62 protein-coding genes (2 of these 62 only partly in view) are annotated in these 54172 nt (G+C 57.3%); 40 read left to right on the plus strand and 22 right to left on the minus strand.

Going from position 1 to position 54172, the window contains the following annotated elements; all coding sequences use genetic code 11:
• A protein-coding gene (locus AC2FIC_RS17460) for an Hsp20 family protein (RefSeq protein ID WP_142638359.1) crosses the window boundary here: on the plus strand, window positions 1–390 show its 3' portion. The gene continues 78 nt to the left of window position 1, outside the view; the window shows 390 of its 468 coding nt (coding positions 79–468); its start codon lies beyond the left edge, outside the window; its stop codon occupies window positions 388–390.
• Between the two features lie 122 nt (window positions 391–512).
• On the opposite strand, the gene AC2FIC_RS17465 is transcribed toward AC2FIC_RS17460, so the two are convergent.
• Entirely contained in the window at window positions 513–1988 is a 1476-nt protein-coding gene (locus AC2FIC_RS17465; protein ID WP_496692696.1) for an NAD-dependent succinate-semialdehyde dehydrogenase, read from the minus strand.
• Between the two features lie 258 nt (window positions 1989–2246).
• On the opposite strand from AC2FIC_RS17465, the gene AC2FIC_RS17470 reads away from it, so the two are divergent.
• The 7 genes from AC2FIC_RS17470 to AC2FIC_RS17500 all read left to right on the plus strand — a co-directional run bounded on the left by AC2FIC_RS17470 (window position 2247) and on the right by AC2FIC_RS17500 (window position 9350).
• The gene (locus AC2FIC_RS17470; RefSeq protein ID WP_496692697.1) at window positions 2247–3326 is read left to right on the plus strand and encodes a hypothetical protein; all 1080 of its coding nucleotides are present in this window, start codon (window positions 2247–2249) and stop codon (window positions 3324–3326) included.
• Window positions 3327–3596: 270 nt separating this feature from the next.
• Window positions 3597–4715: a hypothetical protein gene (locus AC2FIC_RS17475; protein WP_496692698.1), complete on the plus strand. Its 1119-nt coding sequence runs from the start codon at window positions 3597–3599 to the stop codon at window positions 4713–4715.
• A 22-nt stretch (window positions 4716–4737) separates the two neighbouring features.
• Window positions 4738–6669 (plus strand): AAA family ATPase, encoded by a 1932-nt coding sequence (locus tag AC2FIC_RS17480; RefSeq protein WP_496692699.1) that lies wholly within the window; start codon window positions 4738–4740, stop codon window positions 6667–6669.
• On the plus strand, window positions 6666–7034 hold the full coding sequence (locus tag AC2FIC_RS17485; protein ID WP_496692700.1) for a hypothetical protein: 369 nt from the start codon (window positions 6666–6668) through the stop codon (window positions 7032–7034). The genes AC2FIC_RS17480 and AC2FIC_RS17485 overlap by 4 nt, the downstream gene beginning before the upstream one ends.
• A 55-nt stretch (window positions 7035–7089) precedes the next feature.
• Entirely contained in the window at window positions 7090–8427 is a 1338-nt protein-coding gene (locus AC2FIC_RS17490; RefSeq protein WP_496692701.1) for a DUF6638 family protein, read from the plus strand.
• A gap of 1 nt (window position 8428) precedes the next feature.
• Window positions 8429–8695 carry a hypothetical protein gene (locus AC2FIC_RS17495; protein ID WP_142638342.1) on the plus strand — a complete coding sequence of 89 codons (267 nt, stop codon included), beginning with the start codon at window positions 8429–8431 and terminating at the stop codon, window positions 8693–8695.
• A 10-nt stretch (window positions 8696–8705) separates the two neighbouring features.
• Complete coding sequence (locus tag AC2FIC_RS17500; RefSeq protein WP_496692702.1) at window positions 8706–9350, plus strand: DUF1523 family protein; 645 nt, start codon at window positions 8706–8708, stop codon at window positions 9348–9350.
• A 52-nt stretch (window positions 9351–9402) separates the two neighbouring features.
• On the opposite strand, the gene AC2FIC_RS17505 is transcribed toward AC2FIC_RS17500, so the two are convergent.
• The 6 genes from AC2FIC_RS17505 to AC2FIC_RS17530 all read right to left on the minus strand — a co-directional run bounded on the left by AC2FIC_RS17505 (window position 9403) and on the right by AC2FIC_RS17530 (window position 16645).
• On the minus strand, window positions 9403–10497 hold the full coding sequence (locus tag AC2FIC_RS17505) for a flagellar basal body P-ring protein FlgI (protein WP_496692703.1): 1095 nt from the start codon (window positions 10495–10497) through the stop codon (window positions 9403–9405).
• On the minus strand, window positions 10494–11501 hold the full coding sequence (locus AC2FIC_RS17510; RefSeq protein ID WP_496692704.1) for a flagellin: 1008 nt from the start codon (window positions 11499–11501) through the stop codon (window positions 10494–10496). The genes AC2FIC_RS17505 and AC2FIC_RS17510 overlap by 4 nt, the downstream gene beginning before the upstream one ends.
• A 2-nt stretch (window positions 11502–11503) precedes the next feature.
• Window positions 11504–12955 (minus strand): flagellar hook-associated protein FlgK, encoded by a 1452-nt coding sequence (gene flgK, locus AC2FIC_RS17515; RefSeq protein WP_496692705.1) that lies wholly within the window; start codon window positions 12953–12955, stop codon window positions 11504–11506.
• A 33-nt stretch (window positions 12956–12988) separates the two neighbouring features.
• Window positions 12989–14284, minus strand: a complete 1296-nt coding sequence (locus AC2FIC_RS17520; RefSeq protein WP_496692706.1) for a flagellar hook protein FlgE — start codon at window positions 14282–14284, stop codon at window positions 12989–12991.
• A gap of 98 nt (window positions 14285–14382) precedes the next feature.
• Window positions 14383–15222, minus strand: a complete 840-nt coding sequence (locus tag AC2FIC_RS17525) for a flagellar motor protein MotB (protein ID WP_496692707.1) — start codon at window positions 15220–15222, stop codon at window positions 14383–14385.
• Between the two features lie 85 nt (window positions 15223–15307).
• Complete coding sequence (locus AC2FIC_RS17530) at window positions 15308–16645, minus strand: FliI/YscN family ATPase (protein WP_496692708.1); 1338 nt, start codon at window positions 16643–16645, stop codon at window positions 15308–15310.
• An 87-nt stretch (window positions 16646–16732) separates the two neighbouring features.
• On the opposite strand from AC2FIC_RS17530, the gene AC2FIC_RS17535 reads away from it, so the two are divergent.
• Genes AC2FIC_RS17535 through AC2FIC_RS17575 form a run of 9 tightly spaced genes read left to right on the plus strand, consistent with a single transcriptional unit; the run spans window position 16733 to window position 21283 of the window.
• Window positions 16733–17119: a FlgB family protein gene (locus AC2FIC_RS17535; RefSeq protein WP_496692709.1), complete on the plus strand. Its 387-nt coding sequence runs from the start codon at window positions 16733–16735 to the stop codon at window positions 17117–17119.
• Between the two features lie 13 nt (window positions 17120–17132).
• Complete coding sequence (gene flgC, locus AC2FIC_RS17540; RefSeq protein ID WP_281973567.1) at window positions 17133–17519, plus strand: flagellar basal body rod protein FlgC; 387 nt, start codon at window positions 17133–17135, stop codon at window positions 17517–17519.
• An 11-nt stretch (window positions 17520–17530) separates the two neighbouring features.
• Window positions 17531–17821: a flagellar hook-basal body complex protein FliE gene (gene fliE, locus AC2FIC_RS17545; protein ID WP_496692710.1), complete on the plus strand. Its 291-nt coding sequence runs from the start codon at window positions 17531–17533 to the stop codon at window positions 17819–17821.
• A 3-nt stretch (window positions 17822–17824) separates the two neighbouring features.
• The gene (locus AC2FIC_RS17550; RefSeq protein ID WP_496692711.1) at window positions 17825–18097 is read left to right on the plus strand and encodes a flagellar biosynthetic protein FliQ; all 273 of its coding nucleotides are present in this window, start codon (window positions 17825–17827) and stop codon (window positions 18095–18097) included.
• Entirely contained in the window at window positions 18097–18807 is a 711-nt protein-coding gene (locus tag AC2FIC_RS17555) for a flagellar hook-basal body complex protein (protein WP_496692712.1), read from the plus strand. Before AC2FIC_RS17550 ends, AC2FIC_RS17555 begins: the two co-directional genes overlap by 1 nt.
• Window positions 18808–18828: 21 nt before the next feature.
• Complete coding sequence (gene flgG, locus AC2FIC_RS17560; RefSeq protein WP_142638319.1) at window positions 18829–19614, plus strand: flagellar basal-body rod protein FlgG; 786 nt, start codon at window positions 18829–18831, stop codon at window positions 19612–19614.
• Window positions 19614–20030, plus strand: coding sequence for a flagellar basal body P-ring formation chaperone FlgA (flgA, locus tag AC2FIC_RS17565; protein WP_496692713.1), 417 nt, complete (start codon window positions 19614–19616; stop codon window positions 20028–20030). Before flgG ends, flgA begins: the two co-directional genes overlap by 1 nt.
• Entirely contained in the window at window positions 20030–20761 is a 732-nt protein-coding gene (gene flgH / locus AC2FIC_RS17570) for a flagellar basal body L-ring protein FlgH (RefSeq protein ID WP_416383935.1), read from the plus strand. Before flgA ends, flgH begins: the two co-directional genes overlap by 1 nt.
• Before the next feature lie 12 nt (window positions 20762–20773).
• Window positions 20774–21283 (plus strand): flagellar basal body-associated protein FliL, encoded by a 510-nt coding sequence (locus AC2FIC_RS17575; protein ID WP_271950818.1) that lies wholly within the window; start codon window positions 20774–20776, stop codon window positions 21281–21283.
• A gap of 17 nt (window positions 21284–21300) precedes the next feature.
• Here the strand turns inward: AC2FIC_RS17575 and AC2FIC_RS17580 are convergent, their stop codons facing one another.
• From AC2FIC_RS17580 to AC2FIC_RS17610, 7 genes are all read right to left on the minus strand, one after another.
• Window positions 21301–21687 (minus strand): hypothetical protein, encoded by a 387-nt coding sequence (locus tag AC2FIC_RS17580; RefSeq protein WP_496692714.1) that lies wholly within the window; start codon window positions 21685–21687, stop codon window positions 21301–21303.
• Entirely contained in the window at window positions 21687–22772 is a 1086-nt protein-coding gene (flhB, locus tag AC2FIC_RS17585) for a flagellar type III secretion system protein FlhB (protein ID WP_496692715.1), read from the minus strand. The genes AC2FIC_RS17580 and flhB overlap by 1 nt, the downstream gene beginning before the upstream one ends.
• Window positions 22769–23542 (minus strand): flagellar biosynthetic protein FliR, encoded by a 774-nt coding sequence (locus AC2FIC_RS17590; protein WP_496692716.1) that lies wholly within the window; start codon window positions 23540–23542, stop codon window positions 22769–22771. Before AC2FIC_RS17590 ends, flhB begins: the two co-directional genes overlap by 4 nt.
• Entirely contained in the window at window positions 23539–25566 is a 2028-nt protein-coding gene (flhA, locus tag AC2FIC_RS17595) for a flagellar biosynthesis protein FlhA (protein WP_496692742.1), read from the minus strand. Before flhA ends, AC2FIC_RS17590 begins: the two co-directional genes overlap by 4 nt.
• A gap of 69 nt (window positions 25567–25635) precedes the next feature.
• A complete protein-coding gene (locus tag AC2FIC_RS17600) occupies window positions 25636–26334 on the minus strand; it encodes a transglycosylase SLT domain-containing protein (RefSeq protein WP_496692717.1) in 699 nt (232 codons plus the stop codon).
• A 73-nt stretch (window positions 26335–26407) separates the two neighbouring features.
• Complete coding sequence (locus AC2FIC_RS17605) at window positions 26408–26836, minus strand: Lrp/AsnC family transcriptional regulator (protein ID WP_496692718.1); 429 nt, start codon at window positions 26834–26836, stop codon at window positions 26408–26410.
• Window positions 26837–26891: 55 nt separating this feature from the next.
• Window positions 26892–28211, minus strand: a complete 1320-nt coding sequence (locus AC2FIC_RS17610) for an MFS transporter (RefSeq protein ID WP_496692719.1) — start codon at window positions 28209–28211, stop codon at window positions 26892–26894.
• Between the two features lie 161 nt (window positions 28212–28372).
• On the opposite strand from AC2FIC_RS17610, the gene AC2FIC_RS17615 reads away from it, so the two are divergent.
• From AC2FIC_RS17615 to AC2FIC_RS17645, 7 genes are all read left to right on the plus strand, one after another.
• A complete protein-coding gene (locus tag AC2FIC_RS17615; protein WP_496692720.1) occupies window positions 28373–28987 on the plus strand; it encodes a ribonuclease D in 615 nt (204 codons plus the stop codon).
• Complete coding sequence (locus tag AC2FIC_RS17620) at window positions 28984–29952, plus strand: KpsF/GutQ family sugar-phosphate isomerase (protein WP_496692721.1); 969 nt, start codon at window positions 28984–28986, stop codon at window positions 29950–29952. The genes AC2FIC_RS17615 and AC2FIC_RS17620 overlap by 4 nt, the downstream gene beginning before the upstream one ends.
• Window positions 29953–29963: 11 nt before the next feature.
• The gene (locus tag AC2FIC_RS17625) at window positions 29964–30563 is read left to right on the plus strand and encodes an LPS export ABC transporter periplasmic protein LptC (protein WP_142638293.1); all 600 of its coding nucleotides are present in this window, start codon (window positions 29964–29966) and stop codon (window positions 30561–30563) included.
• A gap of 42 nt (window positions 30564–30605) precedes the next feature.
• The gene (locus AC2FIC_RS17630; RefSeq protein WP_142638458.1) at window positions 30606–31058 is read left to right on the plus strand and encodes an LptA/OstA family protein; all 453 of its coding nucleotides are present in this window, start codon (window positions 30606–30608) and stop codon (window positions 31056–31058) included.
• Window positions 31058–31816, plus strand: a complete 759-nt coding sequence (gene lptB, locus AC2FIC_RS17635) for an LPS export ABC transporter ATP-binding protein (RefSeq protein WP_142638291.1) — start codon at window positions 31058–31060, stop codon at window positions 31814–31816. The genes AC2FIC_RS17630 and lptB overlap by 1 nt, the downstream gene beginning before the upstream one ends.
• Before the next feature lie 252 nt (window positions 31817–32068).
• A complete protein-coding gene (gene hpf / locus AC2FIC_RS17640) occupies window positions 32069–32632 on the plus strand; it encodes a ribosome hibernation-promoting factor, HPF/YfiA family (RefSeq protein ID WP_271950796.1) in 564 nt (187 codons plus the stop codon).
• Window positions 32633–32692: 60 nt separating this feature from the next.
• Entirely contained in the window at window positions 32693–33157 is a 465-nt protein-coding gene (locus tag AC2FIC_RS17645) for a PTS sugar transporter subunit IIA (RefSeq protein WP_142638287.1), read from the plus strand.
• A gap of 50 nt (window positions 33158–33207) precedes the next feature.
• Here the strand turns inward: AC2FIC_RS17645 and dalA are convergent, their stop codons facing one another.
• Window positions 33208–33723: a divisome-associated lipoprotein DalA gene (dalA, locus tag AC2FIC_RS17650; protein ID WP_142638285.1), complete on the minus strand. Its 516-nt coding sequence runs from the start codon at window positions 33721–33723 to the stop codon at window positions 33208–33210.
• Between the two features lie 168 nt (window positions 33724–33891).
• Here dalA and AC2FIC_RS17655 point away from each other — a divergent pair, with 168 nt between their 5' ends.
• Together AC2FIC_RS17655 and AC2FIC_RS17660 are read left to right on the plus strand one after the other, a co-directional pair.
• Window positions 33892–34491, plus strand: coding sequence for a L,D-transpeptidase (locus tag AC2FIC_RS17655; RefSeq protein ID WP_281973577.1), 600 nt, complete (start codon window positions 33892–33894; stop codon window positions 34489–34491).
• Between the two features lie 139 nt (window positions 34492–34630).
• Window positions 34631–34813 carry a hypothetical protein gene (locus AC2FIC_RS17660; protein ID WP_142638281.1) on the plus strand — a complete coding sequence of 61 codons (183 nt, stop codon included), beginning with the start codon at window positions 34631–34633 and terminating at the stop codon, window positions 34811–34813.
• Window positions 34814–34888: 75 nt separating this feature from the next.
• Here AC2FIC_RS17660 and hemH read toward each other — a convergent pair whose 3' ends face one another.
• Entirely contained in the window at window positions 34889–35938 is a 1050-nt protein-coding gene (gene hemH, locus AC2FIC_RS17665; RefSeq protein WP_496692722.1) for a ferrochelatase, read from the minus strand.
• A 57-nt stretch (window positions 35939–35995) separates the two neighbouring features.
• Window positions 35996–36826 carry a methyltransferase domain-containing protein gene (locus AC2FIC_RS17670; protein WP_496692723.1) on the minus strand — a complete coding sequence of 277 codons (831 nt, stop codon included), beginning with the start codon at window positions 36824–36826 and terminating at the stop codon, window positions 35996–35998.
• 16 nt (window positions 36827–36842) lie between these two features.
• Here AC2FIC_RS17670 and AC2FIC_RS17675 point away from each other — a divergent pair, with 16 nt between their 5' ends.
• From AC2FIC_RS17675 to AC2FIC_RS17690, 4 genes are read left to right on the plus strand one after another with little or no spacing between them, the layout of a single operon-like run.
• The gene (locus AC2FIC_RS17675; RefSeq protein WP_496790083.1) at window positions 36843–37571 is read left to right on the plus strand and encodes a ComF family protein; all 729 of its coding nucleotides are present in this window, start codon (window positions 36843–36845) and stop codon (window positions 37569–37571) included.
• A gap of 37 nt (window positions 37572–37608) precedes the next feature.
• Window positions 37609–37866, plus strand: coding sequence for a glutaredoxin 3 (grxC, locus tag AC2FIC_RS17680; protein WP_142638273.1), 258 nt, complete (start codon window positions 37609–37611; stop codon window positions 37864–37866).
• Entirely contained in the window at window positions 37866–38696 is an 831-nt protein-coding gene (locus AC2FIC_RS17685) for a carbon-nitrogen hydrolase family protein (protein WP_271950785.1), read from the plus strand. Before grxC ends, AC2FIC_RS17685 begins: the two co-directional genes overlap by 1 nt.
• 15 nt (window positions 38697–38711) lie before the next feature.
• Entirely contained in the window at window positions 38712–39152 is a 441-nt protein-coding gene (locus tag AC2FIC_RS17690) for a MarR family winged helix-turn-helix transcriptional regulator (protein WP_142638269.1), read from the plus strand.
• A gap of 2 nt (window positions 39153–39154) precedes the next feature.
• On the opposite strand, the gene ubiG is transcribed toward AC2FIC_RS17690, so the two are convergent.
• Window positions 39155–39901, minus strand: a complete 747-nt coding sequence (gene ubiG, locus AC2FIC_RS17695; RefSeq protein WP_496692725.1) for a bifunctional 2-polyprenyl-6-hydroxyphenol methylase/3-demethylubiquinol 3-O-methyltransferase UbiG — start codon at window positions 39899–39901, stop codon at window positions 39155–39157.
• A gap of 48 nt (window positions 39902–39949) precedes the next feature.
• Here ubiG and pip point away from each other — a divergent pair, with 48 nt between their 5' ends.
• The 6 genes from pip to infB all read left to right on the plus strand — a co-directional run bounded on the left by pip (window position 39950) and on the right by infB (window position 47242).
• Complete coding sequence (pip, locus tag AC2FIC_RS17700) at window positions 39950–40927, plus strand: prolyl aminopeptidase (RefSeq protein ID WP_282022178.1); 978 nt, start codon at window positions 39950–39952, stop codon at window positions 40925–40927.
• Window positions 40924–41745 carry an ABC transporter substrate-binding protein gene (locus tag AC2FIC_RS17705; RefSeq protein ID WP_282022177.1) on the plus strand — a complete coding sequence of 274 codons (822 nt, stop codon included), beginning with the start codon at window positions 40924–40926 and terminating at the stop codon, window positions 41743–41745. The genes pip and AC2FIC_RS17705 overlap by 4 nt, the downstream gene beginning before the upstream one ends.
• A 161-nt stretch (window positions 41746–41906) precedes the next feature.
• Complete coding sequence (gene rimP, locus AC2FIC_RS17710) at window positions 41907–42497, plus strand: ribosome maturation factor RimP (protein WP_282022176.1); 591 nt, start codon at window positions 41907–41909, stop codon at window positions 42495–42497.
• Complete coding sequence (gene nusA, locus AC2FIC_RS17715; protein ID WP_271950779.1) at window positions 42497–44110, plus strand: transcription termination factor NusA; 1614 nt, start codon at window positions 42497–42499, stop codon at window positions 44108–44110. Before rimP ends, nusA begins: the two co-directional genes overlap by 1 nt.
• 22 nt (window positions 44111–44132) lie before the next feature.
• Window positions 44133–44756: an RNA-binding protein gene (locus AC2FIC_RS17720; RefSeq protein ID WP_142638257.1), complete on the plus strand. Its 624-nt coding sequence runs from the start codon at window positions 44133–44135 to the stop codon at window positions 44754–44756.
• An 8-nt stretch (window positions 44757–44764) separates the two neighbouring features.
• The gene (infB, locus tag AC2FIC_RS17725) at window positions 44765–47242 is read left to right on the plus strand and encodes a translation initiation factor IF-2 (RefSeq protein WP_496692727.1); all 2478 of its coding nucleotides are present in this window, start codon (window positions 44765–44767) and stop codon (window positions 47240–47242) included.
• Between the two features lie 469 nt (window positions 47243–47711).
• Here infB and AC2FIC_RS17730 read toward each other — a convergent pair whose 3' ends face one another.
• Window positions 47712–48410, minus strand: coding sequence for a hypothetical protein (locus AC2FIC_RS17730; protein ID WP_281973611.1), 699 nt, complete (start codon window positions 48408–48410; stop codon window positions 47712–47714).
• Between the two features lie 435 nt (window positions 48411–48845).
• Window positions 48846–49691 (minus strand): LysR family transcriptional regulator, encoded by an 846-nt coding sequence (locus AC2FIC_RS17735; protein WP_496692728.1) that lies wholly within the window; start codon window positions 49689–49691, stop codon window positions 48846–48848.
• Window positions 49692–49777: 86 nt separating this feature from the next.
• On the opposite strand from AC2FIC_RS17735, the gene AC2FIC_RS17740 reads away from it, so the two are divergent.
• From AC2FIC_RS17740 to AC2FIC_RS17755, 4 genes are all read left to right on the plus strand, one after another.
• A complete protein-coding gene (locus tag AC2FIC_RS17740) occupies window positions 49778–50245 on the plus strand; it encodes a c-type cytochrome (protein WP_496692729.1) in 468 nt (155 codons plus the stop codon).
• Window positions 50246–50258: 13 nt separating this feature from the next.
• A complete protein-coding gene (locus AC2FIC_RS17745) occupies window positions 50259–51167 on the plus strand; it encodes a c-type cytochrome (protein WP_496692730.1) in 909 nt (302 codons plus the stop codon).
• A gap of 227 nt (window positions 51168–51394) precedes the next feature.
• Window positions 51395–52213, plus strand: coding sequence for a cation diffusion facilitator family transporter (locus AC2FIC_RS17750; protein ID WP_496692731.1), 819 nt, complete (start codon window positions 51395–51397; stop codon window positions 52211–52213).
• A gap of 159 nt (window positions 52214–52372) precedes the next feature.
• Window positions 52373–53125, plus strand: a complete 753-nt coding sequence (locus AC2FIC_RS17755) for a hypothetical protein (RefSeq protein WP_246097202.1) — start codon at window positions 52373–52375, stop codon at window positions 53123–53125.
• A gap of 74 nt (window positions 53126–53199) precedes the next feature.
• Here the strand turns inward: AC2FIC_RS17755 and AC2FIC_RS17760 are convergent, their stop codons facing one another.
• Both AC2FIC_RS17760 and AC2FIC_RS17765 read right to left on the minus strand, forming a co-directional pair.
• The gene (locus tag AC2FIC_RS17760) at window positions 53200–53847 is read right to left on the minus strand and encodes a response regulator (RefSeq protein ID WP_496692732.1); all 648 of its coding nucleotides are present in this window, start codon (window positions 53845–53847) and stop codon (window positions 53200–53202) included.
• Window positions 53844–54172 carry the final stretch of a sensor histidine kinase gene (locus AC2FIC_RS17765; RefSeq protein WP_142635991.1) on the minus strand. The gene runs 1075 nt beyond the window's last position, so 329 of the gene's 1404 nt are visible here — the last part of the coding sequence; its start codon lies beyond the right edge, outside the window; it ends in the stop codon at window positions 53844–53846. Before AC2FIC_RS17765 ends, AC2FIC_RS17760 begins: the two co-directional genes overlap by 4 nt.

Raw genomic sequence — 54172 nt, forward strand, 5'->3', positions numbered from 1 at the left:
CTGACCAATGATGTGGCTCAACCCAGCTATCCGCCCTACAACATCGAAAAAACCGATGTCGACACCTATCGTATCTCGGTTGCAGTTGCCGGTTTTTCCGAGGCCGATCTTTCGGTCGAAGTGAAAGAGAATTCGTTGGTCGTCGCCGGTAAGAAAACTGCAGAAGACAAAGATCGCAGCTATCTGCACCGCGGCATCGCCACCCGCGCGTTCGAGCGCCGTTTTGCCCTTGCCGACCACGTTCGTGTCACCGGTGCCAGCCATGAGAACGGCATGCTGAATATCGATCTCAAGCGCGAAGTGCCCGAAGCGCTGAAAGCCCGCCGGATCGAGATTTCGTCCAGCAAGGCCATCGAAAAGGATGTGGTTGACGCCAAAGCCGTAAACTGAGGCAGTCAGTCACCACGCCGCGGTAATCGTTCCTCTCTGGATTACCGCACCATGCGCCCCGCGTTCCTCCAGACGCGGGGCGTTGCCTTTACGGCCAGCTGTACAGCGAAGGTTTGGGCGGATCAGACCGACAGGCAGATGTATTTCATCTCCAGATAGTCTTCCATGCCATGATGGCTGCCTTCGCGGCCCAAGCCGGATTGTTTGACGCCGCCGAACGGGCCCAACTCGGTTGAGATGATGCCGGTGTTCACACCAACGATCCCGTATTCCAGCGCTTCGGCCACTTTGTAAACGCGGCTGAGATCTTTGGCATAGAAATACGAGGCCAGACCAAAGATCGTGTCATTGGCCATGGCGATCACGTCGTCTTCATCCTCGAACTTGAACAGCGGTGCCAGCGGGCCAAAGGTTTCGTCCTGCGCCACCAGCATGTCCTGCGTCACACCGGTGACAATGGTCGGCTCAAAGAAGGTGCCGCCCAGATCGTGCGGCAGGCCACCGGTCAGGATTTGGCCGCCTTTGTCGGTTACGTCCTTGATGTGTTCTTGCACCTTGGCAACGGCGTCATCATTGATCAACGGTCCGGTGGTGATGCCTTCGTTCAGGCCGTCGCCGACGTTCAGAGCCTCGACCGCGGCCTTCAACTTGGCAGCAAACGCGTCATAGACACCGGCCTGCACATAGATGCGGTTGGCGCAGACACAGGTTTGGCCGTTATTGCGGAACTTGCACATCATCGCGCCTTCGACGGCGGCATCCAGATCGGCATCGTCAAACACGATGAACGGCGCATTGCCGCCCAGTTCCATCGAGCATTTCATCACCTGTTCCGCCGCCTGCCGCAGCAGGATGCGCCCGACTTCGGTTGAGCCGGTAAAGGTCAGCTTGCGCACGCCGGGATTTTCGCAGAATTCCTGGCCGATTTCGCTGGCGCGCGACGAGGGCACCACGTTGAACACACCGGCGGGGATGCCTGCCTGCTGGGCCAATGCGCCCAGAACCAGCGCCGACAAGGGTGTCTCGGCGGCAGGCCGGGCGACAAAGGCGCATCCGGCTGCAAGCGCCGGTCCGGCCTTTCGCGTGATCATCGCATTGGGGAAGTTCCAGGGCGTGATCGAGGCCGCAACGCCGATGGGCTGCTTCAGCACCATGATGCGCTTGTCGCGCTGATGGCCCGGAATAATCTCGCCATAGATGCGCTTGGCCTCTTCGCCGAAAAACTCGATGAACGAGGCGCCATAACCGATCTCACCCACGGCTTCGGCCAGCGGCTTGCCCTGTTCGGCGGTCAGGATCTTGCCCAGATCCTCGGCGTTTTCCATCATCAGATCGTACCAGCGGCGCAGGATCACCGCGCGTTCCTTGCCGGTTAGCTTGGCCCATTCCTTTTGCGCGGCCTCGGCCTGAGCGATGGCACCTGCAACCTGTGCACGGCTCAGATCGGCGACCTCGGCGATCACATCGCCCCGCGCTGGGTTGGTGACGGAAAACGTCCCATTGTCACCATCGACCCACTGGCCGCCGATATAGGCCTTGGTCACCAGCAGATCGGGGTTTTTCAGAATGGATTTCAGGTCGGTCGTAGTATCCAGCATGGGTCGGACTCCGGCAGAAAAGGGTTTGCGCGCACCCAAACAGGTGGCGTCGCATTTGTCTATGTCCACTCGGCGGGCAGGATCAATCCAGATTTGATCAAATTCATCGTTGCAGAGTGCAGATATCTCGCCTGCGTGGCCTATCTTTTTCGATACGAAATTGTAAAAGTCTCGGTGATTTGAGGGCTCAAGGGGATGTAAATGAACATAACATTCCCTATCTTATTGGGTAAATAAAGAAAACAGGGGACAGCAGAGATGTCGAACCAGCAATTCGAAGCGTTGATTGAAGAAACACAGACGAAAGTGCGCGAAAGCCAGTCGCAGATCCAAGGGCTGACCTCGCGGATTGAGGCTGCGCGGGCCAAGATTGGCACGGCCGAGGCGGATATCGAAATCGAGAACGCCACTTTGGAAGATGTGCACGCCCATACCGAAGTCATGAACGCCAATATCGCCGAGCTGATCATGGGTCTGGATGACGTCACCAGCGCATTCTCTAAGGATTTTGACGAGATGCGTTCAAAATCCGGGTGGGAGACGTTTGTTGGCATCTTCTCGAAGGGCAAATCTGAATCGATGCGGCAGGAGCGGATGCGCACAGCCAGTATTGACGACAAGCTGCAGGACCTGATCGCCAAATCCGACGTGATCGTGAAACTGCTGGAAGGGCAGCTGTCGGTGCTGGAAGAACAGCGCGTGAAGGTTGAAAACAACCTGACCGGCACGCTGGACGACCGTGAGGCCACCGTGGCCGAGCTGGAGGCATTGCGCGCCGAAATTCAGGGCATGGACCCGACAATTATCACGCTGGAGAACAAGATCAGCGTCGAACAAGACGCCGCCGCGCGCACCCAGTTGGAGACCGAGCTGGCCGAGCTGAACAAGCAATACAACGCCAAGGTTCAGGAAGAACAGGTCAAGCTGGCCAAGTCACAGACGCTTGAGCGGTACATCGAAAAGGGCAAGACCTGGGTCGATTCACTGCAGAACCAGGCGGCGACGCAGATGGTGCTGATCAACAAGCTGCAGACAGACACTCAACAGCGTGTAGTGCTGTATGACGCCCTGACCAAATCGCTGAAAACCGCGCAGCAGCAGGATGTGGCCCACCGCATCAACGAGATCGGCGTGCAGACCGACCAAGAGGCGCAAACCGCCATGGCCTCGATCGGCACCGCGACCAACCAGAAAATGGCCGACATGCTTGAGGCGCATGAGGACCACATGGTCTTTGCCCGCGACGTGCTGGAGAAAAAGGCCAAGGCGGATGAACGCTTTGCCCGCCGTTTTGCTTCGATTGTCGAGAAGCATGATAAGAATTTGTATGGCGGATGAGACAGTCTAGTAGTCGTAGAATCGGAGACCTCTGGCTTACCCTCCTTCTAATAGCCTCACCTTTCGCTGCATTTTGTCTGGCTTACATGCTTCTTTCACTGGACGCCTTCCCGAGACTGGCAACCCTTCTTACTTTGTTTGTTTTTACCGTTGGCCCGATTTGTTTGGTGATTGGGTTATTGGCCCTCATCTTGTACCTATTTTGGCTTATCGTTAGTCTTTCTTCCCGTACGAAGCAGCGGGGAATGAACCAAAGTGATCCTCCTGCCTATGACTAACCCCACCCAAGACCACGTCGGCCTGACCGATACCTTCGCCTCGCGTCGTTACTTTCGCAAATTCGAGGTAATCACCGTCCACCTCCTGCGCGTGGCCGCGACGATGGAGGCTGAGGGCGCGATCAGCAAGCAAGAGGTGCGGATCGTGTCGCGCTACCTCTCTGGGCTGCTCTTCACCTTCCGCGCGCTGTCGATGAAGTACCTGCTGGTCGGGCGCGATACGGGACGGTTCTTTGGCAGCCTCGCCATGGACAAGCGCGACAGCGGCTTTCCAGTGGCGGCCGAGCTGCTGACCATGGCCAACGATGCGCAGCAGGCGCAGGTGCATCTTGCGAATATGCCGTCCGAGGATGAGCTGAAAACCGACATGGTGCGCACCATTATCAGCGACCGGGAAATCCCGACCAAGCTGCAATTCGCGCTGTCCCAAAGGCTCTATTACGAGGAATTGCTGAAGGGTGAGCTTTTCTGGGCCCGTAACGATCCCGAATGTCACTGGATTGGCAATGAGGGCGAGCGGCGCAGGTTCCTGATCCACTGGGCCGTCTATGACAGCCAGATCAACCTGCCGGTCATCTACCTGATGGAGTTGGAGGATTCGGGGCGCACGGCCCTGCCCAAAGATCAACGCCGCTGGCCCGAAGTGCAGGCGCATCTGATGGCGCAATCCTTGGGTGGGTTGAAACTGGTGACCATCGCCAAAGGCTTTGATCAGGATTTCGACGACCTGCATCCCAAACACCTGCGCCGCATTCATGTGGGGCCAATGTATTCCTCGGCCTTTACCGAGCAATCCGGTCCGCTGCGGCAGGTGCTGGAGGATGCGAAATCCCCTGCGGGTCAGGATTGGGCCTTGGCCTGGACCACTGAAGCGCTGCGAAGCGAGGATGTGATTCAAGAACGCTCAGGCTGGTTCGGGACCGTAGACCGCGAGGTCTTTGCGCTGGACCCATTCGGCGGGCAAGGAGCCGAGACCGGGGCGACGCAAACCGAGCGCTCGATCATTCTGCCACAACGCCCGTTCCAGGTACTGGCCGAGCGCAACCCGCCGGGTTTTGCCGACGTGCGCAAGTTCGTCGTCAGCAAGACCGGGCAGGTGTTGAGATATTGAAGACAGTAAAGGCTATTTTGAGATGAGTTTGACGTCAGACCAGATGGAATTGCGCGAAGACGATATTCGCAACCACTACACTGCGGCCACCGCCTTGCTGAACGGGTTCGAGCACGCGCCGCGGATTGCCAAAGCAGTTGAGGCCGCGGTTGAGAGGTCGCCGGGCGTCTCCACGGGTCGGCGGTTTCGGTCTACCACGCCGGGTCTGGTGACACGGCGCACGGTGCGGGCCGACGGGGTGCATCTGGTGGAACGAATCGAGGCGTCAGATGACGGCGATACGCTGGTTTCACCCCCGCAGGCCACCACGCAGCAGGCCATTCGTCGCGCCATCGCCATCGCTCTGGCCGTGTCTGAGGCCTATGCCGAACAAACCCCTCTGGCCGATCTAAAACGTGCGAATTTGGCCGGGGATCTGCCCGCCGCGCGCAAGACCGAATTCTCGGAACTGCTGACGGCTGAGGCGCTGATCACCTCGCACAGTTTCGGCAATGCACTGGCCTATTTGATGTCCTCACATCTGGGCGAGACCACAGTTGATGTCGGGGAAATCGAAGAAGTTCTGACCGACAACGGCCAGCTTGCCCTGCACGGCGCGCTGTGGGAGCTGGACCAAACCCTCGCCAAACACGCGCCCGATGATGCGCATTTGATCGCGGCCACCAGCGCCTATGCCGAGCAACTGATGGACAAGGCCGCCCTGCGCGCGCAATCCGCAGGACACCTGGCCCCGTTCCAGAACGCCGCCTGGCATATTGAGGCCGACGATCTGACCATTCGGGGTTTTGAGCCGGCGTCAAAAGCGAAATCCACCACCCTCACCATGACGTTCAAAAAACCGAACGAGGTGGTTGGCAACCATATCGCCAAATATCAGGCGATGAAGCTGGCCAAGATGGTGATGGCCTATGATTTCGACCGCCGCCTGAACCCGTTTGCCGAGCTTGGCGGGTTCATCTTTACCTTCATGGGTGACGGCAAACCGGGCACTGGTAAAACCACCCTGATCCAGATGATGGCCGGGCTGATCAACGATTACTGCCAGAACGCGGGCTACCCGTTCCGCTATCAGAACCTGAGCACCGACAATATCGACAGCTATCAGGGCAAATCCGGCCAGAACGCCAAGGCCTTTATCAACACGATCATCGACCCCTCGGTCATCGGTTTTGGCACCATCGACGACATCGACCAGCTGGCGGGCAAACGCGGCGACCGGCAGTCGTCAGCCGGGCAGCTGGAAATCACCGCCGTGCTGATGGAGAGCTTTGCGGGCGCCAATACCGTTGTGCGCGGCAACTGCACCTTTGGCATGTTCTCGAACTACCCCGAGAATGTGGACGACGCCCTGCGTCAGCGGGCCGGCGCGCGGTTCCTGGTGGACGGGCCGCAAACGCGTGAGGACTACATCGACATCCTGCACCTGCTGATGGGCCGCAACCACGACATCCCGCTGGGCGAGCACGAAGCCTATGCCGCGCAGGAAATCAAAAAGGCCGTCGCCGCCAGTTTCGAAAGCCATTCCCGCCCGCATGAGGATGCTCTGCTGCAGGTCTATGACCGGGTTCAGGGACAGATCGGCCAGATGGATACGATTGCCAAGATGGGGGCGTATCTGAAGGCGATCCAACAGGCGGACGAGCGCTTTACCGGCCGCGCGATCAAGAACATCACCGACGCGGTCAAGGTCCGCGCGATGGACTTTGAGTTGCCCGACGAATGGATGGAAAACCCCGACCTGTTCCTGTTCCGCGACTACGACACCAAGAAGGCGATGATCGAGGATCTGCGCCAGCCGATCACGGTGGAAATGGTGATCCAAGAGATCAACCGCTACGCCGACAGCGAGTTCCGCTATGCCGATAAGAGCGACGAGGTCGCCATCGAAAACGCCGTCCGCGAGATGGGCCGGATGGAAGAGGCCAAGCGGCGGTATCTGGAGGGGAAGGTGTGAGCTTTTGGAGCTTTTTCTTACCCTACTTCGTTGCTTTATTAGTACTTTCTCTATTGAGCTATATTTGCGTGTCTCTCTTTTGGCTCAAGCCGCTCGAAAGACTACATATTCTTTTGGCATTGGTAGTCGATGTCGTGATCACGATCTCGCTAATGTCTGTATTGACGGTTATCGCTCTTCTTTATGCAACGGGTTTCGCTGTCTCGGAAACTTGTGGCGACCCCCTCACAAGCGGCTTACCTTGTCCGATTCTGGAAAAATTCGGTTGGTCCGTTTGGGCGATACTTATTTGGATTCCAGTGATTTTTTTTGGTTTGGTACGAAGGCTTAAAGTGGCTTTCGTTGAAAACAGCGCTGCATCATGATGGATTTCTATCTGTCATCAATCGAATGGTTGCCAACTGAACAAAGGCTCGCTTCATGATCCGCCTCATCGAAAAAGGCCTGATGTTTGGCAATCTCGTCCACATCTCCAGCCCGGCTCTGGTCGAGCGGTATAACCGCGCGTTGCAGCATCTGGTGGGCAAGACCACGGAACTGACGGATTTCCATGTCGATATCTCCGGCTACTCGCCAGAGGTGGGGATTGAGCTGGAGGACGAGCTCTACCTCAACCCCAACGGGGTCAACCGGCAGTTCATTCTGCTGACGACCGAGCAGAAACGCGCGCCTTTGCTGAACGTCAAATTCTCGACCTCGCGCGATATTCTGCGGGAATTTATCGAGATGAACGAGGCGCAGCTGTTTGCCCTGACCGCCACCGATGCGGTGGCCGGAGAGCTGGTGAACTCGGTCATCAAACTCAGCACCCCGCGTGACCTGTTCAACATCCAGAAGATCGAGATTGAGGCGGACACTGCTGGCGGCACCCTGCGCAAGGCTCAGCAACTGGCGGGCATGGTCGAGCAGTTCAAAACCGAAGAGGACGCCTGGTTCGACGATGTGTTGATCGCAAAGATGATCGAAACGGCCAAGGAAACTGGCGATGTCACCCGCAACCCGGTCCACCTGCGCCACACTGCCTTTGAACAGCGTAATTTCTGGACCGCGCATTTCGGCGGGCTGTATCTGTTTCCAGACATGGATCACCCGGCGGCGATCTGCATGGGCGAAAAGCCCGACGATCTGAACATCAAATACACGTTTGACCCGTCGCAGCGGAACCAGATCGCCAAGTTCCTGGACTATAACGACCTGGTCGAACCCATCGTCAAGGCGCGCGGCGTGGATGCTGCTGCGATCCTGCAGCAAAAGATGGATTTCCTGACCATTGACGCGGCCGCAGATGCCGGGGTCGATCTGACCGGTTTGAACCGCAGCGATATGCGGCGGCTGGCGCGCACCCACGCGGATCGGTTGCCCGAGGCCTATCATGGGCTGGCGCAGCTATTGCGTTGGGCGACGGATGGCGGGCGCTGGCCCCGGATCACCTCGGATCATTCGGCGTATTTCTATACGCTGCGGGCCGCTGATACGCCGAACCGTGATCTGGTGAACATGCTGCTGGCCGAATTGGCCCCACTGGACCCGCGCCAGATGTTCATCTGCCACAAAGAGCTGTTCTATAGCACCTACAAATCCTGGTCCGAGGCCAAGAAGGCCTATGTTGCTGATTTCCTCGCGCGTGAGTATCAGGTGGACAAGGCGGGTGCCCGCGCTGCCCTGTTCGGACATGAGCCGGATATGAGCGGTCGAGACAGGATCAGCGAGACCGTAATCGCCCGCGTTGGTCCCTGGGGCGCGTTAGGAAAGGATTGAAATGTTCGGAGCGATGCGCCTGTTTCTGATCCTGCTAGTCATCCAGACCGTGGCCTATTTTGCCCTGTCGCTGTATTCACGCAGTGTGCGTCGCCGCAGGCTAGAGCATTGGTGGGACGAAAAGGGCAAAACCGGAGACAAGGCAGCCTTTGTCGCACGGGGGCTGCACGTCTATGACAATTCGTTCCGGCGCAAATTGATCCTGGGTGTCTATGTTGTGCCTTGGGTAGCGATCGGGTCGCTGATCTACATTGTGAACTACATGTGAGAGGTAAAGCATGGCCTATTTGAAATGGGCATTCATTCTGATTTTCTGGGGAACGGTCGCCGTAATCCTTCAGTATTCTCTGCCACAACGGGATGTGGTTCGGATCGTCAACACCTATGAAGAACGGCAGGACCTGAACGACTGGACCCGGATCTTCTGGTCCGAGCCCGATGATCAGTCGGCCAGTCTGTCGAACCGGGATGTACAGTTCATTCAGGCCGTACGTGCCAATGGCAAACCGATTGTGTATCGCAACGAAGATACCAGCTGGGGTTGGCCGCCCTATTTCAAATTCGACACTGCCAATTTGTATACCGAAGCCAATGACGCGATCTCGGACAAAAATGACCCGGACTGGGTTGCCGTGACGCATTATGGCTGGCGGAATGAGTTCATGTCGATCTTTCCCAACGCTGTCTTTATCAAACATGTCGACGGTCCGGATGCGCGTCTGATCCCTTGGTTCAACATCGTTTTCCTGACGGTCTTCTTTGCGATTGTCTGGGCAATCTGGGTGCGCTGGCGCAGGTTCCGCCAGGCGCGGATCGATCCGATGATCGAGAGTGTCGAGGATGGGTTTTATGCAACCGGCGACGCCATCGGCGAGCATCGCAACCGATTCCGCAAATGGTTGGACAGTTGGAAATCAAAGTGACGTGAATTCCCGGCGGGTCTTGGGGCTGTGCGCCTACCGCCGGGAAAGCCCTTCATCGAACGATGAACTCGGCGTGTAATGCTCCGGCCGCTTTGATCGTTTTCAGGATGTCGATCATGTCGCGGGGTGAAACACCCAAAGCGTTTAGCCCTGCGACGACTTCGGACAAGGTCGTGGCCTCGGGAATTTCCGCCAAACCGGTACCTTCCTCTTCTTCGATACCGGCTACGGTACGCGGAACCACGACGGTTTCGCCTCGTGCGAACGGGTTTGGCTGAACCGCGATAGGGGCCTCTTCGACCGTCAGTGTCAGGTTGCCCTGCGAGACTGCCACGCGTGAGATCCGCACTTCCTGACCCATGACAATCGTACCCGAACGCTGATCGACTACTACTCGCGCCTTTGTTTCTGGCTCTACTAGGATATTTTCAATGCGCCCAAGCGCATGCGCGGTCGAGATCGCCTGTGTCGCTGCAATATTCAGTTCAACCGTCCCGGAATCGCGCATGATCGCTACGGCCCGCTTGAATTCGGTATTGATTGCCTGCTCGATCCGACCGGCGGTTGTGAAATCCGGTTCACGCAGGGCCAGGCGCATTTGGGTCAGATCGGAAAGCTCAAAGTCGATTTCACGTTCGACCCGTGCCCCGGAGGGGATCACGCCGGATGTCGGAACCCCTTGGGTGACCGAAGCCGCATCGCCTTCGGCAACGGCGCCACCTGCAAGAACTGACCCCTGTGCCACCGCATAGATCTGACCATCTGCCGCATTCAGCGGTGTCATAATAAGCGTCCCGCCCAGCAAGCTTTTGGAATCGCCGATGGCCGAAACGGTGACATCAATCTGGCCACCGACCCGCGAAAAGGGGGGTAGGCTGGCTGTCACAAGCACGGCGGCCACGTTTTTGGGGCGAAAATCCTCACCATTCACGTTCACACCAAGCCGTTCCAGAATATTGGACATGATCTCTTCGGTGAACGGAGAGTTCCTGAGCCCATCGCCGGTTCCATTCAATCCGACCACGAGACCATAACCAACCAGATCATTGCCGCGCACCCCGTCGAAATCGACAAGGTCCTTCAGCCGGATTGCCCCGGCAAAAGACAGGCTCGGAAGCAGGATCAGGAGAATAGCAAGTAATCTCATCTCAGGAAATTCACCAACGATAGGTTCGCGTTGCGAACGGTGACAGAATACAGGCTTTCCAATTGAAATTGGACAGTCTGCAGTTGCACTGCGGTTTGATACGGGTCCGCGGCGATCAGAGAGTTTCGGCTGTATTCCAGGCTTGTACGCGCCGCCGCATTGCGCGTGGCGGCTTGTTCAATCCTGGCTTCGGTGGCGCCAACATCCGCCCGCAAATTCACTGTTCCGTCCTGCCTGTTGGCAAGCTCGGTCCCGAGTTGGGTGAATAAGGACGTCCGCAGATCATTGGGAAGTCCCAGATTATCGTCCGAAACCAGAGCGGCGACGGCGATGTCCCGCAACGCGGCTTTGAGCGTCGGATCGGTCGCAGTGATCGGAATAGAGACACTTTCATTCTCCGAAATGCTCATCGGTGCCAGCGCCGTATCTGAGCCCTGATAGATAACCGCATCGAAACCCGCAGGATCATTGAACCAGTCTTCCGCAGCTTGTGTGATGTCCGTGAGTGTTGTCAGCCCCGTCAACTCAGCCTCTAACGCGGTCAACAAGGTATCCGCAGATGCCAGAGGCGACACATCGGTATCCACGCCGGAAAACAGGCTTCGGCCACCCGCTCGGGTGTTCAATGCCGACATGACCGTATCCAGCTCATTTCTGGCCTGGACAGAGGCATGCTCATGCGTGACCGCCTGATTGGAGGTCCCATATGCCAGTAAGGATGACGTCAGGCGCCCCACCGCGTCGTTGACCGTTGTAAGGCTTAGCTGCATGGCGTCAGTGAACAGGCCAGCTTCGGCTGTGGCCACCTGAAAGGCATCCAGGCGCGACAGGTTGCGATCCATATCCAGAAGATAGGAATAATCCCCGTCCAGATGGCCGGAGACATCCTGCACTTTGCCTGAAGACATCTCATAAGACAGGGTTTCGATCTGATTTTTGATATCAGTCGCCCGCGATTTCAGGGTCAATCCGCGCGCTAGGTCGCCCATAGAGGTTACATTCATCATCACAGCCTTAACAACGTATCCATAAGTTCATCGACGACCGAAACCAGTCTGGCATTTGCCGCATAGGCTTGTTCGATTTGCATTAGCCGCTGCAATTCCTGATCGGTATCGACGCCCTGTTCGGCCTCAATGGCCGTCATTTCCAGATTGGCGCTGTTTGCAAACACCCGCCGCCCATCGGCCACATGTGCGTCCGACCCAATCCGTGACAGCAACGCCTCAGAGATGTCGGCGGCGCGCATGTTTCCGGCCCCGAAAACCGAGCCTGCAACAGGGCGCTCGTCGTTCAGAATTGAGCTGAAGGCGCGCAGTTGGCTGGCATCTCCGGCGCTGCCGGGTGTGGCCGCACCCAGCCCGGCCCGTAGTTTCCAGCTCTCTCCTCCGGCGTCCGGGTCAACGATTGCATTCAGACTGATGCGCGAGGCCAATCCCGTCACCGATGCCGGATCAAACCGGCTGCCATCATCGGTGAAAACGCCCGGATCAGTGGCCAGCGCGGTCGGATCCAGCCCCGGCGTTTCGAATCTTTCGATAAGATCGCGCGCAACAGCATCCAGATCGACCTGAGCCTCAACCGCGATTTCATCCCGAATCTGGAATTGGGCCATCAAGGCACCACCGCGAATTTGGGCAAAATCGCCACTGGTGCGGACAGGGTTTCCGTTCAGCTCAAGCCCGGACAACAACCCGTTTGCTAGGGTCATATGGGGCTTGGTGTCGCCGGTTGTCGAAAAGGAAAACTCGGCCGCAGTGTTTTCCAGCAATATCAAGCCGCCATCAGAATAAAGCGAGACCTGATCATTGTCCCTTTGAATCACATTTGCAGGAACCAGTTCGTTGACCTGATCAATCAGGACCTGTCGTTGATCCAGTAGCCCACCAATATCGGCGCCGGAATACTTAATGGCCGGGATCTTGGCATTCAGCTCTTCAATATCCTTGAGGGTCTGATTCAGGGTGTCGACCTGTTTGCCGATGGACCGGTCCGCGTTGGATCGCATCTGACGCAACCCTTCAGAGGCTGCGTTCAGACCGCGTGCCAGATCCTGAGCCGTGCGCGCGACCTGGTCCAGTCGTTCACTGGAATCCGGCAGGCTTGCCGCTGTTAACAGGCTGTTGTCAAAATCAGCCAGTCGAACCGCAAGCGATGCGGGATCATCGGCGGACCCTACCAAAGATTCCAACCTTGTGTGAAAGTCTGAAATGGTGGTGTGGAAGGCCAGATCGGCATCCGTGGCCCGGCGGTTGGACGTGAGGACGGGATCCTGATGACGAATGACACCTACGGTACGCACGCCGTGACCGGAAATCGTGTTAGTTGCCAGTTCCAGAGACCTGCGCGCGTAGCCGGGCGTCAATGCGTTTGCGATATTTTCGGACACAACCGCCGCACCGCGACTGGCGGCGGTCAGGCCGCCCAACGCGTTGTTCAATGCTGTGGACATATTCATTCTGCAGGTCCCTTTCCTGAATCAAAACCCTGATCAGCGTTTGATATTGGTTGTTTCCTGAAGCATCTCATCCACCGTTTGGATAACCTTTGCGCTGGAAGAGTAAGCCCGCTGTGTCTGGATCATCGAGGTCAGCTCGGTCGCCACATCGGTAGTGGATTCTTCGCGCGCAAAAGAAACCAGGTCGCCGGTTGGCCCGTCCCCCGCATTCCACAGAAAGAACGTCCCGCTTTCCCGGGATGGTGCATAGGTCTGGCTGTCCAGCGCGGTCAGTCCATTTGGGTTCGGAACATCCGCCAATGGGATTTGGTACATGCGTCGGCTGACGCCGGTATCGTAGAACGCATAAACATACCCGTTTTCGTCAACTTGAACGCTGGTCATGGTGCCGACCGCCGAACCGTCGCGCGTGATCGAAACTGGTGCAAATGTATCGGACAGCTGCGTGATTCCGTCGGCATCCCCGATTTCCCCTATATTGATCTCCATCGGGCCGCCGGCCACGTTCACCACAACGCTGCCGGTTGCTGGGTCATATGCACCGCCGGTGACCGCAGTTACGCTGGCCAGCGTGCCACCCGCAGTTCGGCTATCGGTGAAGGTCAGGGTGTATTCACCGATAATGGCGCCGCCCGAGGCTGAATCGCGCATGATCATCGTCCATTCGTTACTGCTGCCGGTGGCCGGCACTGTAGGGATGAGTTCGATATCAACGCTTTCGGATTTTCCCAGATTGTCGAAATATTCAACGGACAAGGGTTGCATGTCGCCAGGGGAACCCGCATCCGTAGCGGTCGCGGGCAGGTTCATGCGCAGATTCATCTGCGTCGTGGGCGCGCCCGACAGTTGATTAACACTGAGCTGAATGGGTTCAAGCGCAGCTGGAGTGTCACGCGGAACCGCAGGGATGGTTCCATCCGCATTCGCACGCCAACCCAGCAGAACAAGCCCTGATTCGGTGACCAGATATCCTTCTTCATTGGTGCGGAACGACCCTGTCGTGGTCAGCAACATCTCATTCGAACCGGCCGCGATCTGAGAACTTGGTCGTACAGGCATCATGCCGCGCCCACGCACCGCAAGGTCGGTGGAGTTGTTGGTTGTCACCAGCGAACCGCGCTGGTCGATCAGGCGTTGGCTGGTGGTGCGAACGCCCCCAGCGGAATAGCTGCCGCCCTGGCCGGAGGTGACCATAGAATGGAAATCAGTTTCCACCCGTTTATACCCGAAGGTTGACGAATTCGCGATATTGTCCGAGATCGTCGCCAGCCGGTTTGCGTTGGCCTTCAATGCGGCCACGCCAGCGTTCAGCGAAGAGGAAATTGTCATTGGCACGCCCTTCTGTTGCGTCAAATCTTGATGCAACAGCTAACGCGCTGGGCCTTAACAGCGCGCTAACAGGTAAAATGCCGTCTATCCTTTTATTCTCAGGTGCCGCGCAGAAAGATGATCTCGATCCTGTTGTTGCGTGCGGCCATCGGGTTTTCATCCGACAATTTTCGATCAGCATGGCCGATTACGCGGTCCAACCTGAGCGGCGCAACACCCTTGTCCTGCAGCATTTGGCGAACTTGCTGAGCGCGCGAGGTAGACAAATCCCAGGCCGGGTTTTTGGCCAGAACCACCGGCGAGGAACCGACATGCCCTCCGACCGCCATGTCATTTGTCACCAGATCAGAGGATCGGGCCACCAACAATGTCAGAGCACGCAGCATATTGGTTGGTTGGTTCGTCCCTGATTCGAACAGAGGTTGATCCTTGGTGGCGAAGAGTTCGACCACCAGACCCTCATCCGTCACGCGGGTGACGATATGTTTGAGGACCTTGTCGGACACCATGCTTTCGCCGGTTCGCCCCATAAGCTCTGATTCCAGTGAGGAAAAGTCTTCGACCGTTTCTTTTCCGCCGCCGTCCGAGCTGACGCCAACCGATCCACGCGCTTGTCGCGCGGGCGTCGGGCTGCGTTTGCTGGCGCCGGTCCCGTCCATGACCAGAGTTTCCTCTGAGAACATGTTATTGCCACCAAAGGCCCCATCGCCGCCACCCGAAACCGGGTTTATGGGAATGGTCGGCGAGAAATAATCCGCAAGCCCTTTGCGTTGTTGTTCCGTTGTTGCATTCAGCAGCCACATCAACATGAAGAACGCCATCATGGCCGTGACAAAGTCGGCATATGCGACTTTCCACGCGCCACCATGGTGACCATCGCCACCTGACACACGTTTCTTCTTGATGATGATTGGCGCCACATTGGATTGCGCACCCATCTCCACCACCTTTTTATCACCCAGTTAAAGGGGTAGCCGGGCAGGTCTTAAGGTGGGCTTAACACTTAAAACTGTCTTGAATTCCTCACTGCGGCAATGCTGCCCCGGCACGGCGCAGAATCAGTTGCAGGTGGTTGAAACTGTTGCTGATTCCGTCCGGCTCGGCCTTGCCGAAAAAGGCATCAAGCTCGTCATGAACCCGGACTGCCTGATCCAATAGCGGGTCTGCCCCTTCGGCATAAAGCCCGGCTTTGATCATAACCTCGGATTGCTCGTAACTGCCAACCAGCTTGCGGGTTTCCGAGATCATCCGGTTTTCCGTCTCGGAGGCAGCCCCCGGCAGGCTGCGTGAAACCGACCGGCTAAGGTCAATGGCGGGGAAACGGCCGCGCTCGGCGATTCCGCGGCTCAGGACGATATGCCCGTCCAGGACGCCACGCAGAATGTCCGCTATCGGTTCATCCATGTCCGAGCCCGCAACCAGAACGCTGAAAACTGCTGTGATATCACCCTGATCAGCCGTGCCCGGCCCGGTTCGTTCGCAAAGACCAGCGATCAAGGGCGTGACCGAAGGTGGGAACCCGCGCAAAGAGGGGGCCTCACCCATCGCAACAGCGATTTCGCGGTGCGCCTCGGCAAAGCGGGTGACCGAATCAGCCAGAAACAGGACGTTCAGCCCCTGATCCCGCAGGAATTCCGCGACTGAAAGTGCCGACCATGCACAGCGCCTGCGGGCCAGCGCAGACTGATCCGAGGTTGCCGCCACAACCACAGATCGTGCCAACCCCTTGGCTCCAAGCGCATGTTCAACGAACTCATTGACCTCACGACCCCGTTCGCCGACCAGAGCGACCACAACCGCGTCTGCCTGCATCGACCGCGCCAGCGTGGCCAACAGGGTCGACTTGCCGACCCCTGACCCGGCGAACAGGCCGATACGCTGCCCCTGCACCACAGGTAACATGGTGTTCATAATGCTCAGCCCGGTTTCCATCCGTGCGCCCAGCGGTTTGCGGACAACGGCAGGTGGCGGATTTTGCAGGATATCTCTTTCCTGAGTGCCCGACAGCAACGGCTTGCCGTCCAGCGGTTTGCCGAAGGGATCAATGACCCGGCCCAGCCAGTGCAGTCCGGGGGAAAATGCCGGTGTCTGATTTAGAATCACCCGATCACCCAAGCAAACCCCATCGGGTGCAGCGGCGGGTAACATGTGGATCAGATCCGATTCGACATGCAGAACTTCACCCGCCAGATCCGGGCCGCTGCGCCGCCGCAGGGTCAGGTTGTCGCCGATGCGGGCAACGTACTCCAACCCCTCTATTTCTATGACGCCGCGCCCAACACTGGCCACGCGGCCCATATGGCGCATGGCAGACAGACGGTCGAATTCGCATTTCAGAAGCATCGGGTCGAGATCGGTCATCGTGGGTTCTCCAACGGGTTTCTGAAAACGGTTTCTAAAGGAATCGGGGTTAAGCCTTGATTGAAATTGATCGAGGGAGAAGCCCCGATGTTCTCTGACCTGAACGTCTTTAAGACTGCGTACGCAATGGCAACCCATGCCGGGCAACGGCAGTCTGTCATTGCGCGAAACATGGCAAATGCGGATACGCCGGGCTATCAGCCCCGCGATATCGAGGCCTTTCAGAAAGCTTTCGAAAATTCCGGGCATGAGGTTGCGATGACCGCCACGCGGGCAGGGCATCTGAACGGCGCCGCCGCCGCCCAGCCCTGGGCCGAGTTCGATGCCGCACCCTCGGGCGATCCCAACGGAAATGGCGTTTCCCTTGAGGAAGAGATGCTCAAATCGGTTGAGGTCAAGCGTCAGCATGACCGCGCGTTGGCGATCTATAAATCCTCGATTGGCATCCTGCGTACCAGCCTTGGTCGCGGGTGAGGAGGGCTGAGAGATGAGCGATTTTTCCCATTCCCTTTCCGCCTCGGCCAGCGCCCTGCGCGCGCAGGCGGCCCGTTTGCGGCACGTCTCCGAAAACATCTCGAATGCGGATACGCCGGGATATCGGCGCAAAACTGTGCCGTTCGAAGCGGTCAGCAAAGATGGTGCGCAAATGGTCGAGACCGGGCGCGTTAAGCTTGATCGTCGCGACCTGTCGCGCATCTATGACCCCGGCCATGCGTTGGCCGATGAGACCGGCCATTATCGCGGGTCCAATGTCGATTTGATGATCGAAATCGCTGACGCGCGTGAAGCGCAGCGCAGCTACGAAGCCAATCTCAAGATGTTCGACCAGACACGACAAATGTCGTCGAGCCTTATGGAACTTCTCAGAAAATAAAGGACACCAGAATGGATATCCGATCCCTGACCGCCGCGCAGAGCTATGCCGTAGCGCGGCCCGCTACGCAGCCCGACCCCGACCTTGCCGGAATGGCACAGGGGTTGCGCTCAACCTTTCAGGACTTTGCCGCAACATTGAAACAGTCCGAGCAGATGTCCGGCACGGCGATGACCGGCCAAGCCGATCCGCACGCGTTGGTTCAGGCGTTGGCGCAGACCGAACTGGCCGTCGAAACCGCCGTCATCGTGCGCAACAAAGTGGTCGAGGCCTATCAGGAAATCCTGCGGATGCCGGTCTGATCGATGTTCAGCGAAGGTCTCTATTATGACATCGTCCGCCAGGCATTGTGGGTTGCGGTGATCACATCCGTCCCGATCCTGGCGGTGGCACTGGTCTCGGGTCTGGTCGTGGGTCTGTTCCAGGCGCTGACCTCGGTGCAGGAAATGACGCTGACCTTCGTGCCAAAGCTTATCGCCATCGTGATCGTTTTCTGGATTTCGATGGGGTTCATGACCCAGACGCTGGTGACGTTCTTCACCTCAACCCTCATCCCACTGATCGCCGGAGGCCGCTGATGGATACCTCATATACTACCTTATCCCGCCAATCGGGGCTGATGAATGAAATGCGGCTGGTGGCGAACAATATCGCCAACGCCAATACCACGGGGTACCGCCAGCAGGGCTTGGTGTTTTCCGAGTTCGTGAAAGCCTCGCCGGGCAATCCGTCCTTGTCCATGGCGCGGGCAGAGGCACGCAATACCTCGTTGCAACAAGGCGTTCTGACCGAAACCGGCGGGCAATTTGATTTCGCCATCGAAGGCGACGGGTTTTTCATGATCGAAACCCCCAGCGGCAACCGGCTGACACGGGCGGGTGCGTTTTCACCCAGTGCCGAGGGTGATCTGGTTACCATGGATGGGCACCGGGTTCTGGACAGCAACGGCGCCCCGGTTTTCATCCCGCCCGATGCCGCGTCGATTGATGTCGGCAGCGACGGTACGCTCAGTATCGAAGGACAGGTTCTGGGGCAGATCGGCGTCTACCGCGTTGCTGATCCCACCAGTCTGGTGCGCGAAGGCAATACTCAGTTTCGGTCAGATGCAGCGATTGAACCCGTTGATGAGCCGGTCATTGTGCACCGATTCCTCGAAGGATCGAACGTGAATGCGATCGAACAGGTCACCCGGATGATCGAAATCCAGCGCGCTTATGAGTTGGGGCAGAGCTTTCTTGAAACCGAAGACGAACGTGTGCGTGGGGCGCTTAAGGCGCTGATGCGCTGATTTGATAACGGAGGAATTGATATGCGGGCACTGAAAATCGCAGCGACAGGCATGACCGCTCAGCAGATGCGGGTTGAGACGATCTCGAACAACCTGGCGAATATGAATACCACAGGCTACAACGCGCGCCGCGCCGAGTTTGCAGACCTGCACTATCAACAAATGGCGCGCGCTGGGACGGTGAATGCCAATGACGGCACCGTCTTGCCCACAGGTATACAACTGGGTCTGGGGGTGCGCCCGGCTGCGGTCACCGTGCAGCTGGCACAGGGTGCGTTGGCGGCCACTGGCAGCGATTTGGATGTCGCAATCGAAGGGCGCGGCTATCTTGAGGTGACGTTGCCCAGCGGTCAGTCTGGCTTTACCCGTGACGGCAGCCTGAAACGCTCGGCCGAAGGGTTGATCGTCACTTCAGATGGCTTCGCTGTCGCGCCAGAGATCACAATCCCAGACGATGCAAGGTCGATCTCGATCAATGCATCGGGTGAGGTTTACGCCTATTTCGATGATACCGCCGAAGGACAGTTGCTCGGTGAATTCACCCTGGCCAGTTTTTCCAATGCCAAAGGGCTGGAGGCGATCGGCAGCAACCTGTTCAAAGAAACCGAAGCCTCGGGCGCGCCTGTCATCGGCACTCCGGGCGAGGGCGGGATGGGCACATTGCGGCAGGGATATCTCGAGGACAGCTCGGTCGATGCCGTGCGCGAAGTCACCGAACTGATCGAGGCCCAGCGGGGATATGAGATGAACGCCAAGGTCATCTCGGCCGTCGATCAGATGATGGGCGCAACAACGCAGGTGCGGTGATGCGCGCCCTATTCATAGCACTGGTGACGATCAGCCCGCTTTGTGCCTTGGCTGAGATCGTGGTGCCGATCCGGACCATACGCGCCAAAGAGGTGATCTCGGCCGCCGATCTTGAGATCAAAGATCAGGTTGTCCTCGGAGCGGTTACAAACACCGATGATTTGATCGGTCAGGAAGCACGCGTCGCGCTTTACCCCGGACGCCCGGTTCGCGCAGCAGATGTCGGGCCGCCCGCTCTGGTGGACCGCAATGATCTGGTGGTTCTGGTCTTTGACCGTCGTCCCCTTTCGATCAAGGCCGAAGGCCGTGCCCTGGGGCGCGGGGCTGTCGGCGACCGTATTCGGGTCATGAATCTGTCGTCACGTACAACTGTTGTTGGCTTTATCCGGCCTAACGGTCAAATCGAGGTAAAATGATGTTCGGAAAACTAAAACTGTTGATGATGGCATGTCTGGCTCTGACCGCCTGTGGTCGACTGGATCATTTGGGAAAACCGCCAAGTTTCACACCCGCGGACGAGTCTGCTGAACATGTTGCCATGCTGTGGCCGGGTTTGCCGTTGCACACGCAGCCACAGCGCAATGTTGATCGGTCCTCGCTATGGAGCGGTGGCCAACAATCGCTTTTGGGAGATCAGCGCGCAATCAAAAAAGGCGATATTCTGACGGTTGTCATCGAGTTGGACGAGAAAGCCGAGATATCCAACGACACAAATCGCTCACGCAGCGGGTCAGAAAGCCTTGAGGTTCCCGACCTGTTCGGCCTGCCGCAGCGGGCGCTGGAACGGCTGCCCGACGGGGCGACGCTGGACGAAGCTGTTGGGATCGACTCATCATCGGTTAGTAAGGGCAAGGGCTCGGTCAAGCGTAAGGAAAAGCTGACACTCAGAGTCGCCGCAACCGTCATCGACGCCTTGCCGAATGGTGTGCTGGCCATATCGGGCTCGCAGGAGTTGCGCGTGAATTTCGAACTCCGAGAGCTATTGGTCACGGGATATGTGAGGCCACAGGATATCTCGCGGAAAAATGAAATCACCTATGACAAGATTGCTTCGGCGCGCGTGTCTTATGGTGGCCGCGGTCAGATCATGGATGTGCAGCAGCCCCGTTACGGCCAGCAGGTCCTCGATACAGTTTTGCCGTTCTGAGGTCGTATAACAATGAAAAAGCTACTTCCTATATTGTTTCTGCTTGTTGGCCTAGGCGGTGGAATTGGTGCGGGAATTGCCATGTCTCCTTCTGGAAAAACCAAAGATGGTGACATGGATAAATCCGCTGCCGCCGAACCCAAGAAAGCCAAGGAGAAGGCCACTAAGACCAAGTCGGACAAAAAGGATACGTCCAGCAAGTATGAATATCTGAAGATGACGAAACAGTTTGTGATCCCGGTCGTGAAGTCCGACCGGATTGCCGCGTTGGTCACAATGTCGCTGAGCCTGGAAACCAAACCCGGCGTTGCTGAAACGATTTATGAGTTTGAGCCAAAGTTGAGAGATGGGTTTCTGCAGGTTCTGTTCGATCACGCAAATACCGGTGGTTTCAACGGCAACTTTACGGAATCCGACAATCTGGATTTGGTCCGAAAGGCTTTGCTGCAGGTCGCCAAGAAGGATTTGGGTGATGACGTGCTGCAAGTCCTGATCATGAGTGTTAACCGTCAGGATACTTGAAGCCTGTTTCGGCCCGCTTATTGCCGCGATCGCTTTTTCATAAGCATGTCTCGGCGGGCCTTTTGTTGTTCTTCAAGCAGCTGCCCTAGGGCCTGTTTGCGCCCGAATGCTTTCCGCAAGGCCTGCATCTTGGTTAGCTTTTGCGCCCGGACGCGCGCCAGCTCAGTATTGAGCTTTCGCCGGGTCGCTTCTTCCCATCCCCGCCACAGCACATCCGTGCCCGTGACCTGATATCCACCTGCCTCGCCGCTGCTTTGGCGGGCTAGCAAAAGCTGTGCGTCCAGCCGGTGCAGTTTCTGCAATATCTCGGCCTCGGCTTCGAAATAGGGGCGCAGGGCCTGCTGCTCTTTTTGGAAGGTCGCGTCGGATAAACGCTCCAGATCGGCAAGTCCGGTAAACCGCATCAGATTTTGTCCTTCGCACGTTTGCGCATGGCTTCAGCAAAGCGAATGGCCGCTGCGACCGGGCGAAAGTGTTCGGGGGCGATCTCATTCCCGATTTCGACGGTCGCATGGAGCGCCCGCGCGGTGGGGGGATCCGAGTGGATCGGAACCCCGGCCTCGGCCGCCGAGGCGCGGATGGCGGCTGCAATCTGGTCGACGCCTTTCGCCACGCAGATCGGTGCCGACCCGGCCGTCCGCTGCCATTTGAGAGCAACCGCATAATGGGTCGGGTTCACGATGACTACATCCGCAGTTGGGACATCCGCCATCATCTGATTTGTCGCAATTTCCTGCGCGCGCTGGCGGCGCTGTTGTTTGACATGCGGGTCACCTTCGGCGTCTTTGGTCTCGTCCTGAATTTCTTTGCGGGACATCCGGTTTTTGCGCATATGTTCGGAGTATTGCCACATATAGTCGACGACTCCGATGGCCAGTGCGATGGTGACGACGATGAAGAGGAACCGGAATAAAAGATTCATCATCAAGACGATCGACGATTGCGGCGGCGCAGCGCTGGCGGTCAGAATCTCGGGCAGGTTGGCGCGCAGAAACATTAACAGGCAGACGCAGTAAATCAGTAGCTTCGCAAAGCTTTTGGCAAATTCGAACAGACCGCCGCGCCCGAATTTGTTCTTGGCGTTGGAGAGGATCGAAATTCGAGACAGCTTGGGCTGCAGCTTGCTGGGGGCAAAAACCAGGGCCTTTTGGGCGATCAGGCTTAGCAAAACCGCAGTGGCGGGAAGAACAAATATCGTTGCCATTGAGATTGCGGCCTTGCCCAGCATCCCACCCACCAGGCCGTCGGCCGGGCCATCCGTCAACATGGTGCCGATCTTGTCGGATTGGTCGATCAGAACGACAAACAAGGTGCCCAGATGCTGAACGCCCATTTGGCCTGCAAAAAGCAAACCGATCAGCAGCCCGACATACGCCGCGACAACAGACAGGTCGTTTGACTTGGCGACCTCACCCTTTTCCCGCGCTTTCAGAAGCTTTTGCGGCGTCGGGTCATATGACTTGTCGCTGTCGTCGTCCTGTCCGCTCATCTCGGATCTTTCAGCGGGTTCTGCATGAAATCAAACAGGGCATCGGACCAGACCGACAGGATCAGAGGCGCACCGGCGAACAGCAGGAACAGCCCCGCAAATGTGATGGCCGGGGCGCCGACAAATGCCACCATCAGCTGTGGCATGGCGCGGTTGATGACACCAAGCGCAAGGTTGTAGATCAAAGAGGCAATCACAAAAGGTATCGCCAGTGCGAATGCCAGGCTGAAACTGTACGAGACCCGTTCCACGCCCCATTGCGACAAATCCGGCGCTGCAGGTGTGGTTCCGGTGGGAAACAGATCGTAGCTGTGGACCAGGAACTCTGCCAAGCGGATGTGCAGGCCAAGCAATACGGCAAGGGTCAACCCGGCCAATGTCAGCAGATAGCCCATGGCCGGAACCGGATCAGCCGCTGCCCCGCCCAGAATTTGCGAGAGTGACGTTGCCTGTGCGGCGATGGACCCTGCCGTCTGCAGGGTCAGAACAAAGATGCGCAGCGCCATCCCCAGCGCCATTCCGACAAGAGTTTCGGTGGTGATCAGCTGGACCATGGACAGGAATTCGGGATCGAATTCCTTTGTCGGCACTGCCGGTGCCACGATCAACGTAAAGGCAACGGCAGTGCCAAGTTTGACACGGGTGGGGATGCTGCGTTCCCCGAATGCGGGCATCAAGGATACCATTGCCGAAACGCGTAGGAAAACACCAAAGAAATGCCAGGCCCCAGAGCCCAGGTGCGGCAAGAGTTCGGGTGGGAGGGCGATCATGCGGGTACCGTGCCTACAAGTGCGGGCCGCGCCTCGAGCCCGATTTCCTCAAATGACAGGACCGGATTGGACACGCCGCGCGCATGCATGATCGTACGCAGCAGCCTGCGGCGCCGGGTCGAGGTCACGACCGCAGGAAAGATACCATGGTCGGCGGAATGCGAGACACTGTCCACCACGCCCTCTGCAAGCTTGTTGAACAGGTTCGGTGGCAGGGCGACATCCAGCCCTGCATTGGGTGCATCGACCTGATAGGTGGCAAATGTGTCTTCCCATTCCGGTGCCAGCTGGATCAGCGGGATCGACCCGTCTTCGCGTTTCATGTCAGCCACAAGCTGGAACCCAAGTCGCTGCCGCACCAGTTCGCAAATCCCCTCGGGTTGGGTGGTGGTCAGGCGCGCCTCGGCGATGCTTTCGAGGATAAGCGCCAGATTGCGTATCGAAACCCGTTCGTCCAGCAAAAGGCGCAGGACTGCGTGAAGCGTGTCGATTGGAACCTTGTCGGGGATCAACTCGTCCAGCAGTTTCCTGTTTGCCTCGGCCCGGACCGGGTCGCTGAGCCGGGCCATTTCTGATAGCAGCCTGCGTAGCGCCTTCAGCGTCAACAGACGCGAGAAGTTCTGTTTGATGATTTCCAGCAGATGCGTGGCCAGTATTTCCGGGGGTGAGACAATCGTAGCGCCGCTCATTGCTGCGGCCTCTTGATCCTTGGGCAGGATCCAACGTGCAGGCGCACCATAGACGGGTTCGGTGACATCCCTCCCCTCGGGCAAAAGATCGTGCCCGTCCTGAACAAGCGCCAGAATCAGATCGGGGTTCAGGGCACCGCGGGCCTGTTCCACGCCGTGCACCTTGATCACATATGTCCCCATCGGCAGCTCGGCCCGGTCGGTCAGGCGGATATCGGGCAGGATCAATCCAAAGGTCGAGGCGACATAGGTCCGCATATTCGCAATGCGCGCATCCAGACCGGTGCCCGGGTTCAGGACCATGCTGACCAGATCCGGTGCGAATTCCAGGTGGACATCATCGAGGTCAAGAATGTCGCCAATCGCTTGCGACACTGCCGTGTCCGCTTCGTCCGTCGCAGTTTGAACCTGGGTCTCTTGCTTTTGCTGTTTTCGGTGCACTGCATAGGCGGCGTAGCCCAAAACGCAGGCCCCCAGAATAAAGGGCAGAAATGGCAGGCCGGGAACCAGCGCGAAAAGCACCATCAACCCGGCAACAGTGCCAAGGGCGGCCGGGTGGCGCCCCAGTTGCGATAAGATGGCGGTGTCAGTTGCGCCCTGTGTTCCACCACGCGCCAGAAGCAAAGCGGAGGCAATCGAGATGATCACAGCCGGTATCTGCGAGACCAAACCATCGCCCACCGTCAGGATGGCGTAGGTTTCGAACGCCGATGACACCGGCATCCCGTGAACGATCACGCCCATGACAAGCCCCATCACCAGATTCAGCAGGGTGATCAAAAGCCCGGCAACCGCGTCTCCTTTGACGAATTTCGACGCCCCGTCAAGCGAGCCGAAAAAGGTGGTTTCCTGCTGTTCCCGTTCGCGCCGTTCCTTGGCCTCTTGATGGTCGATGGCGCCCGCTGACATATCGCTGTCGATGGCCAGCTGCTTCCCGGGCATCCCATCCAGGGCAAATCGCGCACCAACTTCGGCCATGCGGGCCGCGCCTTTGTTGATGACCATAAAGTTCACGATCAACAGGACGCCGAACACGACAAGGCCCAGGAATATGCTACCGCCCATGACGAAGCTTGCGAATCCCTCGATCACATCGCCGGCGGCATTGGGGCCGGTATGCCCCTGACCGATAATCAGCTTGGTCGATGAGACGTTCAACGACAGCCGGAGCATCAAAGACCCCAGAAGGATGGTCGGGAAGGAAGAGAAATCCAGCGGCCGCTCGATAAACAGGGTCAGCGTGAAAATCAGGATCGCCAGGGCGAAGGACGTGGCCAGCCCGACATCCAGGACCCAGGACGGCATGGGCAGGATCATCATTACGATGACGGTCATCAACGCAAGCGCCAGCAAAACAGTCGGAGAAAACAGGGAGCGGACGTCAAGTCTGGGCACGTAATTCTCCTAGTTGAAGGCGATGAAGGCTGTTTGGGTGTCCGCGGCTGGCATCAAAGAGCCCATCGCACCCGTCGGAAACTGGGTGATTTGCACCGGGAACAGCGGTGCGGCGGGTTGTGTGAAGGGATCACGCGACATGCGGGCAGTTTGCACCGCCGTGCCCGGGTCAAGTTGAGCATGAACAATCTGGTAGCGGCTGGAATAGGTCTTGGCCAAAGCCGGGGTTCGCGAGTGATAGGCCCCCGCCGCTGCCGGCCACGACCCAAGTTCGGAATATAGTTGATTCAGAAACCGGGCCGCGTAATTGGCGTTTGTCTCGGGATCGAACATGGCATCAATCGACTGAAAGGCCTGCCCGTGCCAGCGATAGTTGATTTGAAAGCACCCGATATCGAAGCTGCGCTTTCCGGCTTGGAAAATATCCGCGACATAGGCTTTAGCCTCCTGCTCAGATTGGAACCAATGGCCGCGCCCTTCGACATTGATTGCCCATGGCCAAGGCTCAAGTCGGCCTTTGATCGCGCGGCCAGTTTCAACCCGCGTTATGGCACGCAAAACATCAAGCGGTATGTCTTGGGCGAGGGCTGCGCGGCGGGCGGCCTGATCACATGTCTGAGACATCCGGGCCTCCGCGCCCGCAAAGCTCTGACGCGCTGTCAGAAGCAACGCAACACATGCTATGACAATGAATAGGCGATTTGGCATTCTGCCGGTCCGGGATTCTGATCAATCCGGGCCACGCTAGCCTTGCCTTGGTTTACAGAGGGTTATCAGTCAATCAGCTTCGATCAATCCGCCGGCCAAAAACAACGCTCGTATTGGTGCGCAGAACACCGGGGATTCGTGCCAGATCATCAACGAGAATATCCAGATCCTCGATCCTTGGCGCGTCAGCGGTCAACAGCAGGTCAAAGTCACCGTTGATCGAAAGACAGAGTTTAACCTCGGGATAGGCCTCGAGCCGCTTGATGATACGGGTGGTTTCCTTCTGTTGGACCTCGAGCAGAACGACAACCTGGACGCGGGGGGCATCTTCGGGGCTGTTCAGGATCACGGAATAGCCGGCAATGATGCCGCGTTCTTCCATCCGGCTGATGCGTTCATGCACGGTTGTCCGGGCAACGCCCAGTTTTGCCGCGATTTTTGTGGTCGACTCGCGGGCATTATGTTGCAGGACTGAGATGATGCGGCGGTCAAGCTGATCCATTGGCGCTCCGGTGCGGGTCTGGTTTTTCCGGTTTAGGGCAAAACGGCAGCAGGGCTCAAGGCTCACGCGGGATACGGGGGTGCAGGTCGTCTATTATGACGGGATGAGCATGCGGTGGCGGGCCGGCCATGTGCGGATGGTCACGCGGCAGGTCAGGATGGTCGTGGATCACCGAATGCAGATCAGAACGCGGCCAAAGGGTGACCGCACCGATAATACCCAGAAAGGACATCGCCGCCATAAAGCTCAGGGCGGTTGTGGCCCCAAACAGGGTCATCAGCCCGCCTGCCAGAGGATACAGCACCAGCCAACAGCAATGAGACAGCGTGAATTGGGCCGCAAAGACGGCGGGGCGGTCTTCGGGATGGGCCGAGCGGGTCAGCAGGCGGCCAGACGGCGTCAGCGTGGTGGAATAGCCAAAGCCAGCTAGGGCCCACAAAACGATCAACAGACCCAAAGACAGCGGGGTTGTCGCAAATATCGCGGCGGCCCCGGCCATGGTGGTGCAGCACAGAAGGGCGCCGGCCAACATGACCTTTCGATCCTCGATCCGGTCCAGCATCCGGGGTAGGATAAAAGCGGCAAGCATAGAGCCGCCACCAAAACCGGCCAGCGCAGCGGCAACGGCGCTTTCCGACAGCCCCAGATCTGATCGCACGATGACCACAGTGTTGACGATCACCATTGAGCTGAGTGCTGCCGCGCTCCAACTCAGGGCAAGAAGGCCCCGCAGCCGGGGTGTGTTCAAATAGATGCGTATGCCACGTGTTGTCCGTTCGTATATCCCGCGCGGCTTACTTGGTTTGGGTGATGGCAAAGCCACCGACACCACCAGCAGCGCCGAAGCGACAAATCCCAGGGCGGTGCCCCAGAACAGGCTGTTGAAGCTGACCAACAACAACAGGGCTGCGGCGAATACGGGGCTTAGCAGGCTCTCCAGATCATATGCCATCCGCGATAGGGACAGGGCGCGGGTGTATTCGCGCTCATCTGTCAGTACATCGGGGATTGTAGCCTGAAATGCAGGGGTAAATCCGGCCGAGGCAGATTGCAGCACGAAAATCAGGACATAAACCTGCCAGACCTCGGTCACAAAAGGCAGACACAGCGCGACAGCCGCACGGATCAGGTCAAGCACCACCAACATCTTGCGCCGGTCCAGCCGCTCGGCAAACGCGGCCGCCAATGGCGCGACCGTGACATAGGCCACCATTTTGATGGTCATCGCGGTGCCCAACACCAGCCCGGCCGCATCCCCTGCCAGTTCAAAGGCCAACAGACCCAGCGCGACCGTGGCCAGCCCAGTGCCCGTCAGGGCTACGATCTGCGCGGCCAACAGGTGGCGATAGGTCCGATTTCTAAGAACGCTCAACATTGATTGATATCTGCCGCAGTCTAAAGGCTCTGTCACCCCAAACCTTCATTTAGGTCTTGACCAACTGCGACAGCGGCAACCGGCTGGCGTACAGGGATGGCGTTGAGTTTAGGGAATAAAGCGCCTATCTCGGTGGCGATACCGCGCAAAGGAATACTCGGGTGGCTAACTATTTGTACAAAAACGACCTGCCGGACGGGTTGGATATGGGGCCGGTGGTGGCCATTGACTGTGAAACCATGGGTCTAAACCCGCATCGCGACCGCCTCTGCGTGATCCAGATGTCGGGCGGCGATGGCAATTCGCATATCGTTCAGGTCGAAAAGGGCCAGACCGAGGCACCGAACTTGTGTGCCATGCTGGAAAACCCGGATGTGCTGAAACTGTTCCATTTTGGCCGTTTCGACATTGCCGCGATGTATCACGCCTTTGGTGCGTTAGCCGCGCCTGTCTATTGCACCAAGATCGCCAGCCGTCTGGTGCGCACCTATACCGACCGGCACGGGCTGAAAAACCTGTGCAACGAGTTGATCGGCGTCGATATCTCGAAACAGCAGCAGATGAGCGATTGGGGCGCCGAAACGTTGAGCGAGGCGCAGCTGGACTATGCCGCCTCGGATGTTCTGTATCTGCACCGCCTGCGGGAGGAGTTGAACAAGCGCCTGGCGCGAGAGGGCCGGACCGAGATGGCGAAAGCCTGTTTTGACTTCTTGCCGATGCGTGCGAAACTCGATCTCGCCGGTTGGCCAGAAACGGATATTTTTGCGCACTCATGACTGATACCGAAGCATTTCTGAGAACCGCCCGTCAGGTGGTGACAGACGAGGCCCGCGCGCTGGAGGTACTGGCCGACGGTCTGGATGAACATTTTGCCCAAGCGGTTCAGCTGATTTTGCAGGCCTCGGGCCGCATCATCATCAGCGGCATCGGCAAGTCGGGTCATATCGGGCACAAGATCGCGGCCACACTGGCCAGCACCGGTACACCGGCCTATTTCGTGCACCCGGCCGAGGCCAGCCATGGCGATCTGGGCATGGTTTCAAAAGGCGATGTGGTTCTGGCCATCTCGAATTCGGGCGAAGCGCCAGAGCTTGCCAACCTGCTGGCTTTTACCCGCCGCTTTGGCATTCCACTGATTGGCCTGTCCAGCAAGCCGGAAAGCACGCTGATGAAACAGGCAGACGTGCATCTATTGATCCCGTCATTGGGCGAGGCCTGCGGCTATGGCATGGTGCCTTCGATTTCCACGACGTTGACTTTGGCCATGGGCGACGCGCTGGCGATAGCGTTGATGAAGTATCGCAACTTCAAACCCGAAGATTTCCGCGCCTTTCATCCCGGTGGAAAACTAGGTGCACAGCTGAGCACGGTGCAGGATCTGATGCACAAGGGCGATGCGTTGCCTCTGGTTTCCGTCGGAACACCCATGAGCGATGCGCTGATCGAGATCAGCCGCAAGGGCTTTGGCGTTGCCGGGGTTGTCGATCCGCATGGTCAGGTGGTGGGCATCATCACCGATGGCGACCTGCGGCGTCATATGGAGGGCTTGCTGGGCAAAACGGCCGAGAAGGTAATGACGCAGAACCCAACAACCATCCCGCCCGGCGCGTTGGCCGAAGAGGCGGTGGCCATCATGAATGACCGCAAGATCACCTCTTTGTTTGTGGTCGAGGAGGGTAGTGATCGCCAGGCCTTGGGCGTGCTGCATATCCATGATTGCCTGCGCGTTGGTTTGGGGTAGAGGGGCGTTCGATGGACGGACATTCCCGGATGGTGCAATTTCTGAAGGTGTTGCTGCCTTTGGCAGCCATTGTGCTGCTGTCGACGGTTTTCCTGCTGTCACGCAGCATCGAAACCAGCGTGTCCGTTCCGTTTACCCAAAAAGACATAGATGAACGTCTGGCCGACCAAGTGGTGACGCAACCCCATTATCTTGGAACAACCAGAAAAGGCGAGGAAGTTCAAATTCAGGCGGCCCAAGCGACCCAGGGGCGCGAAGGGTCATTGCCCACGACTGCCGAGTTTAGAGGGCGGTTGGGATTGTTGAATGGCGGCGTCATAACGATGGATTCAAATTCCGGTATGATCCGCCCGGACAAGAATTCCGCAACGTTTGTTGGGGACGTCCTGATAACGACGACAGACGGAATTCAGGTCAGAACTGATCTTCTGAATACCTCTCTGGATGAAATCCGCGGCGACACTCCGGGTCAGGTCGATGGCACCGGCATCATCGGAGATTTTTCCGCGGGACGGATGACATTTGGAACCGAAAAAAAGGATGGGCCGGTCCATATTCTTTTTACAGATGGTGTTAAGCTGGTATACGAGCCTGAAAAAACAGAAAGATAAGCCGTGATTGATTTGCGATTTGCTGTTGTTAGTTTTGCGCTGATGGTCGGTGCCTTTTCGGCGTCGGCACAGGAAACGCAGGTCGCCTTCGGGTCAGCCAAGGCGGATCCAAGCCAGCCGGTCGAGGTCACCTCGGAATCCCTAAACGTCAATCAAGAAGACGGCACGGCCGAGTTTATCGGTAACGTCCTGATCGTGCAGGGTGAGATGCGCCTGACCGCCGAGCGGGTCCTGGTCATCTACAATGCCGACAGGTCCGGAATCGAGCGGATGGAGGCGACAAATGATGTGGTTCTTGTCAGCCCGCCTGATGCAGCCGAAGGCGACTGGGCCGAATACACAATCGACTCGGGCGAAATCGTGATGCGCGGAAATGTGCTTTTGACGCAAGGCCCCAGCGTTATCAGCGGCGATCAGATGAATGCCAATCTGACGACCGGAACGGCAAAGATGACTGGCCGCGTCAAAACCATTCTGAATCCGGATAGCAACTGATGGAGCGTCCGAATTTGTCTGTGGCCGAAGGCGGTTCCGGCCTCAGGATCGAGAAACTGCGGAAATCATACCGTAAGAAGACCGTGATACGCGAAGTCTCGATGACGTTGGGCCGGTCCGAGGTGGTTGCCTTGTTGGGTCCGAACGGATCAGGCAAGACCACAACGTTCTATTCGGTCGCCGGGCTTGTCTTTCCCGAAGCTGGCACTGTGACCATTGACGGCCAAAACGTGACGACCCTGCCGATGTATAGGCGCGCGCGGCTTGGGATCGGATATCTGCCACAAGAGATGTCGATTTTCCGCGGGATGAGTGTCGAGGACAACATTGCCGCCGTTCTGGACATCACCGTGAAGCACAGCCATCGCAGGAAAGAGCGGCTGGAAGAGCTGTTGTCCGATTTTTCGATCGAACATCTGCGCCGCGCCCCGGCATTGGCATTGTCCGGTGGCGAGCGTCGCCGTGTCGAAATTGCCCGTTGTCTTGCGGCTGATCCGAAATATCTGTTGCTGGACGAGCCGTTTGCAGGCGTGGACCCGATCAGCGTCGGCGATATCCGCCATCTGGTAGCGGACCTGAAAAAGCGCGGCATCGGCGTGCTGATCACTGACCATAACGTGCGCGAAACACTGGAAATCGTGGACCGGGCCTATATCCTGCATGATGGTCAGGTGCTGATGTCGGGCACGCCGGATGAAGTCGTCGAGAACGAAAATGTCCGCCGGGTCTATTTGGGCGAAAACTTCCGTATTTCATAGGCTTGCGCGGAATTGCGCCCAGCGCATGGCTGAAATCACGTATATACACGCCTGTTTTGATTGACTCTGCCGCCGTCTCTTGCCTCAATTGGGTTATGGCATTTCTTCAGTTCCAGTCGGGATCGCGGTGCACCTTTGCTAAGGGGTACGTTTCTCAGCAACTGCGGAATATGCCGATATCCCCCACCCGATAAAAACACGTGCGCTGCGTAACGCAGCGTCAAAATGGGTGTGAATTGTGAAGGAGATCACATGCGTTACCAAATTAGCGGAAAACAGATCGACATCGGCGAGGCGCTGCAGACCCATGTGCAGACCGAGCTAGGGGAGGTTGTTGGAAAATATGCCCAGCGCCCGACCGACGCCAATGTCGTCTTTTCCCGTTCTGCGCATGAGTATGTTTGCGAAGCCACCGTGCATCTTTCGACCGGCCTGACTGCGCAGGCCAAGGCCCACGCTATCGAAATCTACGCAGCATTCGAGGCCTGCTGTGACAAGATGGAAACGCAGTTGCGCCGGTATAAGCGCCGCCTCAAGGACCATCACAAGGACCGATCCGAGCCGGTTGAACTCTTTGGTGCTTCCTCTTATATCCTCGCCTCTGACGAATCAGAGTCGGCTGATGAACCTGAAACGCTGCAGCCGATGATCGTGGCTGAGATGGAAACCAAGATCCCATCGTTGAGTGTTGGTGAAGCCGTAATGCAGATGGAACTAGCCGGCGCCCCGGTGCTGGTGTTCCGGAATGAAAACAAGGACGGATTGAATGTCGTGTATCGCCGTGAGGACGGCAACATTGGCTGGATTGATCCGTAACAGGCAAGAATAGCAAGGCAAGCCCCTGCGCAAGCAGGGGCAAGGCCATGGAGCGTGATCATGGAGCTTTCGAGCATACTGAAGCCCGAGGCGGTACGTGTATTGTCCGCCGCTTCCAGCAAGAAGCGGTTGTTTCAGGAAATCGGCGATGTTGCCGAGGGGGCCCTTGGTCTTGACGCGCAGGTTGTTGTGGATGGCCTGCTCGAGCGGGAGAGCCTTGGCCCAACAGGCGTTGGTCATGGAGTTGCCCTGCCACATGCGCGGCTGGGTGATCTGGCCGAAGTGGCTGGCGTTTTCGTAATGCTGGAAAAGCCGATTGATTTTGGTGCGGTAGACCGCCAGCCGGTTGATGTCGCTTTTGCGTTGTTTGCCCCGGAAGAGGCAGGTGTGGACCACCTAAAGGCGCTTGCGCTGGTGTCCAGAACGCTGCGCAATACGTCGGTCTGCGCAAAGCTGCGCGCCAATCCTGATCCGGTCAAGCTCTATGCAATTTTGACCGAGGCGCAGTCGGTCCAGGCGGCTTAACTGCCCCAAAGGCAATAAAAAAGCCCCCGGTTTTCGGGGGCTTCTGCGTTTTAACCGCCGGTTCCCATTTCCAGGGTCCACCAGATTTTCCCGCCGTTCTCCTGGTGCCAGGCAAAGCCCATCTGAGTGGCTTTGGCATCCATGATGACATTTCGCGGTCCGGGTTCCTGCATCCAGGCGGCCAGCGTTTCGGTCTCGGTCTCATAGGTTTCCGAGATCGCCTCGCCGAGGAAGGTGCCGTAATAGCCGACGCGCGTCGCCCGATCCAACGGCGAAGATCCGTCCGAGCCAAAGTGCCAGGGCCGATTCTGTCGCGCCATATCCTTGGAATGGGTGGCGGCCGCGGCATTGAGCTGAGCATTCAGTTGTACCGGCTGAAGGCCCGATGCCTGGCGGAGGGCGTTAACCGAATCCAACATCCGGAATTGCAGCTTTTCTGGATTGCCACGGATCTTGTACACCGTTGGCAGGGGGCGCCCATCTGCCCCATAGGTTGGGGATCCACCCGGCGTACAGGCGGCCAGTGCAATAAAGCTAGCAAACAGTAATGAAATGATGCGCGTCATGATCGACCTGATTATTGTGTTGCCATACGGCATAGCGTGACAGAAGGCTGTGGGCAAACGCACAATGGCTTTGTTCTGCGTGATTCTGCCGGTTTCAATTGCGACTGAAGCATTCTGGCAATAAAATGCACAGGATTTTTAGATTTTCTGTGAAAAGGACCTGCGATCATGGTCAAGAAAAGCATTACTCATACAACCCGACGCGGATTCGTCGCGGGTGTCTCGGCTCTGGTCGCCTCGCCTGCGATTGCCCAATACACCCCCGGAGACCCGCTGCGCCCCGCACCCGAGGACGAACCCGCGGTGCGCCGTAACATCTCTGGCTTCAGGGCGCTGGACTGGCAGCCCTATTTTTCCAACACGAAAAACGGCGCTATCCTTGTCGATACAGTATCGCGGGCGCTGCATTACTGGTCTGACGATCAATCGGTGTACAAACTATACCCGTCGTCGGTTCCCCTGACCGAAGAGCTGACGCGCCGCGGCCGGACCAGCGTGATCCGCAAGGTCGAAGGCCCAAGCTGGTCGCCAACACCTTCGATGAAGAAAAGAAATCCGGAATGGCCAGACTATATCCCGCCGGGTCCGGATAACCCATTGGGAACACATGCTTTATATCTAAGCTGGAAATATTACCGAATTCACGGAACCCATGATACGCGCAAAATCGGGCGTCGATCTTCGAATGGGTGCATCGGTCTTTTCAACAACGATATTGCCGAACTGTTCTCAATGGCCAAGGTTGGCACGCAAGTGTTGCTAATTTGACGACATTTCCGCGCAGGTACCCGCTTGTGACGCAACTTCCATTTGCATTCCAGTTGGATAGCTGATTAGAAAAAAACACGAGGTAAGTCTTGAGTGCATGGTTTCACTATACGGAACCGTGCGTATCCTGGAGGTTAATATGAAGAAACTCGTTCTCGCCGCTGCACTGACTGCTGCTGCTTCGACCGCTTATGCAGGCAACCTGGAAGAGCCGGTTGTTGAAGCACCTGTTGTTGTTGAAGAAACTCAGGGTTCGTCAAACGGCATCATCCTGCCGCTGATCCTGTTGGTTGTTGTTGCCGCAGCTGTTGCAGCAAGCTAATTCGACAAGCGATATCTAAAGAAAAGGCGGTGGAGCTTTCCACCGCCTTTTTTTGCGCCTAGTCGACTGGGTGGCTTAGTCCAGCCAACCCTTCAAATTATCCTCGATCACCTTGCCCAGGGCCGCTATGTGCGATTCGTCATCGTTCAGGCATGGGATATAGGTAAAGCTTTCGCCGCCCGCGTCCTCAAAACTCTCTTTGATCTCTTCGTTGATCTCTTCCAGCGTTTCGATGCAATCGGCGGAAAACGCTGGTGCGATAACGGCGATCTTCTTCTTACCCTGTTTTGCCAGTTCGGCCACGTGGTCGACCGTATATGGCTTGAGCCATTCTTCCGGGCCGAATCGTGACTGGAAGGTCGATACAAGCTGGTCGTCCGACCAGTCCAACCTTTCTTTCAGCAACCGAGTCGTTTTTGCGCATTGGCAGTGATAGGGGTCGCCCTGTAGCAGGTAGCGTTCCGGCATGCCGTGGTAGGAACAGACCAGCACATCCGGCTTATCTTCCATCGCGGCATAGGCTTTTTCCACAGACCCGGCCAAAGCATCGATATAGGCGGGTTCGTCAAAATAGGCGGGCACGGTGCGGCTGGCGGGTTGCCACGTTTCATCCATCAGGGCGCGGAAAAACTGATCATTGGCCGTGGCCGTCGTGGCGCCTGCGTATTGCGGGTAAAGCGGAAAGAACAGAATCCGGTCGCAGCCCGCTGCGACCATTTCCCGGACCTTTGATTTGGTCGATGGGTTGCCATAGCGCATGCAGAACTCGACCATGACCCTGTCGCCATAGCGTTCCGTCATCGCGTCCCGCATCTTGGCGGTCTGCTCTTTGGTGATCGTCATCAGCGGGCTTTCGCCCTTGTCGTGGTTCCAGATCGACTTGTACGCCTCACCCGAGCTGAAGGGCCGTTTGGTCAGGATGATCCCCTGCAGGATTGGTTGCCATTTCCACTTGGGATAGTCGATCACGCGCTGGTCCGACAGAAACTCGTTCAAATAACGGCGCATGGGCCAATAGCTGTAATCGTCGGGGGTGCCGAGATTGGCCAGCAGGATGCCGACGCGGCCCGTTTTGACTTTGGGGTGATCCGCAGGGGCATGATCGGGGCGTGTGGCGTCAAACATGTTTCACTTCCTGAGATGTCTTTGCTTCGGGCTGAGATAACCGGAATTCCGCATTCGTCAATCGGACAGTTTGCCTTCGCTTGCGCCCAGAGCATCCGCAAGCCGCATCTGGGCCGAGCCCGGACGCAGCGGTTTTGGCTGGCTTTCATCGGGCGACCAGCCGGTTAGGCAGACCAGCTCGAATGTCGCCTTGAGGCGTTTTTGATCAGTGCTGAAATGGTTGGCATAGATGTGTTGCGCCCGGGCAAAGACCTGCCGGTTTGTGGGGTGTTTCATGCGGTTTTGCAGGCTGTTGGTTTCACCCATTGCCCGTAGGTCATGCATCAGATGAGTAAGATCGCGATATTCTGCCGTCAGCCTGGCGGTATCCGCCACTGGCAGAGCCAGGCCCGCCCGTTGCAGCAACCCACCCAGATCGCGCAGCTCGGCCATAGGCGCGATGCGGGGGCTGAGGCCGCCCGTGACCTCAACCTCGGCCTGCCCAAGTGAGGCGCGTAGTTCATGCAGGGTTTCACCGCCCAGACAGATCACCAGTAACAGCCCATCAGGCTGCAGCGCGCGGTGACACTGGATCAACTGCCCAACCGGATCATTGGCCCAGTGCAAAGCCATGGCATGGATCACCAGATCATGGGCACCGGGGGTCAGGTCCAGCACCTCGTTATCCGGGATGATCCGCGTCATTGGCAACACATCCTGCCAGACTTGCGCAAAAGGGGTCACGATCGCCGGGGCCGTAAAGCTTTTATTAACCAAGGCGAGCCGATCCTGAACCTCGTCAATTGTGGCACGGTGCAAGAACAAGGCATCTTCCCGTGCGCGGGACCGACGCCGTGCAAGGATTGCGCGGTCGAACAGTGAGGGTGCGTTGGAATCAGGCAGTTTCATAGGGCGCAACTATCGCATGTGGCAGCGGATTCAAACCGCTGTCCAGATGATCTATCCCCCGCGCTGTCTGGGATGCGGTGATTTGACCGAGGCGGATTTCGGCCTCTGTGGCTCCTGTTGGCGTGAAACGCCCTTTATCGGTGGCGCTGTATGTGAAAGCTGCGGCGTGCCCTTGCCGGGTGAGGCCGATGGCCACCGAATCGAATGTGATGACTGTATGAAAACGCCGCGCCCCTGGCGCGATGGGCGGTCTGCGCTTTTGTATGATGGCAAGGCGCGATCCCTGATTCTGGCTCTGAAACATGGGGACCGGCCCGAGCTTGCACGCCCTGCGGCGCGCTGGATGGCCCTGGCGGGTCGGGATTTGTTTCGCGAGGACATGCTGATCGTGCCGGTACCGCTGCATTGGTCCCGGTTGCTGAAACGCAGGTACAACCAATCCGCCCTGTTAGCGCAGCATCTGGGGCGGCAAACCGGGTTGGAGGCCTGTCCGGACCTTCTGGTCCGACGGACAAGAACGCCGGTTTTGGATGGAAAAACATCCGCACAGCGCATGGAAACGCTGGAGAATGCGATTGCAGCGCATCCCAGGCGGCTTCGGCAGATGCAGGGGCGCGATATTCTGCTGGTCGATGATGTCATGACATCAGGCGCAACATTGACCTCATGTGCACGTGTCTGTCGTGCATCCGGGGCAAATCATATTTTTGTGTTGACCCTAGCGCGCGTTGCCAAGGATACCTAACTCGCCCAGGATTGTGCGAAACCCAAAGGTACGGAATATGAAATCGGTAGAAATATATACCTCGCCGCTCTGTGGCTTCTGTCACGCTGCAAAACGGCTGTTGAATCAGAAGGGCGTCGAGTTTCAGGAAGTCGATGTGCTGAGGAACCCAAAACGCAAACCTGAAATGATCCAGCGCGCCGGTGGCAAGCGCACCGTACCCCAGATCTTTATCGGATCGCAGCATGTGGGTGGATGCGACGACCTGTATGAGCTGGAACGTCAGGGCAAGCTGGACGGTTTGCTGGCGGCCTGATGAAGAGCGCCCTGCTTCAGATCACCTCGTCGGATGATCCGGCTGAAAACCTGAAAATGGTGCGCGCCCTGATGTCCGAAGCAGCAGGGCAGGGTGCGCGGTTCGTTCTGACGCCCGAGGTGACGAATTGCGTGTCCACCTCGTCCACACGGCAGCGGGAAATCCTGCAATACGAAGAAGACGACCTGACACTTGCGGGGCTGCGCGAGCAGGCCGCGAGCCTGGGGATCTGGTTATTGATCGGCTCGTTGGCGATCAAAACACATGATGCGGATGGTCGGTTTGCCAATCGGTCTTTCATGATTGATCCTCAGGGGCAGATCGTGGCGTGGTATGACAAGATCCATATGTTCGACGTGCAGGTGTCCGAGGCCGAGACGTTTCGCGAGTCCAAAAACTACCGTCCCGGCACACGGGCGGTCATAGCCGAGACAGATTTCGGCAAGGTGGGTCTGAGTATATGTTATGATATCCGCTTCCCCAAACTGTACGCATCTCTGGCGCAGGCTGGAGCGCGCATTCTGACGGTTCCAGCCGCTTTTTCTCCGGTCACGGGTGAGGCCCATTGGAAATCGCTGTTGCGGGCGCGGGCGATTGAAAACGGATGCTGGGTGTTGGCCCCGGCGCAGACCGGTGAACACCCTAAAACCAGGGGAAAGACCCGCAAAACCTACGGTCACAGCATGGTCGTCGCCCCATGGGGAGAGGTCGTCATCGACGCAGGGACCGATCAGGGCATTCACTTTTTCAATTTGGATGATAGTTCTGTTACAGAAGCACGAAGCCGCGTGCCTTCGCTGACACATGTCCGTCCCTTTGACGGCCCCTGATCCAGAATCTGGACTATGACAAACGATACCAATGCCCTCGCGGTCACGCTGTTCAGCGAGATCCTGACCGCAGACCAGTTATTGCGGAACCGGCTCAGCCGGGTGCTGCCCAGGGGCATGGAAATTTCGCATTTCTCGGTTTTGAACCATCTTGTCTTTGTCGGCAACGAACGCAGCCCGGCACAGCTAGCCGATACGTTTCACGTGACCCGAGGTGCCATGACCAATACCTTGGCCAAGCTGGAATGGGCCGGATATATCCACATCCGCCCCGACTGGGACGACGCCCGCCGCAAGATGGTCGCCATCAGCCCCGCTGGGCGGAGTGCTCGGGATCAGGCGATCTCCTCCATTGCGCCGCTGATCAACCGCGTGGTCGGAGAGCTGGGGCTGGAGCGGGTCCGCAGCACCCTGCCCGTACTGCGGGATTTGCGGTTGCAGTTGGAGGGGGAGTAGGTTCACCCCGGCTTCACGCTCGCCGTCACATAATTTACGCTCAAATCCCGGTCCGAGATCGACCAGCTCCATAGTATCGGGTTGAACACGAAACCCTTGCGGTCCACCGGGTCCAACCCGGCTTGACGCAACAGGTCGAACAACTCGTCAGGGGTGATGAACTTGTTCCACTCATGCGTGCCGCGCGGCAGCCAGCGCATGATCACCTCGGCACCAAAGATAGCCATCGCATAGGATTTCGGGTTGCGGTTGATGGTCGAACAAATCTCAAGTCCGCCGGGTTTCAGCAAATCCCGCGTGGCAGTCAGAAAGCTGAGCGGGTCGGCCACATGTTCGACCACCTCCATGTTCAGAATCACATCAAACTGCTCACCTGCGGCGGCCATATCCTCGGCAGTGGTGTGGCGATAGTCGATCCCAAGCCCCGATTGCTCGGCATGGATGCGGGCGACGGGCAGATTGCCCTCGGCGGCATCGGCGCCCACGACCTCGGCGCCAAGGCGAGCCATGGGTTCGCTCAGCAAGCCTCCTCCACATCCGATATCCAGCAGGCGCAGGCCCTCGAACGGGCGCGGGGCCTTCAGATCACGGTCAAATTCGCCTGCGATTTGCTGTGTGATATAATCCAGACGACAGGGGTTCAGCATGTGCAGAGGTTTGAATTTCCCATGCGGATCCCACCATTCTGCTGCCATCGCCTCGAATTTTGCGATCTCGGACGGGTCTACCGTGTTCGGATGCGCTTGCATTCCTGTCTCCGTATGCTCTTTTACGTTTAAGGACTATATAGGGCCATAATGGACAAGTACCCGGACCAAAAGCGCGCAGTGCAATATCTTTACCCGCCGATCGACCCGTTCGATCAGCGCATGGTCGATGTGGGCGATGGTCACCTTATCTATATGGAACAATGCGGCAATCCGGATGGCCTGCCGGTGGTCGTGTTGCACGGAGGCCCAGGTGGCGGATGCAGCCCCGCAATGCGGCGCTATTTCGATCCGGACGTCTTTCGGGTGATTCTGTTTGATCAGAGAGGCTGTGGACGCTCGCGCCCGCACGCGTCGGTCACAGACAACACAACCTGGCATCTGGTGGCCGATATCGAACGGCTGCGCACCCTGTTGAACATCAGTGATTGGGCCGTTTTCGGTGGAAGCTGGGGCGCAACCCTGGCGTTGATCTATGCGCAGGCGCATCCCGACCGGGTGAATAGGCTGATATTGCGCGGCGTGTTTCTGGCAACGCAGGCCGAGCTGGACTGGTTCTATGGTGGTGGCGCGGGCAAGTTCTGGCCCGAGCAATGGTCCAAGTTCACCGCTCTGCTCTCCGAGACTGAGCTTTCCGACACGATTGGGGCCTATAACAAACGTCTGTTCTCAGGGGATCGGGCGACTGAGGTTCTGTACGGACGGGCCTGGTCCGCCTGGGAAAATGCGCTGGCGTCAATCCATTCGAACGGATCCACCGGAGAAAGCCCGGGTGAGTATGCGCGCGCCTTTGCCCGGCTTGAGAATCACTATTTCATCAATCGGGCTTTCCTTGATCAGGACGGGCAGATTCTGGAGCAGATGGATCGGATCGCTCATATTCCCGGCCATGTCGTTCAGGGGCGCTATGACATGATCTGCCCACCGCATTCTGCTTGGAACCTGGCCGAGCGCTGGCCGAATGTCGAATTGAAGATGGTCCGTCAGGCGGGCCATGCCCTGTCTGAACCCGGCATCAGTGCCGAACTGGTCCGCATTATGAACCGCGTGGCCGAGGGGGTAGCATGACCCGCATTGACCGCCGCGCGTTGTTTGCATCAGGTGCCGCTGCGGCGCTGTTGGCCGCAACAGGTGCGTCACTGGCGAATACGCCCAAGCCGGGCGGAACCCTGCGGCTTGCGGTGCCGCGTGACGACAGTCTTGAACAAGTTGCACGGGGGGCGGTGTTTGACACGCTGACCGAAATCGCACCGGACGGTACCTTGCGAGGTGAGCTGGCGACAGGATGGCAGACCGATACGGATGCCCGGATCTGGACGTTTGATCTGCGCGATGATGCGGTGTTCCACGACGGCGTAGCATTGGATATCGCTGATGTGATGGCGGTTTTGGCCGAAGTCGGGCGCGCCGAAGCGCTGGCCCCTAACCGGCTGCATCTTGAACTGTCCAAACCTAATCCCGGCCTGCCTTTCCTGCTGGCCGAAAGTCAATTTGTCATCCCGCGGGCTGGTCAGAGCGTCAAACCGCTGCAGATCGCCAATGGCACCGGATGCTACCGTGTCGAACGGGCTGAGGATGATCGCCACTTTCTGGGCCGCAAAGTTGTTGACCATTATAAGAGCACTCAGGCCGGCTGGGCGGATGCTTTTGAGATTATCGTCATTCCTGATGCCCGCGTCCGGGCCGAAGCATTGCGGGATGGCTATGTGGATATTGCTGCCCTGCCATCATCCGAAGGCTTGAATGGGCTGCGCGGTCTGCGCCTTCACCCCAGCGAATCGGATATTGCGCTGGCGGCGGCTGCTCATGTTGGTATGCCCCAGCAGATCGGTGGCGCGCGCGCGCTGGACGACGGACGCATCGCTGAACGGTGGTGGTTGGCGTAAATTCCGGTCAGGGTTCCTGCCGGGGGTTGCAGACTCGGGAAACCCTGCGTATATGCAGTTGCAACAGCGGCGTGTCAGACTTCTGGTCTGGGGCTCCACCGGGAATTTCGACGGGCCGCGCGCCCGTTTTTTTGTGCCCGACTGACAGGGTAAAGTAGCTGATGACAAACGAACTGATAGCCAAAGCTGCCATTGATCGGAGACTGGCCGAGATCATCACCCCAGTGATCGAAGATCTGGGGTATGAGCTGGTCCGTATCCGCCTGATGAGCGGCAAGCAGACCACCTTGCAGATCATGGCCGACAAGCCCGATGGTGGCATCGAAGTGGATGATTGCGCCGAGATATCGAACGCAGTCAGTGCCACGTTGGATGTCGAAGATCCGATCCTTGACGCCTATGCGCTGGAAGTGTCCAGCCCCGGCATCGACCGGCCTCTGACACGTCTCAAGGATTTTGAGATGTTCGAGGGCTATGAGGCAAAGATTGAAACCGCCGAACTGATCGAAGGCCGTCGCCGCTTCAAAGGTGAGCTGGCCGGGATCGAAGGCGATGAGGTTTTGATCAATATCTCCGAGGGAGATGAGACGATCACCATCGGCTTGCAGTTTGACTGGCTAAGCGATGCCAAGCTGGTCCTGACCGATGATCTGATCAAAGAGATGCTGCGCCAGCGCAAGGACGCCGGTGCCCTGAACGAAAACGCTTTCGACGAGATTGAGACCGAAGGGTCCGAAGAGGAGACGAACTGATGGCAATCACCTCAGCCAACCAGCTGGAGCTGCTGCAGACCGCCGAGGCCGTGGCCCGCGAAAAGATGATCGACCCCGGTCTGGTTGTCGAAGCGATGGAAGAATCGCTCGCCCGTGCCGCCAAAAGCCGCTACGGCGCCGAGATGGATATCCGCGTCAGCATCGACCGCAAGACCGGTAAAGCGACCTTTACCCGCGTCCGCACCGTGGTTGAGGATGAAGAGCTTGAGAACTATCAGGCCGAGATGACCGTCGAGCAGGCCAAGCAATACATGGAAGCGCCGGAAGTCGGTAGCGTCTATGTCGAAGAAGTGCCTCCGGTCGAAATGGGCCGGATCGCGGCGCAATCCGCTAAGCAGGTGATTCTGCAAAAGGTTCGCGAAGCCGAGCGCGATCGCCAGTACGAAGACTTCAAGGATCGCGCAGGTACCATCATCAACGGTGCGGTCAAGCGCGAAGAGTTCGGCAATGTCATCGTCGATCTGGGCGGTGCCGAGGCTGTTCTGCGCCGCAACGACAAGATTGGCCGCGAAAGCTATCGCCCCAATGACCGTGTGCGCGCCTATATCAAGGAAGTTCGTCGCGAGGTTCGTGGCCACCAGATCTTCCTGTCGCGCACCGCGCCTGAATTCATGGCTGAACTGTTCAAGATGGAAGTGCCGGAAATCTATGACGGCATCATCGAGGTCAAAGCTGTTGCTCGTGATCCCGGATCGCGCGCCAAGATCGCTGTCATTTCCTATGACGGCTCGATCGACCCTGTCGGTGCCTGCGTTGGTATGCGCGGCAGCCGTGTGCAGGCCGTCGTGAATGAACTGCAGGGTGAAAAGATCGACATCATTCCATGGAACGAAGATCAGCCCACCTTCCTGGTGAATGCGCTGCAGCCTGCCGAGGTGTCCAAGGTTGTTCTGGATGAAGAAGCGGGCAAGATCGAAGTTGTGGTTCCCGAAGAACAGCTGAGCCTTGCCATTGGCCGTCGCGGTCAGAATGTGCGTTTGGCCAGCCAGCTGACCAATCTGGACATTGATATCATGACCGAAGCCGAAGAATCGGCGCGCCGTCAGAAAGAATTCGAAGCCCGCACCAGCCTGTTCATGGAAAGCCTGGATCTGGACGAGTTCTTTGCGCAGCTGCTGGTCTCGGAAGGGTTTACCAACTTGGAAGAAGTCGCTTATGTCGAGCTCGACGAGCTGTTGGTCATTGACGGCGTCGACGATGGCACCGCGCAGGAACTGCAGACCCGTGCGCGTGAACACTTGGAAGCACAGGCCAAAGCGGCGCTGGATGCAGCGCGTGAGCTGGGTGTCGAGGACAGCCTTATTGAATTCGAAGGTCTGACACCCCAGATGGTAGAGGCGCTGGCCAAGGACGACGTGAAAACGTTGGAAGATTTTGCCACCTGCGCTGACTGGGAACTGGCTGGTGGTTGGACCACAGTTGATGGTGAGCGTATCAAGGATGACGGCGTTCTGGAGCCTTTTGGCATAACGCTGGAAGAGGCGCAGGATCTGGTCATGACCGCACGCATCATGTTGGGCTGGGTTGATCCTGCCGAACTGGAGCAGGCTGAAGAAGACGGCGTAGCGGCCGACGAGGAAGCCGAGGCCTGATCGCAGGCTTCGGGTGGCGCACATGGGTCGCGGTGGCGTCCATAAGGATCGGTCTGACGGACCCGAACGCAAGTGCATTGCCACTGGCGAGGTTCAGCCTAGATATGGGCTGATCCGCTTTGTGGTCGGGCCAGACGGTCAGGTCTTTCCTGATGTCGCGGCAAAACTGCCGGGGCGCGGTGTTTATGTCTCGGCCGACCGCAGCGCGTTGGACAAAGCCATCGGCAAGAAATTGTTCGCGCGGGGGTTCAAGGCGCAGGTCACTGTGTCAAAGGATCTGGCCGATGAGGTTGAAAAGCAGATTGCGCGGCGCGTGATCGAGCTTTTGAGCCTCGCGCGCAAGTCCGGTGATGCGGTTGCTGGCTATGAAAAGGTCAAGGCAATGCTGGACCGGGAAGAGGCCCAGATATTGCTTCAGGCGTCCGATGGATCGGGGCGCGGCAAGTCGAAACTCAGCACGCCGCACTTTGGGAAATACATCGGCTGGTTGACCGCAGACGAACTTGGGGCGGCATTTGGGCGCCAAACCGTGATTCATGCGGCCTTGGCCTCTGGCGGACTCGCCAAACGTGTTGTAGAGGAAGCGCAGCGCCTGCATGGCTTGCGCGAAACGGATGACGGCGGCAAGGGCCGCGCGGAAGGGTAAGAAGCTTTATGAGCGATAGTGACGGCAAAAAGACATTGGGTCTTCGTGGCGGGGCGCGCCCCGGAAATGTGAAACAAAGTTTCAGCCACGGACGTACCAAGAATGTCGTGGTGGAAACCAAACGCAAGCGCGTGGTGGTCCCCAAGCCGGGTGCGGCCAAAACCGGTGGTGGAGCTACGCCATCAGGTGATCCGTCGCGTCGTCCAGCCGGGATTTCCGACGTGGAAATGGCGCGCCGGATGAAGGCGCTGCAGGCTGCCAAGGCGCGTGAGGTCGAAGAGGCCGCCGAGCGTCAGGCCGCTGAAAAAGCGCGCGAGGAAGAGCGTGCCCGTCGCCGTGCGGAACTAGAGGCCAAAGAGCGCGAACAGCGCGAGGCCGAAGAACGCGCGCGCGCCAAGGCCGAAGAGGAAGAACGCAAGCGCAAAGAGGCTGAAGATGCCGCTAAGCGTGTCGCGGCGACCCCGACTCCTGAAGAGCCAAAAGCCGCCCGCAGCCCGGCCAGCAAGCCTGCGCCCGCAGCAACGCCACGCAAGCAGGATCGCGAGCGTGAACAGCGCGGCACGCGCACCAAGGGCCGTGACGATAACCGCCGTTCAGGCAAGCTGACTCTGGGTCAGGCGACCGGTGGTGAAGGCAACCGCCAGCGTTCGATGGCAGCCATGAAGCGTAAGCAAGAGCGCGCGCGTCAGAAAGCCATGGGCGGCGCGGTCGAGCGGGAAAAGGTTATCCGTGACGTACAGCTGCCCGAGGCGATTGTCGTGTCCGAGCTGGCCAACCGTATGGCCGAGCGTGTCGCGGACGTTGTCAAATCGCTGATGAACATGGGCATGATGGTCACGCAGAACCAGACCATTGACGCTGATACTGCGGAACTGATCATCGAAGAATTTGGCCACAAGGTCACGCGCGTCTCGGCCTCTGACGTCGAGGACGTCATCAAAGAGATCGAAGACAGCGAAGGCGATCTGCAGTCGCGTCCGCCGGTCATTACCATCATGGGTCACGTTGACCACGGTAAGACCTCGTTGCTGGACGCGATCCGCGACGCTCGCGTTGTGGCGGGTGAGGCCGGGGGTATTACCCAGCATATTGGCGCTTATCAGGTGAAAACCGATGGCGGCACAACGCTGTCTTTCCTGGATACGCCGGGCCACGCGGCCTTTACCTCGATGCGTTCGCGCGGGGCACAGGTCACGGATATCGTGGTTCTGGTTGTTGCTGCGGATGACGCGGTGATGCCGCAGACGATCGAGGCGATCAACCACGCCAAAGCGGCGGGTGTCCCGATGATCGTTGCGATCAACAAGGTCGACAAGCCGGATGCGAACCCGGACAAGGTTCGCACCGATCTGCTGCAGCACGAAGTCATCGTTGAGAAAATGTCGGGTGAGGTTCAGGACGTCGAAGTGTCCGCCATCACCGGTCAGGGTCTGGATGAGCTGCTGGAAGCCATCGCGTTGCAATCCGAAATTCTTGAGCTGAAAGCCAACCCGAATCGCGCCGCCCAGGGTGCCGTGATCGAGGCGCAGTTGGATGTGGGCCGTGGACCTGTTGCTACCGTTCTGGTTCAAACCGGTACATTGCGTCAGGGCGATATCTTTGTTGTGGGTGAGCAATACGGTAAAGTCCGTGCACTGATCAACGACAAGGGCGAACGCGTCAAAGAGGCAGGCCCCTCGGTTCCGGTTGAGGTTCTGGGTCTGAATGGCACGCCCGAGGCCGGGGACGTTCTGAACGTGACCGAGACTGAAGCGCAGGCGCGTGAAATCGCCGCCTACCGTGAACAGGCCGCCAAGGACAAACGCGCCGCCGCCGGTGCCGCAACCACCCTTGAACAGCTGATGCAAAAGGCCAAGGAAGACGAAAACGTCACCGAACTGCCAATTCTGATGAAAGCGGACGTGCAAGGTTCTGCCGAAGCCATCGTTCAGGCGATGGAGAAGATCGGCAACGACGAAGTGCGCGTGCGGGTGCTGCATTCAGGCGTCGGCGCGATCACCGAAACGGATGTCGGCTTGGCGGAAGCGTCCGGAGCCCCGATCTTGGGCTTCAACGTGCGTGCCAATGCTTCAGCCCGGAACACCGCGAACCAAAAGGGCGTGGAAATCCGCTACTACTCGGTGATCTACGATCTGGTCGACGACGTGAAAGCCGCCGCATCAGGCCTGTTGAGCGCCGAGATCCGCGAAAAGTTCATCGGTTATGCCGAGATCCGCGAAGTCTTCAAGGTTACAGGCGTTGGCAAGGTTGCTGGCTGTCTGGTTACAGAAGGCGTGGCGCGTCGTTCCGCAGGTGTCCGCCTGCTGCGCGACAACGTGGTGATCCACGAAGGCACGCTGAAGACGCTGAAGCGCTTCAAAGACGAAGTGGCCGAGGTTCAGTCGGGTCAGGAATGCGGTATGGCATTCGAGAACTATGACGATATCCGCGCCGGAGACGTCATCGAAATCTTCGAGCGCGAAGAGGTCACCCGGACACTGGATTGATCCGGACAGAACTGAAATTCGGAAAACAGCGGCTCTAACGGGCCGCTGTTTTTCTTTTGGAGAGCTGACGTGAGCCTTTGACTTTATGCGCGAGTTTGTTTGAAGTTAATCATCAAGTCGCACCGGGTAGCCTTGGTTCAAGAGGCAAAGTAAATCTAGGTTGGTGTCGGCTATGCGGTCAAAGCAGCCTTATGCAACTGCTGCTATTGCTGACGCAGCATCGGTGAGCAGCTGCTGCACGCGCATCGCTGCGGTGCAACTTATTTCGTCAAACCGGCCATTCAAGGCAAGGTCATAGTCCGAATTTCGAACGGAGCTTTCGGTGCATCCAGATTGGACAATCTGGACGCATGAAACAGCGCTCATTGCTTACGATGGCGACAACGAGCGCTTCCAGAATGCGCCCCGAAAAATTGACCTGGTGAATACTAGCGGCAATGCGGGAGGCACACGCACCAGCGCTGTCTGATCAGTCCGTTGAGAAGCAATAAAACAGACCCGCCCCGCCAGAACGTGGCAGATGTTCTTCTCCACAACCACGCGAGCCGTGCGACGAGTTCCAAGACACCATGTTTCGCGCATCATTGAGACCCACACGGTCATGATGTCCGACAATCGCGGACCCGTCTTCACTATTCGAAGTCCAGTTGCTGCATGTCGTATCGCCACCTGCCGTCGAGAAATGTCCGGCAGAATCGGAGCCAGTCAAAATGTCATGTTTGTTCGGCTGACTACCACGCCCATTTACAGGGTTACCGTTTTCATCGAGTGCGGTCAGAATACTAATGTTCACGCTGTCGCTGTGTAGGTCTTCTACATTGTTGGCGATGAGTTCTCCCTTGGCATTGTACCATGGACCCGCCCCGATTCGGTCGCGTGCCGAAATACCGTTGGTTATTGTCATCGGGTCGGTGCTGCGATCAATGGACATTGACGTGCTCAGATAGGCCGAAAAAGTTTTGGAAGAACCGACCGCAGAAGCAAGTGCATTACAATGAGCATCGGCGCCGTCGAGGCCGCCTAGATTGGCACCGTCTCCTTTGCCTACACTAGTGATGAAGAACGACATCTCATCGCCTGCCGATTGTGCCTGAACGATTGCCGCGAAACAGCAGATTACGAGTGCAGCAACCCCATGGACAGCTGTTCTGTTGGTGAACTTCGACATGTGATTCTCCCTTCTTGCTGTTTGATCTCCGATGCTAGCCGTATGCATTGCTTGGGTCCACGATTAGCGCACAGGGATTAGAGAACATGACAGTTCAGCCTTCGAAACATATCTTGACGGAATATTGGTCGGCACAGACGTTATGGCCGACTTTCGTCACCATTGCGGCAAACCCAAAATGGGGTTCGCACGAAACTTTCGCCGCGAGTATTGCGAACGCCCGGTCTGACAGACGTACTCTACCACCGTGCTGTGATCGATTGCCTCAGATGCTGGACAAAGCAGCTTTCCGACTTGACCGCGGCAATGTCCGTAGTCAGCCTAAAGCCGCTATTGCGCTGAATGCCTTGCATCGGAATGTCGGCCTTTGAAACACTGAACTCGTAATGCTGCTCTGCAAATAATGCGACTGCTTACAACTGTTTTTGGGTGATTTCAGTTGGCTAGAGCTTTGGCTATACGTTCAACCAAGGCCCGTTGCACGAGAGCAAACCTTGGTGTTTGCGCGATTTCCTCTAGTGTTGCGACCCAGAGCGGAACTTCGATTTGGGGATTCATGCCGTGCGATCTATGAAGGCGGGGGTCAGCATCGCCGATGAATTCTGGTAAAAATGTCTTGCCCGCTCCGGAAGCGGCCATCTGCTGAAGCACCAAAAAACTGTCTGCTCCGTTGGTAGTTTGTTCGGTTTTCGCGTTTTCTGCTAGCCACTTGGCAGGCAGAGAGCGGCTCAACGCGCCGTCAAGCCTCATCCATTTACGATTTGGGGAACCATCATCATAGACCCCAAACGACAATGTACCTGATCGTTCTCCGACCAGGCCGTCCTCAAGTTTAATCGATGGGCGCACAGCGATATCCGCAGTCAGCCGGGATAGATCACGGTGGCTGTTGCTACTCAACAAAGTCAGTTCCAACCCTGGGTACTCTTTGGAAATTTCATTCAAAATCTGAGGCAATACCATCTGGCAAAGACTGTCAGTGGACGTGATGCGAACGTGACCAACAGGAGAGCGGTTCGCGCCTACGATTGCCCTCTCTACTGAAAGCACCGCATCTTCAACGTTTTCCATAGCCGAGAGAATTGTTCTGGCCTCAGGCAGCGCGGAATATCCAGAAGAGCTCTTCCGAAAAATCGCACAGCCACTTCTCTGTTCAAAGGCAACCACTCTGCGCAGGACTGTCGCATGCGTTACCCCCAAAGCTTCCGCCGCCGAGTTCAGCGAACCGTATCTATCAACGGCAAGCACATATCGAATGTCATCCCAATTATCGTTGTTCATAAATTAACAAGAGGCGGCGAATAACAAACAATTACAAGTAAATTCGTTCAAGCTAACATTCGAAGTATTGAACAGGGAGAGACATCATGATGAAGAAGTTCTCAATTTTGGCGGCAGGCATTTTGTCTGTAGCGGCCATTGGCGCAGCCATCGCCCATGAAAGCGAAAATCCGGCTGTGAAAGCTCGGACCTCAATCATGCAGCTCTATTCCTTCAATCTTGGTACACTTGGCGGCATGGCCAAAGGCGAGGTGGACTATGATGCCGAGGCCGCAACACGGGCTGCAAACAACCTTGTTGTACTAACGCAGATCGACCAATCCGCGATGTGGCCCGCAGGATCCGACAATGTATCCGATCCGTCCACCCGAGCGCTGCCTGCGATCTGGGAAAACTTCGCTGACGTTGGTGCGAAAGGGCAGGCTATGGCAGATGCCGCTGTTGCGATGCAGGCTGCGGCAGGGCAAGATGTTGATGCCCTGAAAGCGGCTATGGGCGATCTGGGTGGAAGCTGTTCGGCATGTCACAAAGCGTACAGAGCGCCAAAAGATTAATTGGTAGATAGCTGTGAAGCGGTTTTTCCTTTTCACCGCTTTCGTCGCACTCTTGGTTGGGTTGGCAGGTTTGGTGCTGACCCGACCACAAAGAACGGATCAATCTAAACTCGACGGTTTGCATCCGGATCTCACCAGAGGCGAAATCGTGTTCCACGCCTCAGGATGCGCATCTTGTCATTCAGCGCCGGATGCGGTTGGTGAGGACAAGCTCATGCTCTCCGGTGGTCGCCGGTTTGAGACGGAATTCGGCACGTTCATTGCCCCCAACATTTCCAGTGACCCAGAAGTTGGTATTGGGTCCTGGTCTGCCCTGGATCTGGCCAATGCCTTGATCCATGGGACCGGACCCGAAGGGCAGCACTATTTTCCAGCGTTTCCCTATACATCTTACGCCAACATTACGGCCGAAGATGTTATTTCGCTCCTTGCATTCCTCAGAACCCTGCCAGCGTCCAAAGCCGAAAGCGTTTCTCATGAAGTCGGTTTTCCTTTCAATGTTCGTCGTGGATTGGGGGGATGGAAACTGTTGTTCATGACACCAGGCTGGGTAGTCGAAGGTGATTTGACCGACCAACAAAGACATGGCAGGTATTTAGTGGAGGCGTTGGGTCACTGCGCCGAATGCCATACGCCGCGAAATGGCTTAGGTGGTCTGAAACGAGACCTTTGGTTGACAGGTGCACCAAATCCAAACGGGAAGGGTCGCGTCCCGGGCCTTACCTCAGACCAGCTTGATTGGTCCGAGGCCGACATTTCCGAGTACCTCAAATCTGGCTTTACACCGGACTATGACAGCGCTGGTGGTGAGATGGTGGAGGTCATCGAGAACACATCTCGCCTCACCGATGAGGACCGTTTGGCGATTGCCGCCTATCTCAAGGCGGTTCCTGTTTCGTCGGCGGTGCTTCCATCAGAGTAACAGTCGTTTGGCGCCATGCAGGGGGACCAGATGCTGTCGTCGATCGCCGGTAGGAAGCCGCAGGGCCTATTCCCTTTTCACCAACCACCTGTTTTACGTTTTGAACGTCGGAGCTCAGCAATATCCCGAGATTCTGTTCATGATTGATTGAGCGTTGTGGTCAAATGAAACAAATAATCGCTCTTTAATCCATTCCAATATCCATTGCGGTACTGGCTCTGAAACTGTTGGCTTGGTGGCTGACAGGCTCGGTGGCGTTGTTGTCGGACGCAATGGAATCTACCGTGAATGTCGTTGCGGCGTTGCTGGCACACTTTGCGGTTCGGGTTGCCAATAAACCCCCTGATGAAAACCAACCCTTTTGTCACAAAAAAGCTGGGTATCTTTCCGCTGTCGTCGAGGGCGTATTGATTGTTCTGGCGGCGTTCTTGATCATCAGAGAAGCTGTACTGGCACACCCAAACCCGCATCTTGAGGATGCGCCTCTTTTTGGAATCGCCGTCAGTGTCATTGCAACGGGCGTGAATGGCGCATGGGCTTACCTATTGCTCAAAATCGGCAGTCGCGAGGGTTCGCCTGCATTGGAGGCGAGCTCCCGGCACATTTTCACAGATGTCATGACCTCAGTTGGTGTCATCGCAGGTCTGATACTTGCACTTGTCACCGGCTGGCTGATCCTCGATCCGATCCTGGCAATTCTTGTTGCACTGAACATCTTGTGGGAGGGCTGGAAAGTTATTCGGGCGTCTGTCGATGGACTGATTGATGTAACCCTTTCGGATCATGACTTGCAGACCGTTACTAATGCAATCGAAGCAAATCTCGGCGCAGCCTTGGAGTACCACGACCTCAAAGGGCGTAGATCCGCAAACGTCATCTTTGTGGAGTTTCATCTTGTTGTGGACGGCACAATGCCAGTCAGCGCGGCGCATGGTATATGCTATGACATCGAGGAAGAATTGGATCGTTTGTATCCGGGTTCTGTCTTTGTCATTCACCTCGAACCTGATGACGAGCTGAAGGGTGACCGGGTTAGTTCCCGCTAAACTGGTCACATGGCTCAGCAAAAACTCTATTGGTTTGACTGATCTGACTAAGACGTTCGGCTTGAAATTCGTCAGACCTAAGCCCGATGTGGGGAAGCCGAACCAGAAGTAACCTGCCTCCAACGTCACGAAGCGTGATGCTCAAAATTGGAGGCGAAAATGAAAATTCAAAGAAAGCTGGGTCAACTTCTTAGTACCGCGGCGTTGGCTTCGTTGATCGCGGCAACACCTTATGTGCCAGCGTTTGATGCCGATGGTCGCCTACATTTTGAACCATCATATGCCTTTGCCAAGAGCGGCAGGGGAAGCGACGGGGATGGTCGCGATGATGATCGGGATGACGACAGAGATGATGACCGCGACGACGACCGGGATGATGATCGTGACGACAATTCGGGATCAGGCAAAGGTGGTCGCGACGATGATGATGACGATGACGACTCCAAACGCTCCAATAAGGGCAGCGGAAAGAAGGATCGGTCTCAAGCAGGTGGTAAACCCTTGGGTTCGGCCGGTGTAACAAAGGTCGAAACAAACGCTAACGGCATTGAAGTGCGTTACGCCGACGGAACCAAGGAGGAGATCGAAAACGGGCGGTATGAGAGAAAGAATGCTCAGAACCGAACTGTTGAGGAGCGCCCTGCGACCGGTGCTGACGTCTCAAGGCTTCGGTCTTTGGCGAATGGTATCTCAATCGACAACGTGCTCTCTTCTGGGCAAGGCGGCACTGCTGGAAGTCGACCTACGAAAATTGAACGCCAGGGCAACAATATCGAAGTGAACTATGCCAATGGTTGGAAAGAGGAGATCGAGTTTGGGCGCTACGAGCTGAAAGATCCGTACAACCGGACTGTTGTTGAGAGAAACGCAACGGCTTCCGATCGCCGAAGGTTGCAGTCGGTTGCCAACTGAGCTGCAACTCCAGTAGATAACCCGTTGGTGGATTCTTGTAGAGGGGGCCGCCATCTTCGTACTAGAGACCGCTGTTAGTCTCCCTTGTTCCAAACATCATGGGCAATGAGCGCGGCCTCTACCCGGTTTCGCGCGTGAAGCTTGGACAGTATTGCCGTCATGTAGTGCTTCACGGTCTTTTCCTGAAGGTCTAACTCGTCAGCGATTTCACGATTACTCAGTCCTTTGGCTACACGTCGAAGTATTTCTTCCTCACGATGCGTAAGGTCATCGAGAATGCTGCTGTTCTTAGAGGTGCCGGTGTTAGCGTTGATTTGAAGCAGTACCCGCGAGGCCAAGCCCGGAGAAACGAACCCTTCACCTGCGGCGATGCTGCTTAAGGAAGCGGTCAATTCGCTCGCGGTTACTCCCTTCACGATGTACCCTATCGCGCCCGCCTCCAACGCGTCCGCGACGTCGCTGCTGTTCTCTGAGACCGTCAAGATTGCAATGAAAGGCGGATTTGCCATTGCCGCAATTTTACGTGTTGCGCTTATCCCGCCACCGGGCATCGAGAGGTCAAGAATGGCTATGTCCGGCTGATGCATGACGACCAGCGATACTGCATCATCAGCGCTGGACCCGGCAGCCAAAACTTCAAAACCATCAGCTTCATCCAGCGTGCGTTGCAAACCATCCCTGAATATCGGGTGATCATCAGCTATTACGACAGATGTAGTCATGATGTGCCTAACTTTCTGGGAAAGAGTGTCATAGAAACGGTGGTGCCCTCACCCGGTCTCGATGCGACTTCGAACCTGCCGCCAATACTCTCGACCCGATCCCGCAAGCCCATAAGCCCTTGGCCACCATCGTCTCGCAACGCGGTTTCTTCTGACCTGTCAAAACCAGGCCCGTCGTCTTTGACCTTTATAACTATGCGGTCGTTCTGCGCCTCAGAGATAACGGTGCACTTGGAAGCTGGAGCATATCTCGCGGCATTGGAAAGCGTCTCCTGAAGGAACCGAAAAACGCACAGCTTGTCGGACAATGACAACTCTGGGGCCT

The organism is Ruegeria sp. CDSC079 (assembly GCF_059610505.1).

What these genes read in the sequence shown, in the direction of transcription:
- AC2FIC_RS17575 (WP_271950818.1), top strand. Translation starts at nt 20,774, where the DNA reads ATGAAAAAGCTACTTCCTATATTGTTTCTGCTTGTTGGCCTAGGCGGT.
- AC2FIC_RS17685 (WP_271950785.1), top strand. Translation starts at nt 37,866, where the DNA reads ATGAAGAGCGCCCTGCTTCAGATCACCTCGTCGGATGATCCGGCTGAA.
- flgA (WP_496692713.1), top strand. Translation starts at nt 19,614, where the DNA reads ATGCGCGCCCTATTCATAGCACTGGTGACGATCAGCCCGCTTTGTGCC.
- AC2FIC_RS17535 (WP_496692709.1), top strand. Translation starts at nt 16,733, where the DNA reads ATGTTCTCTGACCTGAACGTCTTTAAGACTGCGTACGCAATGGCAACC.
- AC2FIC_RS17580 (WP_496692714.1), bottom strand. Translation starts at nt 21,687, where the DNA reads ATGCGGTTTACCGGACTTGCCGATCTGGAGCGTTTATCCGACGCGACC.
- ubiG (WP_496692725.1), bottom strand. Translation starts at nt 39,901, where the DNA reads ATGCAAGCGCATCCGAACACGGTAGACCCGTCCGAGATCGCAAAATTC.
- AC2FIC_RS17550 (WP_496692711.1), top strand. Translation starts at nt 17,825, where the DNA reads ATGTTCAGCGAAGGTCTCTATTATGACATCGTCCGCCAGGCATTGTGG.
- AC2FIC_RS17660 (WP_142638281.1), top strand. Translation starts at nt 34,631, where the DNA reads ATGAAGAAACTCGTTCTCGCCGCTGCACTGACTGCTGCTGCTTCGACC.
- AC2FIC_RS17655 (WP_281973577.1), top strand. Translation starts at nt 33,892, where the DNA reads ATGGTCAAGAAAAGCATTACTCATACAACCCGACGCGGATTCGTCGCG.
- AC2FIC_RS17510 (WP_496692704.1), bottom strand. Translation starts at nt 11,501, where the DNA reads ATGAATGTAACCTCTATGGGCGACCTAGCGCGCGGATTGACCCTGAAA.
- flhA (WP_496692742.1), bottom strand. Translation starts at nt 25,566, where the DNA reads ATGACCGTCATCGTAATGATGATCCTGCCCATGCCGTCCTGGGTCCTG.
- AC2FIC_RS17690 (WP_142638269.1), top strand. Translation starts at nt 38,712, where the DNA reads ATGACAAACGATACCAATGCCCTCGCGGTCACGCTGTTCAGCGAGATC.
- pip (WP_282022178.1), top strand. Translation starts at nt 39,950, where the DNA reads ATGGACAAGTACCCGGACCAAAAGCGCGCAGTGCAATATCTTTACCCG.
- AC2FIC_RS17620 (WP_496692721.1), top strand. Translation starts at nt 28,984, where the DNA reads ATGACTGATACCGAAGCATTTCTGAGAACCGCCCGTCAGGTGGTGACA.
- rimP (WP_282022176.1), top strand. Translation starts at nt 41,907, where the DNA reads ATGACAAACGAACTGATAGCCAAAGCTGCCATTGATCGGAGACTGGCC.
- AC2FIC_RS17735 (WP_496692728.1), bottom strand. Translation starts at nt 49,691, where the DNA reads ATGAACAACGATAATTGGGATGACATTCGATATGTGCTTGCCGTTGAT.
- AC2FIC_RS17630 (WP_142638458.1), top strand. Translation starts at nt 30,606, where the DNA reads ATGGTCGGTGCCTTTTCGGCGTCGGCACAGGAAACGCAGGTCGCCTTC.
- hemH (WP_496692722.1), bottom strand. Translation starts at nt 35,938, where the DNA reads ATGTTTGACGCCACACGCCCCGATCATGCCCCTGCGGATCACCCCAAA.
- nusA (WP_271950779.1), top strand. Translation starts at nt 42,497, where the DNA reads ATGGCAATCACCTCAGCCAACCAGCTGGAGCTGCTGCAGACCGCCGAG.
- flgG (WP_142638319.1), top strand. Translation starts at nt 18,829, where the DNA reads ATGCGGGCACTGAAAATCGCAGCGACAGGCATGACCGCTCAGCAGATG.
- AC2FIC_RS17675 (WP_496790083.1), top strand. Translation starts at nt 36,843, where the DNA reads ATGTGGCAGCGGATTCAAACCGCTGTCCAGATGATCTATCCCCCGCGC.
- AC2FIC_RS17495 (WP_142638342.1), top strand. Translation starts at nt 8,429, where the DNA reads ATGTTCGGAGCGATGCGCCTGTTTCTGATCCTGCTAGTCATCCAGACC.
- AC2FIC_RS17720 (WP_142638257.1), top strand. Translation starts at nt 44,133, where the DNA reads ATGGGTCGCGGTGGCGTCCATAAGGATCGGTCTGACGGACCCGAACGC.
- fliE (WP_496692710.1), top strand. Translation starts at nt 17,531, where the DNA reads ATGGATATCCGATCCCTGACCGCCGCGCAGAGCTATGCCGTAGCGCGG.
- AC2FIC_RS17625 (WP_142638293.1), top strand. Translation starts at nt 29,964, where the DNA reads ATGGACGGACATTCCCGGATGGTGCAATTTCTGAAGGTGTTGCTGCCT.
- AC2FIC_RS17705 (WP_282022177.1), top strand. Translation starts at nt 40,924, where the DNA reads ATGACCCGCATTGACCGCCGCGCGTTGTTTGCATCAGGTGCCGCTGCG.
- AC2FIC_RS17490 (WP_496692701.1), top strand. Translation starts at nt 7,090, where the DNA reads ATGATCCGCCTCATCGAAAAAGGCCTGATGTTTGGCAATCTCGTCCAC.
- flgH (WP_416383935.1), top strand. Translation starts at nt 20,030, where the DNA reads ATGTTCGGAAAACTAAAACTGTTGATGATGGCATGTCTGGCTCTGACC.
- AC2FIC_RS17475 (WP_496692698.1), top strand. Translation starts at nt 3,597, where the DNA reads ATGACTAACCCCACCCAAGACCACGTCGGCCTGACCGATACCTTCGCC.
- AC2FIC_RS17645 (WP_142638287.1), top strand. Translation starts at nt 32,693, where the DNA reads ATGGAGCTTTCGAGCATACTGAAGCCCGAGGCGGTACGTGTATTGTCC.
- AC2FIC_RS17500 (WP_496692702.1), top strand. Translation starts at nt 8,706, where the DNA reads ATGGCCTATTTGAAATGGGCATTCATTCTGATTTTCTGGGGAACGGTC.
- AC2FIC_RS17590 (WP_496692716.1), bottom strand. Translation starts at nt 23,542, where the DNA reads ATGATCGCCCTCCCACCCGAACTCTTGCCGCACCTGGGCTCTGGGGCC.
- AC2FIC_RS17730 (WP_281973611.1), bottom strand. Translation starts at nt 48,410, where the DNA reads ATGTCGAAGTTCACCAACAGAACAGCTGTCCATGGGGTTGCTGCACTC.
- AC2FIC_RS17605 (WP_496692718.1), bottom strand. Translation starts at nt 26,836, where the DNA reads ATGGATCAGCTTGACCGCCGCATCATCTCAGTCCTGCAACATAATGCC.
- flhB (WP_496692715.1), bottom strand. Translation starts at nt 22,772, where the DNA reads ATGAGCGGACAGGACGACGACAGCGACAAGTCATATGACCCGACGCCG.
- AC2FIC_RS17530 (WP_496692708.1), bottom strand. Translation starts at nt 16,645, where the DNA reads ATGACCGATCTCGACCCGATGCTTCTGAAATGCGAATTCGACCGTCTG.
- AC2FIC_RS17610 (WP_496692719.1), bottom strand. Translation starts at nt 28,211, where the DNA reads ATGTTGAGCGTTCTTAGAAATCGGACCTATCGCCACCTGTTGGCCGCG.
- AC2FIC_RS17600 (WP_496692717.1), bottom strand. Translation starts at nt 26,334, where the DNA reads ATGCCAAATCGCCTATTCATTGTCATAGCATGTGTTGCGTTGCTTCTG.
- AC2FIC_RS17480 (WP_496692699.1), top strand. Translation starts at nt 4,738, where the DNA reads ATGAGTTTGACGTCAGACCAGATGGAATTGCGCGAAGACGATATTCGC.
- flgK (WP_496692705.1), bottom strand. Translation starts at nt 12,955, where the DNA reads ATGAATATGTCCACAGCATTGAACAACGCGTTGGGCGGCCTGACCGCC.
- AC2FIC_RS17505 (WP_496692703.1), bottom strand. Translation starts at nt 10,497, where the DNA reads ATGAGATTACTTGCTATTCTCCTGATCCTGCTTCCGAGCCTGTCTTTT.
- AC2FIC_RS17525 (WP_496692707.1), bottom strand. Translation starts at nt 15,222, where the DNA reads ATGGGTGCGCAATCCAATGTGGCGCCAATCATCATCAAGAAGAAACGT.
- AC2FIC_RS17760 (WP_496692732.1), bottom strand. Translation starts at nt 53,847, where the DNA reads ATGACTACATCTGTCGTAATAGCTGATGATCACCCGATATTCAGGGAT.
- grxC (WP_142638273.1), top strand. Translation starts at nt 37,609, where the DNA reads ATGAAATCGGTAGAAATATATACCTCGCCGCTCTGTGGCTTCTGTCAC.
- AC2FIC_RS17740 (WP_496692729.1), top strand. Translation starts at nt 49,778, where the DNA reads ATGATGAAGAAGTTCTCAATTTTGGCGGCAGGCATTTTGTCTGTAGCG.
- AC2FIC_RS17520 (WP_496692706.1), bottom strand. Translation starts at nt 14,284, where the DNA reads ATGACAATTTCCTCTTCGCTGAACGCTGGCGTGGCCGCATTGAAGGCC.
- dalA (WP_142638285.1), bottom strand. Translation starts at nt 33,723, where the DNA reads ATGACGCGCATCATTTCATTACTGTTTGCTAGCTTTATTGCACTGGCC.
- flgC (WP_281973567.1), top strand. Translation starts at nt 17,133, where the DNA reads ATGAGCGATTTTTCCCATTCCCTTTCCGCCTCGGCCAGCGCCCTGCGC.
- lptB (WP_142638291.1), top strand. Translation starts at nt 31,058, where the DNA reads ATGGAGCGTCCGAATTTGTCTGTGGCCGAAGGCGGTTCCGGCCTCAGG.
- AC2FIC_RS17555 (WP_496692712.1), top strand. Translation starts at nt 18,097, where the DNA reads ATGGATACCTCATATACTACCTTATCCCGCCAATCGGGGCTGATGAAT.
- AC2FIC_RS17670 (WP_496692723.1), bottom strand. Translation starts at nt 36,826, where the DNA reads ATGAAACTGCCTGATTCCAACGCACCCTCACTGTTCGACCGCGCAATC.
- infB (WP_496692727.1), top strand. Translation starts at nt 44,765, where the DNA reads ATGAGCGATAGTGACGGCAAAAAGACATTGGGTCTTCGTGGCGGGGCG.
- hpf (WP_271950796.1), top strand. Translation starts at nt 32,069, where the DNA reads ATGCGTTACCAAATTAGCGGAAAACAGATCGACATCGGCGAGGCGCTG.
- AC2FIC_RS17755 (WP_246097202.1), top strand. Translation starts at nt 52,373, where the DNA reads ATGAAAATTCAAAGAAAGCTGGGTCAACTTCTTAGTACCGCGGCGTTG.
- AC2FIC_RS17470 (WP_496692697.1), top strand. Translation starts at nt 2,247, where the DNA reads ATGTCGAACCAGCAATTCGAAGCGTTGATTGAAGAAACACAGACGAAA.
- AC2FIC_RS17465 (WP_496692696.1), bottom strand. Translation starts at nt 1,988, where the DNA reads ATGCTGGATACTACGACCGACCTGAAATCCATTCTGAAAAACCCCGAT.